The sequence below is a fragment of the Caballeronia sp. BCC1704 genome (assembly GCF_902833455.1).
Lineage (GTDB): Bacteria > Pseudomonadota > Gammaproteobacteria > Burkholderiales > Burkholderiaceae > Caballeronia.
Genome location: NZ_CADFFT010000006.1, coordinates 57672 through 115342 on the forward strand (window position 1 = coordinate 57672; position 57671 = coordinate 115342).

The following is a 57671-nucleotide window of genomic DNA, read 5'->3' on the forward strand; positions in this document are numbered from 1 at the left end:
CGGCGGCGTTCTTCGCGAAGGACCTCCTGTGAAGTACGCCTGGATTGATACGCAGTGCCGGCACTTTCCGCTGTCGGTACTGTGCGAGGTCCTGTCGGTCAGTCTGAACGGCTATCGAGCATGGAAGCGCGGCGGCGCACCCGAGCGCAAACGCCTGAGCAACGAACAGTTACTGGCGCTGATTCGCACGATCCACGCCGAGGTCAAGGGCGCCTACGGATCGCCGCGGATGACCGAGGAGATTCGCGCGCGCGGCTTTCCGGCCAGCAAGGAACGGGTTGAGCGGCTTATGCGGGAGAACGGTATCCGGGCGCGGCACAAGAAGCGCTACAAGGTAACGACGGACTCGAAGCACAAGCTGCCGGTCGCTGAGAATCTGCTGGAGCGCAACTTTAGGCCGACGGCGCCCAATCAGGTGTTCACTTCAGACATCACGTACATCTGGACCGACGAGGGCTGGCTGTATCTGGCGATCGTGCTGGACCTGTTCAACCGGGAAATTGTCGGCTGGTCGATGAAGCCCCGCATGACGGCGGACATCGTGATTGACGCGCTGACGATGGCGTGGTTCCGACGTCGGCCTGAGCCCGGCGCGCTGCATCATTCCGACAGGGGTAGCCAGTACGCAAGCCACGACTTCCAGCGCAAGCTGACGGAATATGGCATGCGCTGCTCGATGAGTCGCAAGGGAAATTGCTGGGACAACGCGCCGACGGAAAGCTTTTTTAACAGCCTGAAAAACGAGCGCGTCCATGCGACTCGCTATCGGACACATCAGGAAGCGATGGCAGACTTGTTTGAATACCTGGAAGTGTTTTATAACCGCAGCCGTCGTCATTCGTCGCTCGGCTTCGTATCGCCGGTTCAGTTTCTGCAGGACTGGAGCAAAGCTCAGCAGACCAAGGATGCCGCTGCATAACTCGGGACCTGTGGAAGGCGAAAAACCGAGGGAAGCTCACGCCGCGCGCACGGCGCGCCACTGCACGCCGGTGGTCGCCCCGCCCGCTTCTACTGAGCGCACATCGAGTTCGTCGCGCAGCTTGCGCCACAGATTCGCCGGCAAGGCACGTTCGATCTTCATCGCGCGTTCTCGCTTGATCACCCCCGGATCGTTGACTGCCCTCCATGGATTACCGGCGAGATAGCGCACATCGACCCACCAGGCGAACGCGGTCCGCAGTACTCGAACGGTGTACCGCTGTGATTCGGGCGATAACGAAGCCGATCCATTCGCCGAGGCGACGAAGGGTCGCCAACGCGGCGAGTGCCGCGCGAAGCGCTCGCCCACAAAGCGCGGGTCCGGCGCTTTCAGGAAATCCTTGTAGGCCTCGCAGTCGTCCACGCGGAGATCACTGAGCGCCTTGCCGCGCAAGACGACCGCCCATAACAAGAAGCGTTCGAGTTCCTTGATGTACGCGCGCAGCGTTTTCGGTTGATCCCGAAAACGGTTCAGATAGGCACGCACCGCATCGAGATCGTGGCTCGCCTGGATATAACAGAACGCCGTCGCGCGGTTTTCGCCATGCGCGCCGGAGAGCGATTGCGGCACGGCGAGACGCTCGAGCGGCGCGAGAACGAGCCGACTCGTCAGCGGGCTTGCACATTCCGGGCTGCCGCCTGGACCGCCACCGCTCGGGACGCCGCCCGGGCCGCTTCCCGTCACCTTGGTGGCCGGCACCACCTCGACGAGTTCGGCCGCGATCAACGGCACGCCGTCTCTCTCAACCGAGTCGATGTCGGACTCGATCGTTAGTTGCAGAGATGCCTGCTGCTTACGCAGCCAACTCACGATCGCGCGCGCCCGGCCCGGGCCGATGCGCGGAATCGAGCGCCACCAGCTGCCGCCGCGCCGGTTGCAGAACGCCACCAGTTCGCCGAGCGTCTGGATGCCCTCGCCTTTCAGCCGCCGCGCCACGCGTGGACGCAGCCAGGCGCCAATCGGATGATCGGGGCGGGGCGGCAGCGCGGCCAGCTGCGCCGCCTCGGTCACCATCCGAAAGGTCACCGCCGTCAGCACCGGCCGCCCATGCTGACGAATCGACGCGCGCAGGTGATTCGCGAGCGCGGTGGAGCCATGCGCGAGCGCGAGCGCCACCAGCGCGTCAAGCATCGCAGTGAGATGCCGCTCCATCGCGCCGGGCGTCGCCGCGTGCGCATCCTCGTCGGGATCGTAGTAGGTACACGCGATCACCGCAGGCGCGATGCGCTGCACGTAGGCGCGCAGCGCCGTGAAATCCTTGGTCGTGTAGCGCCGCTCGAGGGCGAGTGATTCGGTGAGCTTCTCCGGGGGCCGCGTCGTCTTGGCGGTGAGCTTTTGCGGGGAGGATGTCGTCGCCACGCGCGTGCGTTCAGGCATCGTCGCTCTCCTCGCTTGGCGCATCGCCGGACTCTTCGCCTGATCGATCGCCCGGCGCATCGCCGCCTCTCCCCACATCTATTGACGGCGGCGCCGGGGCGTGCAGCCGGGGCAAGCCAAGTTGCGCGAGCGCATCGCTGGCCTGCGCCATGAACGCCTCGGGCCACGTTGCACACAGGAACTCGAACGCCGTGCGAGCCTCGCGCAGCAGTTCGGCCAGGCGCGCATTTTCCGCAGCGTACGCGGTGACATCGAAATCGGCGCTGCTGTTGGATTCAGGTCGTGCGCCATACATCACGCGCTGCACCAGCTTGACCGCGCCGACGTCCGTGATGAAGTCGATCACCGGCACCAAGCGCGCGTCGTTGATCAGCGCAGCGCCGTAAATTTCGGCCAGCGCGATGACGACCGCCAACTCCAGGCGGGTGGGTTTGACTTGGCAGCAACGGCACCGCGTCGCCGTGCGCGGTCAGCCACGCGGCTGCGGCCCGGCGCTTGAGGGTGATCACCTCGTCGAGTTCGAGCACGACGCGCGCGACTGCCGCGGTCGGCGCGTCGTTCGGCCAACGCTCGTGCTCATCGGCGCCAGCGCGATCGCGGTTCTCATCGTCAAAGTGCTCGCTGCCTTGTGCCACGGCCCCTACCCTCTCAGGTAAATCAGAATTAGGCGATTCTACCCCTGAAACACCATCCCGATAATAGACATTATCAGGTATGCTAACTAATAGCGATCCGGAATCGACGCCACGTTATTTTGCTTCGACGAGAGCGCGGGTTTTGGAAAAGAGCGACGCGACTGATGCAGTTGCCGCTAGGCGCACGTTCGAAATCGCTCGAGTTGAATCACATCAACGGGCCGTCTCGTCTATTTCGAGCGAGAACTGGCTGACAAATCGAACGATCTCCGCGGTGGCATCAGGCCCGCGATGATCCGTATAACTGCCGTCAGCATGGCCGCCCGACCAAGCATGACCAAGACCATGCACCACCCATCGCTCAGCAAGCAGAGACCCGCCCTGGTCGCGCCAAACGTCCCGCGTGTAGTCATGGCGCCCCGGTTCGTGCTCGACCCGCGTCGTTGTGCACACCCTTGCGTCGGCCGCTTGGCTGTTCAACAACCGGCTCATCTCCATGACCTGCTCGCTGTTGAACGGGTGGACGGTGTCATCGGCGTCACCGTGGAAAACAATCAACGGTACAGGCCGCATGGAAGCCCCGCCCTCTTTTCGTTTCGGCAAGCAGATTGTGCCTTGCCCGTCGTTCATCGCGCATAGCGCGGAGAGGTGCTCGTTGGCGACCCCGAATGCCAAGCCTGAATGGATAGCGGCAGCCGCGTAAAGGTCCGGGTGAGTTACGGCCAGATTGATTGCCATGGCGCCACCCGCGGACAGGCCCGCCACGTATACCCGAGCACGATCGACGTTGAACCGGGCAATAAGTCATTCGTCAAGGCGGCAAGCGCCGCGGTTTCACCGGTATCGCGCGCCTGATTCAACGGTATGAACCAGTTCCAGCAACGCAGCAGATTGGCGCTTTCCGGTTGCTCCGGATACACGACAACGAACCCGGCGTCTTCTGCGGCCACGTTCATCTGTGTTCCCGCCGCGAAGTCATCGGGGTGTTGCTGGGCGCCGTGAAGCATCAGCATCATCGGTAACGGCCGACCGTCGTAGCTATTCGGTATGTAGACCTTCGCGCGGTGAGCGTGGCCGCTGCGCTCGACCGTGTGAGTCAACCACTGCGCCCCCCTGATCGCCGGCAGCGCGCGTTTTTCAGCCGATGAACCAGGAGAAGCGGCGGGCGTTTGTGCGCGTACCGCCAAAGTCAAATGGTCACCTCCCTGCACACCGAGTTCGCTCACCTGTTCGTGCGCATTTCCGACCTGTGCCAGCGACGAATCCTGCGCTACTCGGTCGAGGGCCGCATTGTCGCGGCAGGAAACGAAGTCTCCGGATATGAAAGCGCCTGGCATTGCATACGACCAGAAAGTGTTATGCGCCAGAAAAAGCGGGGCGAAAAAATCCATTGACGTCTCCCTACTTGGATCGAGTGCGCATCCAGCGTGATGTGCAGGTTGGAGACGAAGCAAACGGCGATGCGAGAGCTCACAAGAAAGCGGAAAAAGGCTAGAAAAAGAAACGGCAAAGTTCCGAGTGTGTGTGTTCGTCGCCGCCTTTTTCTGATCTGCTCTGCTTCGTGCGCTTTGCTCGTCTCATGCTTCTCACAGGCGGGCGGCATCTAGCAACCGCAAAACCGAGCAACACCTACGCAAGCGGCGAGCCCGTCTCTGTGGCCCCACTTATGGCATCAGCGACCTGCTACCGACCCCATCTCAGCTGGGATTCAAGCCGCGGTCCAGGACCGCTGCAGCGACACGGCGTGGAGCCGGTTGTCTCATCGTGGCAGGCCAATCCTTAACAAATCATCGTCTGCGCGCGGATGCGGTCCGGTGCACGGCAAATGATGCATCAATTTCATTTCCGCTTCGATGGAGTCCAAGACCATCATGGCGCCTGGTCATCTTTGATTCGACCGAACTTTCGCCACGCCACGCACAGGCCCACTCAGCCGATCCTCTGCGGTCGTCGCTTGTCGCAAATAACATCGCGGACTGTATTACGATTGGTCAGCGTTGCCCGGCAATACGAGTGCTTATCGGCGATCTGTCGCCCCCTACCTCGTCGCGAGCTCACCGAATACCGCCGTCGAGCCACACCAAGAAGCACCTTCTGAAAGGACCGGTCGATCTCCAGCGCCTTGCCCACGTGGAACGATCGAATGACTCTGTGGAGCCTGACCGAGCTTCGAACGACGGCGGCGAGGTCCGCCTGAACGCCTAATCCTGGCCAGATCCGGATATCCTAAGGTTCGTATTGAAGCGTTTGGCAGCCGCCTCCGTTCTAACCGGGGCCAACGAGAAAGGAAATGCGTCGACGTTACGTCGACGTGTTTGTACAGTCTTTGGACGAAACTGGTACCCTGCCGCCTACCGCCCGAACGATGTCATCACAAACCGGCGTCAATTTTACGAAGCCAGCAGCTCAATGAACCCCCTGACACGAAATAACGTCCGCATCGAAGGTCGAGGCCCAGCAATGATCTTCGCCCATGGGTTCGGTTGCGACCAAACTATGTGGCGATTCCTCGCCCCTATCCTTGCGCAACGCTATACGACAATCCTGTTTGATCTCGTCGGTAGCGGAAAGTCGGCGCTAAGCGCCTACGACCGTGATAGGTATGCGTCCCTGATGGGGCATGCCGCCGATGTCATCGAGATACTTGACGAGCTCAACTGCCCCGAGGCCATCTTTGTCGGGCACTCCGTCAGTGCTACGATCGGCATGCTTGCCGCCATTGAGCGGCCGGACCGCTTCTCGGCGAACGTGATGATCGGTCCGTCGCCGTCATTCATCAACGACGGCGACTACGTCGGTGGGTTCACCCGCGAAGACATCGAAGGCCTGCTAGAAACGCTTGAGCACAATTATCTTGGCTGGGCGAGCACAATGGCGCCCGCGATCATGGGTGCGCCTGATAAGCCCGAACTGCGCGACGAGCTAACGAACAGCTTCTGCAGAACCGATCCCGAGATTGCTAAGCATTTCGCGAGGGTCACGTTCCTAGCGGACCATCGTGCGGATCTTTCCCGAGTAAGCACCCCTACGCTGATCGTCCAGTCGGATGACGATTTTCTAGCCCCCGTTGGAGTCGGCAGATACATGAACGAAATGATACAGGGAAGTACTCTGTCGATCGTGCGCAACATCGGGCACTGCCCGCATCTTAGTTCACCGGACGCAAGCATCGATGCCATGGTGGGCTTCCTGCGCGAGCGGAACCTTTAGCCGATGAGCGGTCCGTCAGACAGCGATGCTTTCATGCAGGCGCCCTGTGGTCTTCTGACAGCGTCGGCCGACGGATCGATTCTCTATGCGAATGACACGTTCTGCCGGTGGTTGGGCTACGAGCGCGACCAGCTCGTCGGACGACGAAAGGTAGCGGACCTTCTGACCATCGGTGCGCGGCTCTTTCAGCAGACGCACTGGGGACCGCTGTTGCAGCTGCAACGATCGGTGGCCGAGCTAAAGCTAGAGTTGGTCCGCTGCGATGGAGTGAGATTGCCAATGCTGGTCAATGCATCCCGCAGCGAAAGCGAAGGCGGCGACATTGACCAATTCGCCTTCATGGTGGTGAACGACCGCCACAAGTTTGAAATCGAGCTCCTTCAGGCCAAAACAAATGCCGAGCGTGCCCTTGAAGCCAAGCGCCAGGCGGAGTCCGAGCTGAAGAAGGCGAGCGACCTAAAAGATCAGTTTCTCGCGACGTTGGCGCACGAGCTTCGCAATCCGCTCGCCCCAATGTCTAACGTTCTTGCGTTGCTGCAAGACGACGTCGTCGATGCTGAGCGCCTGCGGTGGGCTCGAGAAGTCCTACAACGTCAATTGGCTCAGCTTTCTCACTTGGTGGATGACTTGCTGGACGTCGCCCGGTTCAACGAGGGAAAGATCGAACTTCGCAAGCGTCCGCTGGACCTCGCCGACATGATGCGTGCAGCCGTCGAAGCATCCGGTCCACGGATCGAAGCCGCTTCGCATCGTTTGACCGTCGAGCTCCCGTCAAGCTTGACCGTCGATGCCGATCCGACCCGTCTGCTGCAGATCATGCAAAACCTGCTCAACAACGCAGTCAAATATACGCCGCCCGGTGGCGACCTGGTGTTCGCGGGCTACAGAGACGGTGACGAGGCCGTCTTTACCGTGCGCGACTCTGGTATCGGCATTTCGCCCGAGAACATTGGGTCGGTGTTCGGGATGTTCGTTCAGCTGGGGCGCCCGAAGGGATACTCGGACGATGGGCTCGGCGTCGGGCTCGCGCTCGTCAAGATGCTCGTCGATCTTCACGGCGGCAGGGTTGAGGCGCATAGCGAGGGCCCTGGCAAGGGTAGCCGCTTCACCGTCAGCCTGCCCATGTGCGAGTCGGAGACGTTAGAGCATTCAACAGTCGAACCGGGAGTGGTGCCGGTGCCGCGCCGAATCCTTGTCGTGGACGACAACCGGGATGCGGCGGAGAGCTTGGCCGCAGTGCTCGAAGTGGAGGGCAATACGGTCTCCGTCGCCTCCGACGCCGCTGCGGCGTTGACGGTGCTCGACAATGGCTACTTCGACGCCGCAGTGCTCGACATCGGCTTACCAGATATGTCGGGCTATGAACTCGCGCGGCGAATACGAAGCAAGATGTGCGGGGCTCGGCTGACCCTTATCGCTCTGACCGGCTGGGGTCAGCAGGAAGACAAGACAAAGGCGTTCGACGCCGGGTTCGACGTGCACTTCACCAAGCCAGTTGACGTCGACGAGCTACGCCAAGCGTTAGGCGCTGCCGACGGCGCGCCGGATAACGGGCCTAAGTAGTAGGAAATTGATGGGCTTGCGAAGAAACAGGTCCCAAACTCGGGCTCCCTCCGGAGCCTCTTTTCCGGAAGTCAGCACGAGCGGGACGTTCGCGAATCGGCCTAGCGCCCGTAGAGATCGGCAAAGCTTGATGCCATCGAGCCGTGGCATCTCCCAGTCGGTGATGATGAGGTCAGGCGACGTCCTTTGCGCCTGCGCGAGCGCAGTCACCCCGTCAGTCGCATAGACCACCTCAAAGCCGTGAAGCTGGAACAGGGCGCCTAGGGCTTGCAACAGATCCCTATCGTCGTCTACGAGCAGAACACGCGTCATGGTCACCAATAAAGATGCTTTACCTGTATTTCGCAACCGTCATGCCGCGTCGCTGACTGAGGGCCTCTGAGGGGTGCGAATGGTTAAGCTTGTGCCGTCCGCATCTGTGTCTGCGGAGACGACCTCAACGATGCCGCGATGAGCGATCACAATCTGCTTGCAAATGAAGAGGCCATGCCCCAGACCGGCACCAGCAGCGCTATTCGCGGGCCGATAGTAAAGTTTGAATATTTCGCTTGCGTCGTCGGAAATCGCTGCGCCGCTGTTTCGAAGTGTGAGTTCGAGCCATCCGTCAGCCAAGTGTCGATTGACAGTGACCGGAACCCTTGGCACGTGCGCTAAGCCCGTTGTCCAAGAGGTTTGACAGGAGCTGCTGGATGCGCGCACAGTCGCACCCGACCGTTCCCGCGATGTCTACGGAAAACTCGACTACGCTGCGAATTGGCGCGAGGTCGTCCACGACCGCGCGTAGCGCTGCTTTGAGTCGGGCGTCGGTGCAATGTTGGTTGCGACGCCTCCGCAGAGCCGGGCGGGGGAAAGTCCATCAGATCGTTGATGAGTCCCGCCTTGAGCCTGACCGCCATCTTCAAGCGGCTACCGACGGCCGCCAGATCCGGTTCCGCGGGACGCGCTACTGCGGCGAAGAGTTCGTCGTCGTCCTGCTCGCCTGTGATTCGGCCGCGGCAATGCGCATCGCCGCATCGCAGAGGGCGGCAGTCGAAGGGCTAGGCATCCAGTCGCCATCGAAGAAGCTGTGCACCCGTGACTGTCTCGATCCGCCTCGCATGCACGTTCCTACGCCCGGCTGGGCCCGGCGCCCGCCTTTTAGCCCTTGCAGACGATGCGTTATACCGAGTGAAAGCTTCTGGCCGCAGCATGGGTCGTGGACGCCACGCAACTCGCCGATGGGAGAACGGACTATGCGGCCGTGAGCGCTCGCCACGCCTCGAGCACTACGCCCGGAGGCGGTGCTGGGTGCTACGCAGCGTTATCTGGACCGGCCAGTCCGGGATCGGTGGTTCCCGATGGTCAACATCCGCCATCCCGTAGGCAAGCGCAAACTGCCTAGCCGATAACGCACATGGGAATTGACCCAGCGTACCACTCGCCCGTCTGTCGCCGCTGGGCATACCGATAACGACCATCGCCGAGTAGAAGTCGCCGTCATCAATGGCGATGGGTGACAAAGTGCATCCTTTGTAGAGGACTTCATATTCGGCTTCCATGGCCGGCTCCCTCAGGTCCTAGTGTTTCCTACATACTAGAACACGCGCGGCAATATGTACACGTAGACGAAAGCGCAACAAGTAAATATTTCGAACGGATTATTGGGTAACCTCGTGTGGCGCACGCCACTCAATCGTCAATCATTTCGACCTATCGCTTAGGGTCGAGCGGCGGGGCCAGCTGCCGTCCACACCATCCCCACCGGGCGGGTGGTCGTCGAAGTAGACACTGTTGTTCAGCCGGTCGTACTCGTCGGTTTTGGTCGATACGATTGTGCGCAGCATTTTGATGAACGCGTTGCCGTCCGGCAAGTTCTCTACGATGACTCGAGCAGTGCGCAGCGAGATCCTTTCGTTCACCGCCGCCCCGGTGCCATCGTCGAGCTCAAATTCGAAGCGATGAATCTCGGCCATAGAATCCGCAGGCGCTGGCTGGTGCGAGGTAATTGTCGCTTTCATTTGTTCCCCTTCCGAGTCTTTATGCTGCGATAGCAAAAGATGCACCGTCAGCGTGGGTAACCGCGGGTAAGAGGGGAGATTTCGGAGCGCCATCACGAGGTGAAGCAGTCGCCGCTCCTCCGGTTCCGTTGAGGGCCGGCGGTGCGGCATCGGTTGAAGAACAGCGGTACCTAATAAAAATGTAACAAAATGCTCGCGCGCGGCTTTGTGGGCATTAATCCACCTCCTGCTGCGCAGGTGCGGTGCGGTTCGGCCACTTTGTTGAGGATGAACAGGCCGACTCCAATGCCGACTCTGCTTATGCTTCCGCGCTCGCCGCTTTTGCGCAGACGCCTAAGCGGATCAAAAATTTCACCGTGCTTTTCCGCAGGGATCGGCTCACCGATCTTATGCACGTCGATTCGAACCCACTGATCGGTTCCGGCTGCGGTGACCGTGACCGACGCATCGCCAGCGCCATGTACATTGGCGTTGGCGTTGGCGTTGGCGACCAGATTCGAGACCACTTGCCGCACGCGCGCACGGTCCCAATAACCGTCGAGCGAGCGGTCGACCTTAAGTTCGATCTGCGGTCCGGGTGAAACGCCCGAAGTTCGCCGACGGCGTCCTCGCATACGTCGCGAACCGACATGGGGATCGGCTCGATCCTCAACTGTCCGCCCATTCGCACCTGCGTAAAGTCCAGCAGGTCCCTCACCATCTTCTCCATCGTGCTGGCACTGCTGGGGATACGGCCAGCAGCGATTGCTTCAGGGCCGCACAGCGCCTCGCTGCGTAGCAGATATTGAGCGGACATCACGATCGCACCCAACGGATTACGCAGGTCGTGTGCGATCATGCCGGACAGCAGTTCGCAGCATTGTCTCGTGGATGCGTTGCCAAACTCCCGCCTCTTGCCATGCAACTAGCCTTCGCCAGCATGCGGTGCCCGAGCCACAGCCCATCTCTTGCGGCAGCAAGTTCCAGGCGATGCCCGAGCGCAGCACAAACACGATGCCAGTAAGCACGGCACGGTCCGGCGTCGGCTTGCGCCCTTCATATCGGCGATTGCGGGGCGCCCGCTTGGGCAGCAACGGTTCAATGAGCGACCACAGTTCGTCGTCTATGAGTCCTTTAGGCATCGCTTCCTGTCGGACAAAACAAGACAGTAAGTTAACACCGAGTGGAAAAAGTTAACAGACCCCTATGGGCGATTTCGCAACAGCTTCTTAGTCATCAGAATGCGGCAAGGACAAGAGAAAACCCGTCCTTGCGAGGGGCAGCGACGGGCCAATCGACGTCTAGCGCGAAGATAGACGCAGAGAAGGCGTTCCAGCAATACGTAAGTCAAACTCCCGGTTATCCCCTTCTCGACAGCGCCCGCCCAGCGCCGATTTAGGCCAGCTTAATGAGCTGCCGCTAGGCGGTCCAAGACTTGACCAAACGTGAGCTTGAAGCGCCGCTTCGCGCGCGCGTGGCTGAGCTGATCAACGCGCTTGTAGAACTCTGAGCGCAGGTACGGACTTCTAATCCATAAGCACCTTAGGCCCTGCCCGTCGCGCGTTAGACGAATGTCCATTCAGGCCAAGGAAGGCAGCTAGCGATGAGGCTGACATCGCCGCCGAACCACCACCACGAGCACGCCACCTGGTTGGGGCAGTCCAATTCGCCCTTTGGCCCGTGCGCAAAAAAACGCGCCGGCATGGGTGGTTGCCGGCGCAGGAAAGGCCGACGCTTACGAGGGTTGCGCAGACCGATCCAGACTTTATCCAATCGGGGCACGATCCTATGAGCGCCGTCGAACAGGCCAATCTATTCTGGCTTAATGGACCGCCTGCGTGGCGGCTTGGTCGCCAATATAGGGTGTGTGAACTGGCGGCCGGCCGAGCATCTGACGGATTTAATACGGTCTACGCCGAAGCGCTCGGAGTCCCCGCAGGCACTAGCTGTGGTCAAGGGAATAACCTGGTGTCGACATGACCGGTTAGGCATCGAAGTGTCGGATTGCCTTCTTCGCTTCGAAGATCCAGACGGGCAATGCCTGCTGGTGGTCATCGGCGTGTAGCCGGATGGGCGCAAGGAGCGCGTGACGATCGGCGATGGGTATCGCGAGTCGAAGGCGTCGTGGCAGGAGTTGCTGCTCGATTTGAAATCGCGTTGGCCTGCAGGCCGGTCCGTTGCTCGCAGTCGGCGACGGAGCAATGGGCGCGTGGGCCGCACTGGAGGAAGTGTTTCCCGGCGGCGCGAGGCCAGCTGTTGGTTTTAAAAGACGGGCAACGTCCTGAACGCGCTGCCGAAGTCACAGCAAGGCAAAGTTCAAGCAGTTCGGCAAGCGATATGGATGACCGCGACGTGCGCCGACACGCATGCTGCCTTCGATCGATTCGTGAGGGTCCATCCGGCAAAGTATCCGAAGGCTACTGAGACGTTGAAGAAGGATCGCGAAAGCCTGCTTGCTTTCTATGACTCCCTGCCTGCCACTGGCAGCATTTGCGAACGACAAACGCGATCGAGTCGACGTTCGCGACCGTGCGCCACCGTACTACGCGCACACGCAACTGCGTGTCGGGACCAACCTTCCTGGGTCTGGCATTCAAGCTGATCGAGGAAGTCGAGCAAACATGGCGGCGCATCAACGGCCCCGAACAGATCACGCTGTTGCTGGGAGGCATTGCCTTCAAGGACGGCGAACCGGTGCGAGACGATCAACGGGGTCGGACGAAACTCGCCGCCTGACGTCGCTGTTCATCAACCGCTCATACACCAGACTTGACCCTATCTCGACGCTGCTTAACCCCACCTTCCGCGGTCGCGATGGAAAATTCTTTCGTGATTGACGTGCAACGCTTTGTTGTCGCTTGCTACCGAGCCGTCCGAACCAACAATGTCGGCCAAGCATTGGTGTGTCACTTGGATTCGAAAGATCTGTTGACGATTCGCTGATTGAAGATCTCCGTCCAAGCGCAGCACAGGTAGTTGAGGTGGTGCATTCATGAAGGAACGCCCTAGCCTAGTGATGCACACAGCATCAGCTTTTACCTGTGAGGTTCCATTCGTTGCCCCGCACCGGTCCCGCGAGAAGTCAACGTCTAAACAGCCTAGCGCGCCGACGTGCGTAGGCTGAACCGCGATCGTAAGCGTCTTTTTCGGTTGGAAATTTGACTGCGCTGTCGTGGCGGGCCTCGGTGATTCTGGGACCTGTCAGGTCTATATCAACAACAGTGAAGGCGAAGCCGCCAGCATTCAGCGGATGTACCACGACGTGGTACTCATGATTTCCGACCTTTATCAAGCGCGCCATGGCAAGGCCCAGCGGTAGACGAACACAGAGAGACATTCATTGTGCGCTCTTTCGGAGCCCTGACACGAGATCGGAACGGCTGCAGTCAATTCAGCGTCGAATGACCGATAAAGAGGACAGCGTGAGCGAAATCAACTTACTGATGCTTCACATTGAGGGACCGACGACGTCATAGCCGCGCCGTCGGGCATTCAAAGATCCCGAAGCGACAGCGGCCGTCGTAACGGATTTCGCGACCGTTGGCTTGCGAAGGTGGTTCGACGAGCGAACGTCGACCGGCAGTCTACCAGCGTCGCACGACGACGTTGAACTGGAACATTCGTGTCCCAGCAGCGGCGACATCGCGAGGTTCGGAGAGATATTCAGGCCGGCGCTGCAGCAGCACTCCCATCGTCGGCGCACCCGTCGATAAACCGCTTCGCTTGGCGTTCCGCATATTTGAATCCGTCGTCGGGCGTAAGGAAGTTCAGCTGCTCGGGCAGGCTAACGACCGGCGTCGCGCCCGAGTCGAAGGAACCAATCGTCCAAGAGACAGCGTACCGGGCCTGGTGGCCGTCAAGCGACGGCGATTTGCTAGCAACGACGCGCACGTCGATGGTGAACCCGCGATAGGGCACACACGATTGGTTTTCCATGCTCACTCCCGTTGCACACCTTGAGCGGCATGTGGGACCACTATACGCGCTATATGAGTTGCACGTCCGGAAAAGCGCGCCCCGCTGCGCGCAAGAAGCAACACCGAGGCGCTCCTCTAGCGGTGCAATCGATAACGAGAGACTATATGAGCGGGAACACAAACGACGCTGTTGTGCAATGCCTGTCTGAAGTCCAAGCTAAACTGCTGAACGTGTTATGCGCCAGGAAAAAAGGAGCGAATAAATTCCTTGACGTTTCCCTACTGCGATCGAGTGCGCACTCAGCGTGCCGTGCAGGTTGAAGACGAAGCAGGCGGCGACGCCGGAGCTCGAAAGACGGGCGATTGGTCGCCTTCCAGTTGATCCGCCTGTCTACCAAAACCAGGGATCTTCACTGCCGCTTGGACGCTTCCTTTTTCAGCTTTTTTGCCGCTTTCTTTTCCTTGGGCGTCTTCGTCGCCGCCTTCTTTTGCGTCTTCTTTGCGTCCTGCGCTTTACTCATCTATTGCTCCTCATAGGCGGGCGGTCTCTAGCAACCGCCGCAACTAACAACAGTCACGCAAGCGGCGAGCCTGCCCTGTGCCCCAATTTATGGCATCAGCGACTCGGCTACTCGATCCCATCGCGGGTGGAATACAAGCCGCGGTCCTGGACCGCTTCAGCGACACAACCTCGGACCCGTTGCTTAATCGTTGCAGGCGACTCAGAGCAAAACCGTCGTCTGCGGCGCGGAGGCGGTGAGCGCGGGGCTCGCACGGACGATGCATCGGGCCAATCCGCACCTTCGATCGACTCTGCGATCGGCGGCAGCTAATGAATCCCTATGCACGCTCGAGGGAAGTTGATGAACTTGACAGCGAAACAAATTACGCACCTTGGTCTTCGAGACATCGCGCACTTGCTTGAAGAAATGCGAAATCACCTCCCGAGGCGACCCACGCGTGAGCCCAGCGGGCGCTTCGGTCCACCGTCGGCCTCGGCGGTGAATGAGAGCGAAGCAATGAAAATAAGTAAGTCAACGTCGAGCGCCTAGACCATGAACACGTCAACGAGGGCGACGTTTGGCAGGACTGGCGCGTCAAGCGTGATCTCTGTTCCAAGTCATTGGGCGATGCGCGTAGATCGAGCGCGATCCGGTATCGCCTTACTCGACATCAACATGCCCGGGATGGATGGTTCCCCGTTGCTCGACGACTACGAAACGTTTGAGACGAACGACGTCGGCCTAGCGGGCTTTGCTCCGCATGCCGCGGCCGTTACGCATGAGCCATACTGGACAGCCGGGTTAGATGGATATGGCTAGAAGGGCGACACCAGCGACGCCTCCTGCCGTACTCGCCCGATCAACGCATTAATGCGGTCAGGCGTTGCCCCGAGGCTCACGGATGGCAATCTTATACGGTTGGGCTCGTAGGCCGCGTTCGGAGCATGTTCCATCAGTCATTCTGTTCGTCAAGGTCTTCCTCGAGGAATTCGACCATTCGGTGTTGGGTTCGCGCGATCGATTCTTGCCCGACTCGGTGGTTGACACGTTCAGCTCATCGCGCGTCTTATCGATTTTCTCCTTGCCGCCCCTGATCCCATGCGTCTTGCGCCGCGCAATCCTTGCTCAGTCCGATTGTTGGCTGGGTGCGTTGCGCTCTAGGTTATTCTCCGACTGCTTGGCCGGCGAGGTTAGCGATTGATGCGAGAAGCGCCTCTCCCTGCGGGGTCGAGTGCGCCGATGCCAGGAAATCCACGACCCATGCATCGATCGGCTTTCCGCCTACAGCGATGTTCGGAACGTGGCGGACGACGGGCACATCGTCGGCGCCGCAGTGCACAAACCACCCGTTGCCATATGCGCTCACGTCGAGTTTGACCACGTCTTCGTCCATCTGGAAACTCCGGCGCAAATCGACCGCGGGTCGGCCCATACAGCGATTGAAGCTCATATTTGAGGCGACTGGCGACGAAAAGCTACTCAGGTAGCAAGCGTTCGAGTTTCGTCGTCTGGCGGACCAATGAGAAGGTCGATTGCCGCCTGTCCGGCACACTCGGCAATGAGATACGACCAGCGCTGCGTGAACGGGCCGTTGCGAAGTGACACGCGATGGCCGGACGCGCCAACTACGCTCAGATTGCTGCCTCCGAAAATCTGGAAGCTCACGTCGTAAAAATCCTCCGACGCGGGCGCCAGGGTGACGTGGATCTTGAACCCACGGTACTCGATGATTCGAAACATAAGGCGTCCTCAACTTGAGATACCGTGCCTCGATCGGGAACGGTGACGGGACCGGTTGGCTGCGTTACTACGTTAGATGGCGTTCATTCTCTGTGGCCAAGGGGCGGGCCGTCTGTTTGTCGTCGAGAAGGAGCTTGGCGGGACAGCGGCATGAGATAGCCCGCAGGCCGTAGAGCAAGTCGCGCGGGAAACGGGCACGTACCCGGACCATATCGAGGTGGACTAGGCCGCTTCAATCCGCCCTCAGGGTCCCTGCGGTATGGCCGTTGAACAGCCGCCTCTCCAGAACATTACCTTCGATGGCATGTTTTGTTTCAAGCCGCTCATATACGGGCCGCCTTTGTCGCTCTAGCCGCTAATCCCGCCCTCCCTCGTGACGGTGTTTAACCTCACCGCCGCAGTGCGATACGGTAGTCGTACCACCTATTCGCACGGTGTCTCCGATGGATGCCCTGCTGCGGCCCATCGAAGGGCGCGCCTGCTGCCCGCGCCCATAGCCGTGCCCACCTGCCAGCCTCGGCTTTCTCCATCGGCGTAGTGGCCACAATCAATCGATGCACTGCCTTGTCGAGGTGGCGCAACGCATCGGTCTGATACGGGCGTTGAACGCGTCTATGCATGAGCACCTCTCGATCTGAGTTGTACGGAACGAAATTCTTCGAGTTGCTCCGAGCCGTGCCGCAAATGTTCCGCCCTGTGTCCCGTAACGTTCTGGTTCGAACCGAGCAAGACACGGCGAATAAGCTAACGCTACCCTTCCCGCCCGATTCGCGCTACCCACCCAAGTCAGCTAAAGTGTCCAAATGGACAGTCATTCAGCACAGCCCTTGCAAGCCATCAGGGAACAAATAGCCCGGCTAGAAGCGAAGATTGCAACGCTTCACCTGTTGATTGGGAACCGGTCCATGTCCTTCGACGACTTGCTAAGAGCCTCGAATCTGCTCGGGCTGCTCGGGCATGAGCTGGACCACTGGAGAGCCCTAGAAGAGCTCGTCCGTCGTTCTACGCCATAAGGCCGCCCTACCCTTTGATTGGATGCGCTGGAGCAACAGCGACCGAAAAGGACGATACGGTGGAATCTGCGATATGTGCGCGGCGGTGGCCCCCTCGACTCACGCAGGCCGATTCAATCACGGATTGGTTCACGATAAACCCGTTCCGGCCAGTGCTCATTGGGGTAGCAATATTCATCAGTTTCGAAACCGAGGACGTCGAGTAGATACGGCGTCGTTAGGCACTCGATAGCACCACTCAGACCGTACCGCCAATGCGACAGGAAGCTGCGCTCGTCGTGGAACGCATTTCGGCAGGCTGCGCATTGAATGAAACGCTCCCGATACTCCGGCACCAGAGCCTTCGAGGCCCTATGGATACGGTCAAGCTCGGCCACCTCTCTGAATAGGCTGGCGCTGGCCGTGCGTTGCATTCCGCCCCCGTTGCGCCATTCTTCGGCGCGCTTTCTTGCCGCCGCTATCCGAATTCGTACAGCTTCCTCTCGATCCGTTATGTAGCCCATGCCTTTCTCCCTGAGGAATCGTGCCGTTCGCGTGCGCAATGCGCGCGATGCTACGGCGGTCCGGAATGCTTCAGGCTCCGTACCCCTTCGCTCGATCCCGGCATCGCCTTCTAGCTGTGAACTGAGCGGCATTCGGCACGCTTTGGTGACCCGCGAGCCTCGTCTATTCTCTGCATTCCCTCGGCCCTGGATCTCCTCTATCGTTTTACACCTTCTGCTCGATGCTAGATAGCGGCAATTCATGCCGATAGAGCCATACGGCGAAGTGCGGTACGCGCCGACCGCCCGGCCGAGCGGAACGGCTCTCCGCAGCTAGGACAGACGTTGTTAGCATTAGACTGGTGCACGGTAGCTCAGGCGTCGGTGGCCTGAGATTCTCCCGGCCCTCATGAACAGGCGACCCTAACGCTCGGGAAAGCGCGGCGGGATCGGCTGCTCGGATTGGAATCTATTAGCCGGCAATCTCCCCCCGTGTTTTGACACGCGCATCGGCATGACTGGGCGTGTCGCCGTGGTAAGGCCAATGCGTCAGAAGGGGCGCAACCCGACGATACGAGTTGAGGTCGGGGCGACCGTTACAAGTTAGTGAGGTAAGTCGGCCGTGCATTGCGCGGGAAGAGGTGAGAGGTGGCCTCGCTGGTTCGGACACTTCTTGATTACTAGATGGATGGTGAGTAGTCACGCTGCTGTTCTAGTCACAGGCAGCGTTGCAACATAACCGGTCTACGGCGTACGGTCCGCCAGCTCGAATCAGGCCGTCTCGTTTTGTACGGATCGATATAGTCTTCGATTGAGCGTCGTGCACGGCTGACCGATTCGTAAGCGCGCAGGTAGACTTCATCCCACTTGATGCTGCGCCGCACGCACTCGACGAACCGGGTTGTCGCGCCAGGCACCCTAGCCGGCCATCGATCGACGGACGCCCCGGCTCCCCACGGCCTCGGTGAATGCACTCACCGTGAACTGCATGCCCTATCGGTGGTCTCGGTGTAGGGCAGCCGGTAACGGGAAAACGCTTATCTCAGCGCATCAACGGCATGCACCGCTTAGCGCTCAAAAATGCTTCGCTCTCTCGGTTCACCAATGGACTCGCTACGCGTGACGCGCACTGTGCGTTGCGTTCGCCGCGCTATCGGATGAACTTCGTTCGATGAACGGGAGCGCCCATCCTTTCTCATCCTCGGCGAGACGCCACGCTTGTTCGATCGCCTGCTGTACGATCGACCCATTGCCGCACCGTTCAATGGCAGGGCCGTCATTCTGTCGGTGGTCCGACGGGGGAGTCGCGCGGACAAGGTCAAGAGCCCGCTTGCTATGCTGACCGGTGAACGTTAACTGCTCGAACACATCCGCTTCGATTTGCTGTAGCAAAGACCCCGTTAGGACGCTCGCAGATCTGTACCGAGCAACGGTAGCTGGCAGCACGTCACGGATTGCTGCGTCAAGCGCAATCATAGCGTCCATGGCCCCTCCAAAGCCTGGCGGAGTTTCCCCAGACTCAATGATTTGTGAACGGCATGTGCAGAGCGCTTCGCGGTATCTGTCGGGCGCGCGCAGCACCGCCAACGCTGCGGCATGTTCCGCATTGGTCCGAAGCCTGCGTCGCAAGCGGCCAAGTCCAACAAAGGCGAGAATGATTGCTGCGAGTGCGATCGGGACTAGAGGGAGGTATGACGCTAGCTGTCGAGTCGCCTCACTGCCTCCCGGAGATGGAACGGGGACCATGTCTGTTTCCTTTCTCTTAGATGCACTACGCGCGCTGAGCAATTTCTGAGCCAACTGGCGAAATTGCACACACGTGTGGGGCGACTAGAACTCCTTTGGCTCGTCTCCGATCCAGTCGGAGGCGTCGTTAGAGATTTGCTGCACTAGACTTCGGATAGAGCGAGGTCGTTGGCAACGACGCATGACCGAGAATCGTTTGAACTATGAAGGTCGGCAGCGCGCGCGACGGTGCGCGTCCCAGAAGTATGTTGGAACGCATCGGCCGAGGTGTTGGCAAGCTGTGAGCATATGCTCCGTGCTGAGTTCGGCCAATGTCGCCGTATGGGCGCTCAGCCGCTGCATCGCCATCCAAGCGATCGGGCCCAACGCGTCAACCGTGTAAGGATCCTCGGCTTTTTGCCCGTTCTGTCCGTGTCGCCCGCTCTCTCCGAGCGGGCATCATGCCGCTGACCTGGGCACCGGCGGCGCTCCTTTGACGCCGCTGCGGCGAGCGGGCCCTTGATTGCGCCGCCGTGGATCCTTCCGCTCGACGCAGATGTGGACAGCGGCAGCAACTTCATCGGGCGCGGGGCATCGACGACCGGCGCATCGACCGGCAAACTCGGCGCGGCAATAATCGTTATCTGATTTGTTGCAAGGCCCATCCCCGTCACGACCCAGCGTCCGGACCTTGGACGATTCTTGGTGAGCGCCGCAAGCAACGCATCCGTCCCGGGGAGCCGCGCGACCTTCGATGCGCACGCGCGCACTGACTCCTCCGCAGCCAAGGTTGCTTCTGAATGTTTGCAGCCCGCAGTCCCCAAACGGTCACAATATCTTCGGCGGACAGTCCACTGAGTCGCGATTTGCAGATTGACGGCGCGCTATCATGCGTTCATTGAATGCACGGCATCAACAGGAGAATCGTATGGCCGGACCTCAGGAAAGCGTCAACATGGCGTTGTTTTGCGATTTCGAGAACGTTGCAATAGGTGTACGGGATGCGAAGTACGAGAGGTTCGATATCAGACCGGTTCTCGAGCGTCTACTGTTGAAGGGAAGCATTGTCGTCAAGAAAGCCTATTGCGACTGGGACCGTTACAAGGGTTTCAAAGCGTCGATGCATGAAGCCAGTTTCGAATTGATCGAAATTCCGCATGTGCGCCAGTCAGGTAAGAATTCGGCCGATATCCGTCTTGTCGTCGATGCGCTCGACCTTTGCTACACAAAGTCACATGTCGATACTTTCGTAATCATTAGTGGGGACTCCGACTTTTCGCCGCTGGTTTCCAAGTTACGAGAAAACGCAAGGAAGGTGATCGGCATCGGCGTTAAGCAGTCCACGTCCGACTTGCTCGTAGCAAACTGCGACGAATTCATCTTCTATGATGATCTGGTCAGCGAACAACAACGCGCAAGCGCGAAGCAAGAAGCGCGTGAAGCCAAACGTATGTCAGAAGAAGATCGTCAGCCGAAAGAGGAAATCGAGGCGCGTAAGTCGCACGCGATCGCCATCGCCGTTGAAACCTTCGAGGCGCTCTCGTCTGAACGTGGCGAAAGCGGCAAGATCTGGGCCTCCGTGCTCAAAAGTGCGATCAAGCGACGCAAGCCTGGCTTTAGCGAAACGCAGTACGGGTTTAGGGCGTTCGGTAACCTGCTCGAGGAGGCCCAACTGCGTGGCTTCTTCATCGTGGGACGGGACGACAAAAACGGCGCCTTCGTTTCTCGCTCGTATGCCACAAGTGCGAAAGACGCGGGACAAACGGCTGCACCTGCCGGCCCCAGAGAACACAACACGACCGAAACCGGAAGGCCCAAGGAAACGCAGAAAGCGGCGCCGGCGAATGGGCCAGAGAAGGAGGTAGTCGTTGAAAGCAAGAAGTCTGAACCACTGAACGAACCGAAGAACGAGAAAGCGTCGCGGCAGCGCCGCGCTAAGAAGACCGCAGCAAAGGAATCACCATTCGAGAAGCCCGACAAACAGGACGATAAGCAGGCAGTGCAGGGAGCGATAACGGAGGAACAATCGGCGAAGCCCTCGCGTAAACCGACTTCTCGGAGCCGCGCTTCTCGCAAAGGCGTTGAGAGCGCCACCAGCCAGTGACTGCAAAAACGGACCGTTTCCGTAGCTCACAGGGAGCTTTTATGCGCGGCAGAGCGCCCGCTCAGTAAGGATGGCAGAGCGCGGAGACGCCGGGTGACACCGCTGCCCGAAGCGTAGCTGAGAGCTACTGCGAACCTCGCAGCACGCCAACGGGGCCGTGCTTGGTGTTGTCAATCTAGCCGTCTATCGGCGAGCGGATCGTCGCAAGCTCAACGTTCAGCCGTTGCAATGCGCGCGCGCATTGCCGATCTGCGCGTCAAGCATGGTCAATATAGCTGGACGCCGTCAGCGCCGCGTAGTCGCGCCTGGCTATCTAGGACCAACCGTCTAGACTAGACTGCTCGAGCGATCCTTCGTTTTCGACGTGAGCGTGAATCGCCGCCTACCTTGGCGGGTGTCGGCTGCGATGCATGGTAGCCGTGTCGGGCGGTTCTCGCCGAACGGCAGTCGTTGGCCAAAAGGGCGAACCCGTGCGGGCCGCCGAAGTCGAACGGCTTCTCATACCCGATCCGTTTTGGGCGCGACGTTCTGACTACGGCGCGCAACTCGCCGAGCAAGGCGAACATCAAAACAGCGATGTTCAGACACTAGAAGTTCTCGCGGGCGAACGATGCAAGCGGGAGACCCAATCCGACGAGGCGTTCTGTGACGGAGCCGTCGCCATACGACCGCGAGGTTTTCCACAGCTTACGTGGATAACCGTGTAGATTACGCCGCGACGCATGCGCTATGTGCTTGACCGGAAGGACTAATTGGACAGTAATGCGACGGGCGACACGACGGCGTTAAGTCAAGCGCAGAGCGTGCATGGTATTCGCGCGCATCATGGCGTGACGCGGGCCGCAATGCGCGAGCGTACACTCCCGAGCGTTCGTTGTGCAGCGTCTAGTCGATATGGCAGGCCAGCCAGCCATCCGGCCTGAAAGAGTGCGCCAACGCGGAATTCGACCAAGCGTCAGATCATATTTCCGAATCCGCGTTCTGCGCAGAGAGATTACCACCGGAGACAAGGAATAAAGGAAGTGTCGGCACAGGCAGCTTTGCGCGTGCACTTAAGCCCTGCATGATCTCGGCGCCGAATGGGCGGGGTCTACGATGGCTGATTCGAAGAAGAATGCGATCAGCTACATGCATCCTTGGATAGTCGTCCCTGCCTGCTTCGTTCCGCGCTCCCGTGTTAGGGTTGAGTGGCCCACCTTGAAGTGCCGGCCGCTCGAAGATCATTGCTATTCCTCGTCAGTTGCGTAGTAGCGTGCCGCGGCCTCCAGCATGCGCCGACGTTCCGCGCGTACATAAATAGAGGTCGTCTGCAACGACGCATGACCAAGAATCGCCTGCACGACATCCGTCGGCATCTCGCGCGCGACGGCGCGCGTGCCGAACGTATGCCTAAAAGCATGTGCCGACGTGTTCGCCAGCTGCACCAGGTCATCGGTGCTGAACTCGGCCAGCGCTGCGCTTTCCTTAGCCAGCCGTTGCACAGCCATGCGTACGAGCCGTCCCAACGCATCGACGGTATAGGGCGCATCGTCCGCGGCCTCGTCGTGCCGCTCAAGTGCCGCACGCGTGGCCGGAATCCACTGCGGCGCGACCAGCGGTCCCTGCGCTTGCGGCGCATCAAAGTCGCGCCCCCTGTCCTGCCAATGGGCGCGCAGCGCGGCGATGGTCGCGCCGCTCACCGGGACGGTGCGTTGTTTGCGGCGCTTGCCCACGATGCTCAGCGTCCAGACGGCTGACGCGCTACGGCGAGGCTCGGTCCTGCTAACTGGCTCAGCCGGAGTCGTCGTTCCCGAAGTTCCTTGCACCGCCGTACCTGACACGGTAGGCCGCAACGCACGCCGATCCTCGGGCACCTCGGCGATCCGCAAGCCTTCGCGCCGCGCCAATGCGGCTTCAGCCCGCCGCAGCCCGGAATCGCCCATGAGCAAGATCGCCGCCCGCGCCGCGCGCCACTGCCGCGCCTCCGCATCGGCATCGGTATCAGCGGGACCGGCATGGGGAGCGGCATCCAGCTCGCCCGCCTGCCGTCCCTCGCATCGTGCGTCCAGGGCCTGGCGCACCTGCGCCCAGAGTTTCGCCGGCAGCGCCCGGTGCACCTGCACCGATAGTTCCCGTGTCACGGTTGCCGGCTCGTGGACCGCAGTCCACGGATTGCCGGCGAGATAGCGCACCTCGACCAGCCACGCAAACGCCGCGCGCAGCACCCGCACCGCATAGGCCTGACTGTCGGCCGAGAGGCCTCCCGGCGCAAATGGGCGCCACCGCCCACTGGTGCGCGGGCGCTTGGGTCCGGTGAACGACGGCAGCGGCGCCCTTAGAAATTCCTTGTACGCCTCGCAGTCCTCGACCGTGAGCGACGACAGTGCCTTCTTTCGGACCACCACGCTCCACAAGATCAGCCGCTCCAGCTCGCGGGTATAAGCCCGCAAGGTCGTTGGCCGATCCCGATAGCGATGCAGGTACGCGTGCACCGCCGCCAGATCGTGCTCGGCCCGGATGAACGCGAAACTCGTCGCCCGATTGAAACCGGTCGCCCCCGATAACTCGGCCGGCACCGCCAGCTGCTCGAATGGCGCCAGGCGTGGTGTGTTCGGATCACCGCCGACCACAATCACGCGATCGTCGCCCTTCCCGGCGCTCGCGCTTGCCGGCACTAGGGAGGCCGTGTCAACGTCGGCCGCGACCTTGGCGCCGAGCGTCGCTTCATGCCGCCGCAGCCAAGCAACGATCGTGCGGGCGCGCAGCGCGCCGATGCGTGGCACCGAGCGCCACCAGCTGCCGCCGCGGGCATTGCAGTGCTCAATCAGCGCGCCGAGCGTGCCGATGCCCTCCCCGTTTAGCCGTTGTGCGATCAGCGGCCGGAACCACAGGTGCACCGGATGCGTGGGGAGCGGCACGGCGGCCGCGAGCGTCGACGCCTGCTCGACCATGCGCAAGGTCATCGTGGTGAGCTTCGCGCTGCCGTGCTGCCGAATGGACGCCTTCAGGTGATCGGCCAGCACCGACGAGCCGTGCAGGAGCGCGAGCTGGACGAGGTCATCGCGCATCGTGCGCAGATACCGCTCCATCGCGTCGGCGCTCGCCGCATGCGGCGCGTGCTCGGGATCGTAGTAAAGGCGCGCGATGGTGGCTGCGGGCAGGCGCTGCACGAACGCGCGCAGCGCCGTGAAGTCGGTGCGCGTATAGGTGCGCGGCGGCGGCAGGGTCAGCTGTTGCGGTTGATTGGCCATGGCGGTGCGCTCGTTGCTCCATCAACGGAAGCCAATGCTTCCCACGTGCGGCTCGTTCGAAGAGCCTCTAAAACAAACGACGGTGAGCTTATTCAGGTGATGCGCCAGGTCCGCTCACGAATAGCCGTTGATCCCACACGACCGGCTGCGGCGCCGATACAACCAGCCGTCCGGCCTCCGGATGCGCGGGATTGACCACGGCATTGCATTCCGCCCTTGCCACCACCGACGGCACAATCAAGATGGCCGAGCGCGCCTCGTCGATCCACCGGTCGCCGAAGCGCCGCGCGGCCTGCGGGTCGGGCGAATCCCAACCGGCTGGCAGGTCCTCGACGCTGACCCGCTCCACTGCTAGGTCCTCTGGCACCTCGGCTTCAACCCACACGTGGTGCTTCGGCACCTTGCCGATCCGCGCGTGCACTAACACCTCGAGCATCGCCCCCGCAAAATTCAGCGCGCCATAGATCACCGGCCGCCCGGGACTATTGAAGCGCCCGCCGACCAGCATCGCGCCGGTGCCACTCCAGACCGGGTGACGCCGGTCCGCAATCCGAAAAATCCGCATCAGCCCGATACCCCAAGCTCATGCTCAACCACCCCTATATAGAGAGTCACGCGGTCCATCGTCATGCCGGCAGCCCATAAAACAGCTTCCACAGCAACTCCTCGACGCGCCGCGCGCCGAGTTCGGTGAGCGCCACGTCGACCGGGGTCCGCCCTTCAAGCAGCGGGTGCGCGGTGTTCAGGAACTCGCGCGTGTCCGCCTCGTCGTCCCACACGTAGCGCGCGGTGGCGACGATGCGAGCCAGGCGCTCGGTTTTTTCCGACTCGTCGGGACTCAGCTTATCGCGCCGACGTTTGAACGTCGCTTCCGGCACGATGCGCGCGAGCAGCGCGCGCCGTTCCTCGGCGCTGCGCGTCGCATGTTCGACGCCTTGTTTCAGCGCGGACTTCGGCAGCCCGTCGCGCACCTGCGCGTCGAGTTCGGCGACCGAATGGGGGATCGACGGCAACGCCATCACCGCGGCAATCTGTTCGGGCGACACCAGCAGCATGGCGGCCTCCTTAGGATCAGTTGAACCTTCATTATAGTCCAAATGATACCCATGCCCTGCAAGAACGAGACGTAACGGGGGCCACCCGCCATTTTAGCCATTAAACCGTTCACTGCTAATAATAATTAGCAGACAAGGCAAGGCCGCGTACTTGACGCATTTGGCGCCTTCAATGATCGCTTCTCTGCCCCGCCCCGCCACTCGGGACGCCCAGACGACCGCTTGATCGCCAGGGCCACCACCTCGTCGTACGTCACCTTCTGGCCTTCGGCGAGTGTTTTAAAGCCTTCGGCGCGGACTTCTGAGAAGTGCGCGAACAGATCGTCGCCGCCGCCGTCCGGCGTGATGAAGCCGAAACCCTTTGCATCGTTGAACCACTTGACCGTACCGGTTGCCATTTGTGTTGGACCCAAGAGAGAGTTAAAGACGGCGCTCGCAATCTGGCGGATACGGGTGCCTATCTTGATCGTGAGCCTCGTGCAAGGCAACCCGGTGGTTCCCCCGGAGATCACGGGGCAAACGAGCCTGACCAGTGCGCACGCGCTGGTCTAGCCTGATACCCGCTTGTTATCGGGCTTGATCAGACTGTCTCGATCCGGAAGCTGTCCGACGCAACGCGACCGGCGGAGCCCTCAGCCCTGCCCCATGCCGGTCTTAGTACAGCCAGAGGCAGGACAACTTCGACTGTGGCGGAAGACGCCCATGAAACGTGAACTCGACACTGCAAATGACGTCCAGCGGCGGACGGCTCGGCCACCATGTCGACGCCTACAGCGGCCTTGAGATCGCCGTGACTGTGCGGCGCCGGGAGGATCGGAGGGCCGTGCTGGAGGGCTTGGGGTGCGTCCGATGCGCATCGACGTCGAGCCGCTGGACAGGGGCGAGCCGCTCACTCGAAGTGGCGTCCAGCCGCTGACGCTGGCCCATCTGCACCGCATGCTGACCATTGCGGATGGACACGTTGGCTCAGCTGGTGCGCTGGTCCGCGCGCAGGAGAACCGCCTCGGGACGCTCGCGTGCGAAGGACACGATGCGCTGCGGGGCCAGATTTTTGTTGGGTAACTACGCGAGACCTTCAGACGATGGCCGCACACCGCCAGTTGATTGTCGAACAATCGAGCGCTCGAGACGAAGGCGACAAAGATCCGAGCGGGTCGATCATCGACGATCAACCCGCTGCTTCCGTCTCAATGCAGCGGACCCATGCCTTCTAGATTCCCGCTTCATTGCTTATAAGGGCTTGACGAGCCGGACGTCGGTGGCCAAGTTTCGCCGCGTAGTCCGCCGGCGGGTGCCGTCGGCCCCCATGCTGTTCCAGACACTGCCCGAAGATCGAACGGACCCGTGGCAACGCAGCGCAGTCATGAAACCCAATGCCGCCGCACCTACGGTTCTCCGTCCCGACGGACGCTTGGCGGACCATTACATCGACGCCAACGGCGCCTTCGACAAAGTGCGCGATGGGCGTCGCCGGGGCGGTCAATGCCGCTGCGATCGACGGCTCGGGCGTGCTTCCGACGCGAATTGACGTCGCGCCGCGAAGCTCTGCTGAGCCGCCCAGGCAGAAAAGCGACGCCTAGCCGCTGAACCCCTGAACAACGCATGCTGGCTTGGCGATCGGGACATCGGCGCGGCGAGGCGCTCATCCATGGGCAGGAGGACCGCCGGACGACGTTGTCCGCGACGGACACTACGGGGCGCGGCGACACGGATTGTTGAGACTCACAGAAATGCCTGCGAAGCGGGGCGGACGCCCGTAACCGACGGTCCTGCCAAGCTAAGCTTATTTGGCAGCCGCGAAGCCAAAACCTGGTTACCGCCGTATTTTGATCCTCAACCGCCCTTAAGCGTTCGCTGCCTGCCGTTGGCGGCCGCCGGCGCAACGCAGGGACGCCTGTACGCGCCCGATGTGACCTGGCAATTCCCCGAACGATTTTGTTATCAGGTGGGTTCTCGCCATCGGGAAGTCTAGCCGAGATGGGACTTGCTTCATTGCGCAATCGCTCCTGCAATGCTCTCGGAAGCAGCCGACATATCGTCAATTAGCGGGATGGGTGCCCGTCGTAGACGATGAAGCGAGCAACAGGGACGTTGCTGCCGGCATCGAGCGATAGTCGCCGCCGGCCCGCCGGCGATCATCTCAGCGACCAATTGCCGGCCGAGGAAACGAGATCAAAGAGTGGAGCAGTCCGCCCATCGACCAGCGCGCTAACATATCCTTGGTGCCTGCTGGATACATGCGCACGAGAGAGCGTTTTTGCTGCGAGTCTCGCGGCGACTAGTTCACCCGGGTGAACTCTCAGCCTGTAGTGATGCCAAGAAAGCCCGAAGCGATTCCAACTTTTCCGGACTTAGGGTTGTCTTATCAATGTCGATAGTTACCTTCTTGTCTGTCTCGTTCCAAGTGCCGAACGAAAAGTTCACCCGGGTGAACTTCTGGGCGCTACGATTGATAAGGGCCTCGTAAATTGCCTTCGGCGGAAGAGACTTGCCTGCGATTGCTTTCGCTGCACTTATAACCGCGGCCGAATCAGCATCAATGACCTGCCGTAACTTTTCAGCCCACTTCGGCTGAATATCGCTTGGCGACCGGAACGCATTAACAACGGCATCAGGCAGTTCAGCGAGTGCACTGTACCGACTCATCAAACTTTTGGTTTTCCCCAGTACGGCTGCGATCTCCGACCAGTTTCGGTAGAGCTTGAGATCAATCCCTCGTCTGTAATGCATGGCGAGTTCATACGCCGACAGGTCTTTTCGCTGTTCGTTTTCCCTGCTCATCTCTTCGAACAGGTCCTTGTCGGACATGTCCTCCTGAATCATTGCCAGGACCGGTAGTCCAAGTTCCAAGCACGCTCGATGTCGTCTGTGTCCAAACACAACTTCGTAGTTCGGGCCGATTCGTCTCACCTTGATTGGCTGTACGTTTCCACCCGCGCTCAAGATCTCTTGCTTGAATGTTTCGAATGAAGGTCCTTCAAACGAACCCTCGATTCGATTTGCAAACTTCGACGCTTTGATCGAATCTGCTGTGAGTTTCCGTGTCGGGAGCGCACCATCGTGAAGCGCAAGTCTCCTTTGCGCCTCGCTCAGGTCCCTTTCGACCTTTTCGAGTTCTCCTGTGAAATCCGTGACTCTGTTCATTGCGATTCGCGGCGTTCTACGATCCAAACGTGGCATAAGTGCCGGATCCAACGCCGCAGCGGCGAGTCGGGCCGCCTCCTCTTTCTTACTTGTCATCAGCTAACTCCTCAATTAACCCAGACACGCCTGATTTGAGCCTCTACTTGGTCGACGGCTGCGTCATAGGCAACTCGCGCCGTCTGATATGTCTTGGCACTACCCGTGTACTTGGTTATGTCATAGACCGTAGAAAACTTCGTCCCGGACGAGCTCGATACAACTGTCTTCGGAATTTCGCCTGTCATTAGCTTGTCCCCGTACGCCACTTTTACCCATTCCCTTACCACGCTTTCGTTCACATTTCCCTGCCCCTCGGTCATGCAAAGCAGCACGTCAATAAATTTCCACGTCTTTCCAGCACCCGCTTGCTCGGCAATCGAAGAAGCTAAACCCGAAAAGAGAGTCCAGAACTGGCTCGAACTGGCGAAGTCCATGCCGCGAGGTGGTATCGGCATGATCAGCCCGTCAGCAGCGAAGAAGGCGTTCAAAGACAAGTAGGAAAGCGTTGGCGAGGTGTCAATTAGAATGACGTCATACTCCGATCGAAGGTCCTGCAATCCTTTGTTCAGCACGTCATAGAACCGAAAATTGGGCTCGCGCTTTGACTGTCGACTTGGGATATGAAACTCCGCTGCGAAGGCGACTGGGCTACAAGCGACGACGTCCAGACCATCCCAGTAGGTCGGCTTGACTGCATACTGGAGCGACAGCTCATCCCCAGCGCATAACGGCAAAATAGTGTCTTCCTCTTGGACTTGAGTATCTGGCAGGTAACCGCATAGGCTCGTAAGCGACCCCTGCGGGTCCAGATCTATGCACAACACCCGGTACCCAAGAAGCGACAGCCCTTGTGCCATACACATTGTCGTAGTCGTTTTACTTACACCGCCTTTGCTGTTTCCGGTCGTTACGACCACCGCCCGGTCATCTGGTCCTCGCGTATAGGACCGCCCGTAAGCACGTGCCCAGCGCCGCGCCTCGGCCAACGTGAAATCGCGACGGGATTTGTTTATTTCCTTGCCGGCAGGAAGATCTCCCTTCGCGACCCGTCTCATGAGGGCGCTGCGATCGATGCGACAAAGAGCAGCAAGTTGGGCGACGGAAAAAGTAGGGGGCTTTTTGATGTAATCCGGCGAAAAAATGCTGTTTCGAACACGCTCTACAACGTCCGCTACGCGATTGGCCTGATCCTCAATGTCATCGATCGTGTATTCAGGGCGCAAAGGATCAATCATTGTCCGTCCGATTAGAAATTGTTGTTATACTCGAAAAAAGTAATCGGCAATAGAATACCTGATCGACGCCGAGGAACAAAGCAAATGACAAAGAAAACGCCGAGTCTGATTTCCTCCGAATTTCTTGAATCCCCAGATACGACCGAGAAGATAGCGGTCAAGGAGACAGCTCTCGAGATCGTCGCAAGGCTAGAGAAATCCCTTGCCGGGAGGAGGAGTTCAAATCAACAGTCGCCACGGCCACCGACTCGTGTCCAGATTCCGCTATGGTCGGAAGACCATCGGCCCGTGCTGCACGACCTGGTTCGGTCCGCGCTCTTCACCTGCGGGCAAAGGGATGCACGTATGGATCTCAAGGCGAAGCCGATCTGTGCGCTAGAACACATCAAGATCACGTACACGGGAGAGGAACTGCGTCAGCGCGACTATGACGTTTACTTGCAGATCCTCCATTTGTCTCGCGGTGCCACTGTTGACAATCGACAGGAGTGGGTCGAGTTCGAGGCCCGTTCTCTTATAAAGATGCTGGGCTGGACTCAAAACTCTCGCAGCCTCGTAGAACTGCGGGAAACCATACGTCGATTAACGGCGTGCGCGCTGGAAGTAACTCGCTCCCGCACGAAAAGCAGCGCTCCCGTGGTCTACGGCGGACCACTCCTGCTGAAATACGCCGGTGCGCAAGAGGGCGGTTTTGACGAAGTGACCTTTTGGAAGGTGCAGATAAACAGCGAGGTCGCAGCACAGCTCAAACCTGGGGATTACACACGTATCGACTGGCAAATTAGGACCAAGCTTTCTCCTTTGGAGAAGTGGCTGCATGCCTTCTACTCGACCAATCAACATCCGTATCCGATGAAGGTCGAGACAATACACAAGCTATGTGGATCTCGTATGGCTGAGGTCAAATTTTTCCGCCGCGCGATCAAAGCCGCACTGGACCGTTTGACGGAAGTAGGGTTCCTTTCGTCTTGGCAATTGGACGAAACAGACAAGGTAAGGGTGGTCCGCAGTCAAACGCTTATTGCCAACCCCGATAGGGTAGCGAGCGACGGGGGTCCGTTGACCCAAGGCTAACGCAACCGCAACTCGACTTAGTCAAATGATCACCAGCGCTTCAATCAACGGTGACCATTTGACTCGGAACAAGATACCCAGCAGCCCGGAGTTAAGTCAAATAGTCACCAACGGAGCGACGAACCAGCTTTTCGCCCGAAGCTGCAGCGGTCTGTAACGTAAAAAATACAAAAAAGTGCCAGTTTTGCCTGCACAACGGATGACAAGCGCATTATCCACAGAGCAATAGTCAAATGCTCACCGTTCTAAGTCAGATGCGCACCGATACAAGTCAAATGCTTACCCTAACTAGTCGGATACACACCCACTGTAGTCAAATAGCCACCGCTCGACCGGCGTAAGCAACTGAATGTATTAGGAAAACGTGGTCGCTTGGACAGGTGCTAGAAGGTTTTAAGAAGGTTCTTAGCTGTTTCTTAGACAATCTAAGATATGAAAATTGAGCAATTAGATGCAAAGAGGGCGGGAAGACGCTTTTCCTAAAAAACTTGGTTGTTGCGATAGGCGCCGTATTTGTGTGTGCACAGCCAGAAACACTCCGAAAGCCCGCGACACCACGCTGATTACCTCGATCGCTGCCTTGGGATGCTAGCGTCCAGGTATGCCCTCAACGTCCCTCCACGGAGCGCGGACAAGGCGATCGTGAACCGCACCGGGAATTGTGGAGGCCGGTTGGGTTAAGTTAATGCCGGCATGTCAGCGGCACTTCGGAGTTGCCTGTAGTAGTGTGCCTCAGCCTCAGCGGGAGGGGTATAGCCGAGTGGTTCCATCAGCCGACAGTTGTTGTACCAGGCGACCCATTCCAGGGTTGCGAGTTCGACAGATTCGCGTGTCTTCCACGGGGCGCGCCGATGAATCAGCTCTGTCTTGTACAGGCCGTTGATCGTTTCAGCCAGCGCGTTATCGTAGCTGTCGCCACGGCTGCCGACGGACGGCTCGATACCCGCTTCGGCTAACCGTTCGCTGTACCGAATGCTGACATATTGGGACCCCCTATCTGAATGATGTATCAGGGTCCCGTCCTCGCCTGGTTGGCGTGCGTACAGCGCCTGTTCAAGTGCGTCAAGAACGAAGTCCGTAGTCATCGAGGAACTGACCCGCCAGCCGACGATGCGGCGGGCGAATACATCGATGACGAACGCCACATACAGCCAGCCCTGCCATGTCGAGAGTGGAGTAAGAGACCGGGCGTAGTCGAGCTATCTCCCGGCCTCTCCTCCCCGAACCGGACTTGCACCTCTCAGCGCATCCGGCTCTCCATTCAAGCGTTGCTCATAGCAAAGGCGACATCGGCATAGCGCGATTCGATGGTGCTGCGTGTCTCGTCGCGCAGGATGTACGGATTTTCCGACGGGCTACGCCACCTGAACTGGCTTTTCCGACTGGTAACAAGACGCCGAAGCGCCACTGTCCCATACCAACCCCGACTATTTTGGCCTTGTAGCAGCCATGTCTTGGCCTGTCCCGGTTCTGGCGCACGCACATGATCGCGCATCAGCGACCTGAACCCGCGCCGATACCTGCGCGCGAGCCAGTAGCCGAATTTCCAGAAGACCGTGCGGTCCAGTTTTCTGAACATGGTGGCCGTGAAGTCGGTGTATTGGTAGAAAGCAGCCCAGCCGGTGATCTGCCGGTTCAGGCTTTCCATCAGGTCCATCCGGTTCATGCCGTAGTTGCCCGACAGTTGCTTGACTAGCCGCTCGGCAAAGCCCCGATACTTCTCCCACGGAATCGTCGTCACCGGCCGCATACGGCCGCGTGGTCCACGCTTGCGGATGATGCGGTGACCGAGGAAGACGAAGCCATCGTTCACGTGTGTGATATGGGTCTTCTCCATATTCAGCGTGAGCTTCAGTTCGCCTTCGAGGAACTCACGGCATGCTTCGCGCACTGCCTCAGCATGTTCGCGAGTTCCCTTAACCACGATCACAAAGTCATCTGCATACCGACAGTAGGCGATAGCTGGTTTCCACTGCCGGTTTTCTCGAACAGTAATCGGACGCTGCTTGAGAATCGCAAAATTCCACGCCCACCGATCCTTCCGCACCTTCTTGCTCAGATAGTTCCTCTCCATCCACGCATCGAATTCGTGCAACATGATGTTGGATAACAGGGGTGAGATGACCCCGCCCTGAGGAACGCCTTCACTCGCGGCACGAAACAGATCACGATCAACGCAGCCCGCCTTGATGAACTTCCAGAGCAGGGCAAGGAAACGCTGATCGGCAACGCGTTGGCGGATTCCCTTCAGAAGCAGACGATGATGAACGGTGTCGAAGTAGCTGGCGAGGTCGCCCTCGATGACCCAACGACCTGAGACACTGTGTTCGCCGCCGTCTTGTAGCTGAAGCTTCACCGTGCGAATCGCGTGGTGAACACTACGGGCCGGTCTGAAGCCATACGAAGCCGGATGGAAATCGCTCTCCCATATCGGCTCCATCGCCATCAACATGGCCCGTTGTACGATCCGATCCCGAAGGCTCGGAATGCCAAGAGGCCTGAGCTTGCCATTCGCTTTCGGTATATACACGCGTCGCGCAGGAAGCGGACTATACGAGCCCGCCAACAATTCTTCGCGTATCGTCGCCAGTTCATGAGGGAGATATGCTTCCATCATGCGCTTGTCGACACCATCCACGCCCGGCGTGCGAGCCCCGCTGGATGCCAGCGTGATACGAGCCGCCTCGCTCAGCCAATCCCTGTCGGCAATCAGTCTCAGGAGTCGATCAAACTTGCGTTCTTTGTTCTCCATCGACCATGTCGCCAGTTTGCTTTGCATTTCACTGATTATCAAAGGTCTTCACCTCACTATGGTCAGTTAATTAGCCAAGCAAACCACTTCAACTGCCTCCCTTCGCCATGTAGCCGGCTTTCCCGGCCTCGGACTACTACGGAGGCTCCGCCAGCCTGCACGTCATCGGGGGCACACTCCCTTGGCATCCGCGCAGACCTTCCCCAGTTCACATGCTGGACTCAACGCATGGGCGAGGTTGCCTGTCGCAGTCTTTATCCTTGCTTGCCGCAAGTCGTCGCGAACACCACGGTCTAGCTGCGCGCTCCCCGTGGTTCCATAATGATCGGCGTTCATATCCAATCAGCACTCGTGCCACCGGGCCATACGTGTGACCGGCGACAGTTCGCGTCCTGCCCGTAAAGCGGTGTGGGCAGGGGTGACATTTCAACCCTCAGATGCGGTTTAACAGGTTCGTGATCCTCAACCGTCCCATGCTCAGCCTGGAGGCTCATCTTGGCGTAACCGCTTCGCCGCAAGCCCCGTTTCCCACGGACTACGTCACCTTGCCAGTGTCGGCAAGTCACCGCCGCTTCGGCTCACTTCCTCTCGCAGCAGAGGAAGGGCATGCCCCGGTGCTAGAACGTCGACTCCTCCGGGTACTGCATTCCAGACATGCTCAAGCAGCTTCACCCCCATACGGGCGGGCTACGCTGGCTGGGCGTACCATATGTGAAATCCGAAACCCACAGCTGATTCGGCCGGTCTGCCTTGAACTGCCGGTTGACTAGGTCCAGCGGGCGAGGCGCGCTCGTATCGGGGATCGTCGTGCGAAGCCGCTTGCCGCGTACAGCGCCTCACAAACCCTGCAGCTTCATCAGCCGCGCGACCGTGCAGCGCGCCACCGCAATACCATCCCGGTTCATCTGCTTCCAGACCTTCGGCACGCCGTAGACCTGCATGTTGGCCTGCCAGACACGCCGGATCTCCGGTTGCAGAGTATCGTCGCGTTTCGCGCGGGCGCAGCGCGCGGACGGATCTCGGAGCTGCGCCGCATGGCGTCGGTAACCCGACGGGGCAATCTGCAGGACCTTGCAGATTGGCTCGACCCCAAAGGTATCGCGATGCTGGTCGACGAAGGCCTTCAGGATTTCAAACGGCGGTCGAGCTCCGCCTGGGCGAAAAACGCGCTCGCGAGCTTGAGAATCTCGTTGGCACGGCGCAGTTCCTTGACCTCGCGCTCGAGGGCCTTGAGGCGCTCGCGCTCTTCTGTAGTTACGCCCTCGCGCTCTCCGGCATCAATCTGATCGCGCTTGACCCAATCGTGCAGCGTCTGCGGCGTGCAGCCGATCATTGGTGCAATCGATTCGATCGCTGCCCACATTGACGGATGTTCGCTACGCTGCTCGCGCACCAGACGTACCGCACGCTCGCGAATTTCTGGCGAAAATTTGGTTACCTTTTTGTTCATAGCTCCATTGTCTCAAGAGTTGGAGCCTCCACAAAATCCGGTGCGGTTCATCGCACTCGGCAGACACGCGGTCAGCAGAGTTTTACTCGAATGAGCGACGCAGTAGCGCCGCTCGTGCGCGCATTGTCGCGAATCGCTCACGGTGACGACCGGAGCAATGCCAAGGCGTCGCCCTCTATGGTCAGCGACCTTTCAACGTCTCACTCAGATAAGTCCTAAACGGTTTCGGCCGAAAGGCGGGCCATTGGGCCGACTACCTCAGAAAACCGCACTTTATCTCACGATCCGGAGCCATTCCCGTTGCCAGCCTCAGCACGCGCCAATAGTTGAGAAGGCGACCATTTCAAGACTTCGCAAATCCGAAGAATGTTAAGGATCGTGACGTTCCGCTCGCCGCGTTCAATCTTTCCCATGTGACTGCGGTCGATGCGGGCCTCATGCGCGAGCACCTCTTGCGAAAGGCCGCGTTCCTTGCGCAGCGCGCGAATAGCCCGTCCTAGACCAATAAGATAGCCGGTGCCGTCACTAGCAGCTGAGATTCTTTGCATACCTCCATGGTCAAGATGCTATGCTTTTATGACCACGGTATTTACGACCCATTTATGCGAACGAAACGTTTCGAAGTTGCACGCGGGACGGCGCGGTCTGCCACGTTTGACCTGCCAAGGACCGATGTAGTGGCCTTATTGCGCGAGCTGAGCGCACGCGGACCGGATGCTGCGCTGCCGCAGAACCTGAGCGACGTGCGATTGCGCGCGCTAGTTCGCGATATCGTCGCCAATGACGGGCTTCACGATCGGATGGCCGTAAAAATCCTGGCCATGACTCTCGCCGCCGTGCAAAAGCCGGATTTGAAGTTGGAAGAGACGAGGGACGGCAACCACCTGTTCGAGTCAGAACCCTTGTCGTCTTACCTTCGAAGCTATCAGCTCGCTCTCATCTCGGAGCTTGTTGATCGGCAGGTTGGTGTGCATGGCGCGGAATACGCTGTGGAGAATTTTTTCGATCAAGTAAAGGCTAGCCGCCGGAACATGAATACGGTTTGAAGCGCGGACGGCGAATCCCGAGCGAAGAAGGGCAGGGCCGAGCCATTGACCAGTAGTCCAGTTGCAATCACGAAGGGCCATGGAGAACAAAGTCATGCTTGAAAACAATCCACCGCCGCTGGCGATCGCGTCGCGGGTTCTTTCACCCGAAACGCTTGCCGCACTTCGTCGCTCTCCATATCACCTTGCGGCGTGGCGGATCGCCGATCGATGGGCGCTTGAGCAGCCCGAGGATTTGCGCGCGCTCGAGAGACAGGGCGAAATCTTTGTGCTCATTCGGCTGTTGGAACAGCAGCAGCTTGAGCACGAGGCGCTGCTCGACGCGTCCGAGGCGTTGCGGGAAGGCTTGTCACCGGCAGAAGTTTTCCAGCAGCACGAAATCGAACTTTGCTTGCGATAGGCGTGCGGGTGGGCTGGCTCGGCGGGGCTACACGCTGGACTCGTGATGCGCGACGGTACTGCCTAGTCAGATGGGCGCGCCTCAAGGCCGGCGCGTTCGTGTGTTCGGTATGCTTTTCGAGGACCTTCTTGCTAATCGTTTCGCGGGTGCGCGCGACCTTCTCGCGATGCGTTCTGGCCGATATTGCGGCATCGGATTTTCGCTGGAAGTAATAGCTCCGCAGGGTCGACGGCGCTACCTGCAACTGCAAAAGTGCGGCGATCTCTTCGAAGGATAGGTCACGGTCTCTGGCGGAGACGATGGTCGGCATCTTGGTTCTCGGCTTCCTGCTTTGCGAAGCGATCGTCGGGCAACTCACCGTAGATCGATTACGTCAATTCGATCGCCCAGCTGCTGGGAGACGGCGGACGGGTTTGGACGACGAGGCCGACGACGACGGCGATTTAGACGGTGACGCGGACCACGAGGATGGACCGAAGCGTTGAACACTTGACTAGGCCGGGACAAGCAGTAACGGCGTATACCGACTACTACTACTACTGCGTCGACGGGTAAGCGGACGACGACCGGAGCATCGAGGACGTTTGACGATGCACCGGCAACCGATGGTTGCGAATGCCAGCCGCACGGGAACGAGTCTCTACCTGGCAGCTACAAAGGAAGCCGGATAGGACATGGCTCTCGCCCAAAAGCAACAGTCTGCGGTCGAAAGGAATGCCCTAAGCGCTCGACAATGGCGCATGGACGCTGTATCAGCAAGGACAACCGTTCGATGAGACGGCGTTTTTGCGGGTCGTGGACCTTGTCGGCGAGCGGGCTGAATGGATAGTCCTGCCGACATCATGCACACGGGCGAATGGCGTCACTGGAATTTTCGCTCGCGAAAGAGCGCCTGCGCCGGATTCCGACGAAGCTGCTAATTGCTGTACCGGACGGCGTTCAGCTAGATGACGTGGCGCGAGAGCTTTGTCCCGCCGTGGGGATTTTTATCGGCGGTCCAACTGAACGGAAGGAGGCCACGGCGGGCGAGTGGCGATCATTGGCCCGCCGCCGCAATTGTCACCTTCACGTCGGACGGGTGAATACAGTTCGCCGGATCAAGATTGCGCCGCCGCAGGCTCGAATAGCATAAAGGTACGACTGGCAGCCCTACGCCAGGACCCTGCCGAAGCTTGACGCGGCGTCGAGGCAAGACGATTTCTCTAAGATTGGCGACGAGAATCTTCGCGACGCGCAGTCTGCTAGTAGCGACTTCGATCTTCGCACTGGTGCGTTACGCCGCCTGATGCTTCAAAGGTTCGCCGGCATTTTCACGAAGTCTTTGCTCGTTCTGGTTTTCGTGGGCGCGATCAGTCGTCCCACCGTCCGCAGAAGGTAGATTTGCCGAAACGCAAGGAAGCCTTTGAAGGGCTTCCCCGACACGTAGTAGACCATATCCCCCTCCCTTAGCTCCACGTCCTCCAGCAGTTCCGTTCGCTCCTCTGTCTCGAGGCTAACTTCCTCGATTTGAGCCAACGTTCTCGCGCCTTCACTTTGAACATCGGGCGCAGACCGATGATCTTTTTCTGACGTTGGAAGCGCCGTCGACGGTTTTTCGGCAACGACGGTTTCGGGCACCGTCCTCTCACTTTCAATCCGCGCCGGTTCCGACGCCGCCGCAGGCGGTGGCGGAACCGGCGCGGCCGGCGAAGCCGGTCGCGCATTTTCGCGGCTCAAAATCTTCCGTTCAGCTGGAGATGGTTTTGCTGCACGCGGGGTTGCCGGTCGCTGCTCAACGAGCGGTTCTCGATGCTCCGATTCATCTTCGAAGGCAGTCACCAGCTGAGGCGTTGCTTGAGTTGCGCGCGCCCGCCGCATTGCGACTGCATTGCCGTGCTCAGCGTGCTTTTCGCGTATCTGCTTCTGGAAGGATTCGCGGGCCTGCGCAATCTTTTGCGCGTGCCGGATGCTCTCGGCGGCTAACTCCGATTGCGTCTTCAGTTCGAAGAAGTAGGAACGCAACGTTTCGGTCGGCAGATCCAAACCTGACTGTTTCAGGATCTCCGCGATCTTGTCGAACGCCAGGCCGCGCTCCCGCGCGGCGATCAACGTACTGAGCAGTTGCTTGACGGCATCCCGCTTCCAAAAACGGTCGTCTGGCAGTTCGCTGTAGATCGCCTCCAACAGTCGTTGGCGAGCTATCTCAATGTCGTTTCTCTCTACCTGTTTCTTGCTCGGCATGTTGGACCTCGCGACACTCCATTATTACTACACGAACCAACTACTATAATATAATCAGATGATATGCGAAATAGTCCGCGTTGAGCTACATCGCGGCACACTTCGGGTGCTTGACGTGAAATTCTTCCCCGCGCGCTCCGATGAACTAGAACCGATGGTCCACTGGTGCCCGTCGGAATGATCCGCGTGAGGTTCCACGAAATGTTCCACTGCCAACCCAGACAGCTTCTGGACAGGATATGGAATGTATCCACGCGACCAGTCGCGCGGATACACCGGAACAGAGCGCTCGGTTGCCTTCGGCCCCCGTCGCACTTTGTTCCTTTCCGTTGAACTCAGGGCGTTGCCCCGAGACCCGTAGTGCGAGTGAGATTCAAAGAACAGAAAACAGCAATGAAAAAAGACAGTGAAGCGGGGAAAAGTGAGTCTGTCCGTCTACGCCTGACGGCGCAAGACAAGGCCGCCATCGAAGCGAAGGCGCGGGACCGGAAGTTGACCGTGACGGAGTACCTCACGCGTGCGGGGCTTGGGCGCCCGATGCGTCAGCGTTCCGACGTCGACGCGATCAATCTGCTGCGCGAGTGCGTGGACGAGCTCAAGGGAATGCACGCCTGCCTGCAGGGTATTCCGCAGGCCGAGCATGCCCTGTCGCCGGCGAGCATGGAGCGTGCGATGGAAGCGGTGTGCGCCGCGATCCAGCGCGTTTGGCAGAGCGGGGACGACCGATGATTCCCAAAGTCGTGCCCAACCGGCGGGACGGCAAATCGTCGTTCCGTCAGCTGGCCGCCTACGTCACGAACGGCATCACCCAGTCGGGCGAGCCGCCCGAGAAATACAGCTGGTCGACGCTCACCCAGTACATCACGAAAGAAAGCGTGCTGGACGCGCTGGGAGAGCAGGTCGAAAAAACGATCGGCGTCGAGATCAGCAATGTGTCGTCGCTCGCGAACGCGCCAGCGGAAATGTACGCCGTCGCGCAGCAGGCCCCGCGCGTCAAGGAACCGGTCTATCACTACATCCTGTCGTGGCCGGAACACGAGCGGCCGGCGACCCAGGACATTTTCGCTGCGGCCCGGCACACGCTGGCGGCGCTGGGCATGCAGGATCACCAGCACATCATCGCGATTCACGCCAACACCGACAATTTGCATGCGCACATCGAGGTCAATCGGATTCATCCCAAGACCTTTCGGGCCTTCGATCCTTATTACGATTACCTGACGCTGCATCGTGCCGCGCGCGAAGTCGAGATCCAGTATGGCTGGCATCACGATAATGGCGCGTTCAATGTCGAGGTGATCGACGGGCAGAAGCACATCGTGCGCAACCTGGACTATCGCGATCCGGACCTGGCGCCCAGCCGTGCCGGTGCCCAACGCGCCGAGGTCTGGTCCGGTGAGCAGTCGCTGGAGACGTGGTGCAAGGGCGAGCCAGCCAATGACCTAAAACGGGTGCTGAAAGACGGAGCGACAACAAGCTGGCAAGACGTGCATCGTGCACTGGCGCTACACGGGTTGGAGTTGCGCGACGCCGGTGGAGGAGGGCTGAGGGTCGCGGATGTGAGCGAGGCCGCTTTGGCCAAGCAGGGCAAGCCGCTGGCGGTCAGCGCGTCCGCGGCGTTTCGGTTTCTGCGGCGAGGCGAACTGGAAGCGCGTTTCGGACCCTTCAAGGCGTCCAAGGCTGAGGTGAACATTGAACCCCGGCGGACCTATCGGCGCGACCCGGATAAACGCCTTGAGTCGCGGATGGAACGCCGGGCGTTGCGCGATGCGCTGCATGCCCGCTTCAAGGCCGACGAAAAAGCCGCCCGCGAGTGGCAGGCAGAAGCGCGCCGGCAGCTGGCGCCTTTTGTTGCGGAGGATCGCGAGCGACATCTGGCGCTCCTTGAGCGTCAAAAGCAAATGCGATCCGCGATCCGTCGCGATCCGTTGCTCAGCCCGGGTCAAAAGCAGCAGGCGTACATGGTTGCGAAGATCTCGATGGCGCGCCTGCGCGCGCAGCTGGTCGAGCAAATCCGCCGAGAGCGCGACGAGCGGCGCGCATTGCTGCCGCCGATTCCAACCTGGCGGGAGTGGGTCGAGCAGCAGGCGCAGCTCGGTGACGAGGCAGCGCTCAGCGCACTTCGGGGGATGGTCTATCAGGACGGTCGGAATCAGAAAAAGAAGCTCGCTCGGGAAGAGATCGATGCGCAGGTGAATGCAATCGGTTCAGAGCAGCCGCAACGCAGCGATCCTCAAGTGCGACGACTCGAGAACCTTGTCTGCCGGATTGCAAAAAATGGCCGGGTCACGTATCGGTTTCCGAGCGGCGAGGAAGCCTTCCGAGACGAGGGCGAGCGCGTTACCTACAGAAGGGCGGACGTATCTGATCAAGCGTTGAGCCTGAGCCTGCGTTACAGCGCCGAGAAGTGGCCCGACGGCATTCGGGTCTACGGGGGCGATTTCGCGTTCAAGGCGCGCGTCGTTCGCATGGCGGTCGAGCACGGCATTGTTGTTCGCAATTTCGAATTGCGCGAGCTGGAGCGTCAGTTTCAGGCTGAGAAAGAAGCGATCCGATCGGCGAAGGGGAGGGCGCAACCGGTCCAACCCACGACCCTGACGCCGTCACTTGATGCAAAAGCAATCGATTCGGAGATCAAGCAGGCGATCCTTCAAGATAATCCGAAGGCGACCATTTCGCACGCGAGCACGCACAACAAGCGTTATACCGGCCGTATTCTTTGGGAGGACGCTCACTTCGTCGCACAGTCGGTCCGAGAGCACGAGTATGTGCTGCATGAGCGCAGCCTACTGGATGGTCAACCGATGCAGGACCAGCGGGTCATCATTCACTATCGCAGCGGCAGGGCGCTCGTCCGAGCCGCAAAGAGCCGCGACACCGGTCGAGACGATCGCTAGGAGCGTCGACGTATGCTGCTTTTTTTAGACACGGAATATACGGGGGAAGGACAGGCGGATCCGGGGCTGATCAGCCTGGGGCTCGTTGCTGAAGATGGGCAACGCGAGTTCTACGTCGAGCTGGCCGACACCTGGCGGCCTGAGGACTGCAACGGGTTTGTCCTCCGCGAGGTGTTGCCGAGGCTGGACGGTTCGCCACTGGCGATCGCGCAAGCGAGCCTCCAGCTCCGTGCCTGGTTCGCTTCGGCGCCGCGGTATGTCCAAGCGGCGTGCGATTCGGCGACTGATTTTCGCTTCCTTCTGCAACTGCTCGGCGAACCCCGTCCCGAAAATCTGGATGAGCGGTATTTTGACCTGCGCCCGCTCATCGATACGACGGTCTACGACCGTGCGGTGTCCGGCTTCTATCAAACCGACGATGCGCGTATCCATCATGCGCTGGTTGACGCGCGCGCCTATCGTCGAGGCTGGCTCGCGTGGATGGACTTACGGAAGTCGGGAGCACGTAGTTCAGAAGCCTGAAAAAAAGCAACTATCCGCTTGCATGCAGATGCAACTAATCGTCTCCCCCTAAAAATGCCGTGCGAATCCATGATGTTGACATGATTGACAACACGCACGGATGTTGTCATGATTGTCAACATGAATGCCGTCCGCCTCTTGAAACGCCGTGTCCCGGTCGATGAAAATTCCTTTGCGGCCTTACTTGTCTGGAAGGTTCCGCAACCTGTCGAGGGCAGCGCACACTTCTACAAATATAGTGCCGCGTACATCGTGAGGAACGTATGCGTGCTTCGTTACGACAACGAACGCGGGAAGGGCGACCATAAGCATGTTGGTGAAGTCGAGACGCCCTATGCATTCACGACGCCGGAACAGCTTATGGCTGATTTCTGGTCAGACGTAGACCAATGGAGGGCCGCACAATGACCACGGTAACGCTTGGGATTGCCTCGCGCGACGACATCACCCGAAGTTTCGCAGCCGCCATGCGCGGAGAAGAACAAGGCGAATTCATTAGCTTCGCAACGCCCGAACTATTGCTCAGGACGCTCACCCAGTTGCGCTGGGACATCCTCAAGAAGATGACGGGCGCGGGCGCCATGTCGATCCGAGAACTTGCCCGGCGCGTCGATCGCGATGTTCGCCGCGTGCATGATGACGTTCTCGCGCTAATCAATGTTGGCGTCCTGGAACGTTCGGACAACGGCGACATCATTTTTCCCTATGATGCTATCCACGTTGATTTCACGCTACAGGCTGAGGCGGCCTGAGTGGTGTTAGGCGTGGATGCGCTTCACCGAGATTCACCCCGTGATGATCTCGGAATAGCCGTGGGCGCATCGGACAGCTAGCTACTCCGATCCTTTCCTCCTAAGCGCCATCGCTTGTGATGGCGTGCGAGTCTATCCCTTACCCACCGGTGGCGCATCGCCTTCATCGTACGCGATCCACGAACGACGCCCCTCGGAGTAAGGTGAAGAGCGCGTGATGTGCGTCAGCAATGCGGGTCAGCGGAGATTTGCGGGCATCTTCCAAGGAAGCAGCGCGTCGTAGTCGTCAACGGTCCTCGCCAGAGGAAGACGTTGGAACAACCGGTGAAGGTAGCGATAGGGATCGATGCCCCCGGCTTTGCAGGTTTCGATCAGGCTGTAGAGGTTTGCACTTGCGTTCGCCCCCGCTACGGTGTCGCTAAAAAGCCATGAGCGGCGCTTATAGAAGCATTTCTATAAGCGCCGCTATCGACAGGTCGTAGTTATGGGAGGTCCGTACGACGTGGCCGCAATTTACCGCTCTTTTTCAGATCTAACTGGATCGAGGCACCTCCGGTACGCTTCCATAATATGCAGTACTTTCCTCGCGTTGTTCTGCGTTTTCGAGGAGAGTCACCATGCCCAAGTACTCGCGTATTAAACCTGGCCACCTGCTTGGCCAGCAGTGGTTCGAGGAGGCTACGCTGCGAACGCATGCAGACGCTTACGTTCAATATCTGACCGAGCGCGGTTATGCCCGGGAGACAGTGGAATGCTACTTCAGGTGTGTCGCCCACTTCGTTCACTGGATATCGAAACGGGACATCTATCTTTGCGATATTAACGAGTCGACGGTCAACCAGTTTCTCGATCGACATTTGCCTCATTGCCGATGCGCTCCGCGGTGTCGCCACACGAGAACCGATGTTCGTGCTGGACTGAAACACTTTTTCGCGATGCTCGACGGGGCGCAACCGCAACACCTGACTCCCAACTTTTCTGTGCCAATCGCCGCGGAGCTCGCAGAGTTTAGGCGCCATCTGGCAGAGGTCCGCGGTCTCTCCGACAGCACATGCACGGTTCGACTGCGACAGACCTATGAGTTTCTTGTCGATCATTTCGGCGCGCGTCCCGTGCAAATTTCGACGTTGACCCCGAGCGATATCGTACGTTTTGTAATGCGCCGGACGAGCGGACTTGCTCCCGCTACAGTCAAGGGCATCGGTATCTCGCTGCGTAGCTACTTGCTCTTCAAAGCCAGTGGGGGAACGTCAACCACTGCTCTCATCGCGGCGCTGCCGAGGGTTGCCCAATGGCGCCTGTCCAGAGTTCCCGAGGTTCTCTCGTCTGTCGAGGTCAAGCAACTGTTGAAGGCGTTCGACCGCGGCAGTGCTACCGGCATGCGCGATTACGCCATGACGCGCTGCCTGCTCGATTTGGGCTTGCGCCGCGTGGAAGTGGCACGCCTGCAGCTGGAAGATATCGACTGGAGAGACGGGACATTGACGATACATGGCAAGGGCAAACGAATCGACATCGTCCCGCTTCCACGATCGACCGGCAGTGCGATCTCTGAGTACCTGCAGTATGGACGCCCAAACACTACGCGGCGCGAGGTCTTTGTGCGCCATCGGCCACCGCTCAATGCTCCAGCCAACCTAGATATAGTCCGCAACGCAGTTCGCAATGCCGCAGAACGGTGTGGTTTACACGAGCGCGTGCGTGGCACCCATGTTTTCCGTCACACCATGGCTTGCCGGATGGTACAAGGCGGTGCTCCATTCAAGGAGATCGGCGACATGTTGCGCCACCGTTCCCTCGACACTACGACAATCTACGCGAAGGTCAATCTTCCCGCCCTTCGTCGCGTTGCGCTCCCATGGCCAGGGGGACGATCATGAGCGCACACTCATCTTTTTCCACCTGGATCGACGATTACCTGGCTGTTCGTCGTCGGGCCGGTTTTGACCTCAAAGTGGTGGGTAATCAGCTCAAGCAATTTGCGCACTTTGCCGAAGAGGTAGGTCACAACGGCACGCTGACGATACAACTCGCCGCTCAGTGGGCCAGCAGTTCCAGCACCGGACGGCGATTGACGGCAGCACGCAGGATCGAGCTGCTTCGCCCCTTTGCCGCGTACTGCCGGCAGTTCGATCCGGCGACTGAGATTCCGCCGCAATATCTGTTCGGACGTGCCCATCATCGGCTGACGCCACATATTTTCACGGATGAGGAGGTCCAGGATCTACTGACGGCCTGCGATGAGCTGTATCCGCCCGGTGGTCTGCGCGGTGCAAGCTGTAGGACGATCTTCGGATTAATTGCGGCGACCGGGCTGCGCATTTCGGAAGCAACAGGGTTGACCCGTTCGGATGTCGATCTCGAACAGCGGCTACTGCATATCCGCTGCACCAAATTTGGCAAATCACGCTGGGTACCGATACATCCTACGACGGCCGCAGCGATGCGCCGCTATGTCGGCAAGCGCGACCGCGATTTCTCAACTGGAAACACCAACGCTTTCTTTGTGTTCGACTACGGTCGGCCCGCTTCAACAAGAAGCGTCGAATATGCGTTCAAGATCCTGCGCACGGCCTTGAAGTGGAGGGCTCGGGGTGGCCATCCCGCGCCGCGACTACATGATCTTCGACATTCGTTCGTCTGTCATCGATTGCAGGACTGGTACGCCCAAGGGCTGGACGTTGACCGTAGCATTCTTGCGCTGTCGACTTATCTTGGGCATGCCAAGGTCACGGACACGTACTGGTATCAAACAGCCACGCCTGAGCTGCTGGCAATCGCAGCCCAACGCTTTTTGCGCCAACGTGGAGGTGCATCATGAGCAAATCAGCAGCGCAATCTTTTCCAGTCCTGTTGCAGAAGTTCTTTACGGAACGCCTCCTTCAGCAACGACACGCAAGCCCTTGCACCGTGGCGGCCTACCGTGACAGCTTCCGGCTGCTGCTAGCCTTCGCGCATCAACGCTTACACAAGCGGCCCAGCGATATCGCTATCGAAGAACTGAACGCTCCGCTCATCCTCGACTTCCTTAAATACCTCGAACAGGATCGGCATAATTCTATTCGCAGCCGCAACGCCAGGTTTGCCGCCATTCGGTCATTCATGGAGTACGTTTCGTTTGCCGAGCCGTCGGTCCTGTCCTTGGCGCAGTCGGTTCTAGCAATCCCCATGAAGCGATTTGAGCAGCCGCTCGTCGGATTTTTGTCTCGCGAGCATATTGAAGCTATTCTTGCTGCTCCCGATGTCAGCACATGGACGGGGCAACGCGACCACATCATGTTGGCAACGCTCTACAACACTGGAGCCCGCGTCTCTGAGCTGATAGGGATGCGCATTTCTGATCTGACGCTCGGACCCACTACGTGGGTGCTTATCCACGGAAAGGGTCGCAAGGAGCGTTCAGTTCCGCTATGGCCTGAAACCGCTAAAGAGCTTAGGCGTTGGCTTCGGCAATATCCACGAGCTACCGAGGAGCCTTTATTTCCCGGGCGGGGTGGCGCTTCGCTCACGCGCGTCGGCTTTACCGAACGATTGAAGCTTGCCGTTCGCAGTGCCTCGCGGCAGTTTCCGGAACTTGCGCGGCACCGAGTTTTTCCACACCTTTTTCGACATTCGGTCGCCATGCATATGCTGCAATCTGGCGTTGATATCACCGTCATCGCACTGTGGCTCGGTCACGAAAGCCCCGTCACCACGCACCGCTATGTCGAGGCCGACCTGCAAATGAAGGACCGGGCACTGAAGGCACTGCAGTCGCCATCGAGCAAGCCACTTCGATATCGACCCAGAGATGACCTCCTTCGCTTCCTGCAGACGCTGTAGTTATGGATAGTTCGCAACTGGTACTGCCACAGGTCACATGCTGTATCGATGCCGTCGGTCCACAAATGCGAGGCCACGGCATCGATCGTCATTTTTTCACTGCACGCCTTTCCGGCAAGCCTTCCATAACTACGACCTGTCGATAGCGGCGGCCGACGACGAATGGGCGAATCGCATTCTCGCAAGCGTTATTCGAGATGGCCCAAGTGCCGTTCTCGACGTAGCGGATCAGCTTCGGCCACTGCTCGCGCAGATAGGTCAGTGCCTTTCCGAGCAAACTTTTTGGTACGACGCCGGGCGACTCCGCGAGGGCTAAAGCGTAGATGGCGTCGAGTATGCGCGTGCTGTATCGACGTCGCAGTCGCTGTCGTCGCTCAGCTGCCCATTTCTTAGAGCGGGCCTCGGCAGTGAAGAGCATGCCGATCAGCGTGATGAAGCGTGTCGCGAGCAGATCGGGCGAACGCGCGGCTTTCGGCACGTTCTCCTCCGCTTTGATGAAGTACCGTCTTAGGTGTGCCCAACACCCGAGGTGCACGAGGTCGTAGCGTTGAGCGATGTCGTTGTAGGGCTCGTAGCCATCAGTCATCAGAACGGCGCCCTTGCGGATCCCCGTGAACAGCTTGTCGGCCAGCTTGGCACCGCGTCCGGGCGTATAGCTGAAGCAGCGGATGGGGATGCCTGAATTGGTCATCTGCGCCCAGAGGTAGCTCTTCGTTTGCGGCTTGCGCCCTTTCTCTTTCAGTACCTGGAACGTCGTCTCGTCACAGTAGATCAGTTCGGCATCGAGCAACGCATCGCGCATGAGGTTGATCACGGGCTGGGTCGCGAGGCCAACGCGAACCATGCTGGCGGCGATCGTGTTCGACGAGATGTCTCCGCCGAAGCGACTCAGCAAACCGGCCTGGCGATAGAGCGGCATGCCGAACTGATATTTGCCGGTGGCGATCCATGCGAGCGCCGCTTCGCTCAACAGTCCGCGCGCGATGATGCGCGGCGGCGCTGGAGTGACCTTGATGCCGAGATCGCAGCACGGGCACGCATATTTAACGCGCTGGTGTTGGATCACTCGAAGCTGCTCGGGGATCACATCGAGCTGCTCGCTGATCTCCGCGCCGATCTCGACAAGCGCTTGTCCATCGTTCGTGCAAAAGCGTTCGGCTTCGGGCAGTTCGTGCCGCACGACCTCGCGCGGTAGATTGGGATCAAGCGGCTTGCGGTGACCGCGCTTCTTGCGCTTGTGCGCGCCAACCGTCGTCTCCGGCGTGTCTTCTTGGGCAGGCGCGCTGTTCGCGCCGAGCACCTCGGCTTCGTTGAACAAGCCAAGTTGATCAGAATCTCGTGCCTCGCTCTTGGCGCCGAACAGTTCGCGACGGTAGGCTCGGAGTCGCTCCTCAGCAAGATCGCGCTCTGCCGTCATAAGCCGCAAGGCGCCGCGTAAGGCCTCCTGTTCTTCTCGCAATGCACGAGCAGCATCGCGCTCGGCGAGCAACGCCTTCAATTCCTCGGCGGTGATCGTGACATTGATCGGCATGGCCGGTTAGACCGGCGCACGGCCTCACTGTTCAGCTCACGCGGCGATATTCCTGCTTCGGATGCCGTCGTATCGCGGTGATGTCATCGCCATCGAGCAACGCGTGCAACACGTTGCTCGTCATCGTCACGATCTCAGCCTTGTTGTCTGGCCAGATGAAGTGGCTATTCTCCAATCGTTTTATAAAAAGCCAGAAACCACTGCCGTCCCAGCCAAGAATTTTTATCCGGTCACGACGTCGGTTTCCGAAGATGTAAAGCGACGTGTCCATCGGATTTAGGCGCATCGACTGCTCGACGAGAATCGACAGACTGTTCATGCCGTAGCGGAAGTCGACAGGATCGCGGTGCAGGTAGACCTTCAGATTATCGTCGAACCGGAACACGGCATCCTCCCGAGCATCTGGACCACGGTGGTCAGCTCGTCGATGGTCGCCTCTGCGATGTCGAACTCAACCCCGTTGGGCAAACGTATGTGCAAGGCAACCGTGATCGATGGTGTGCGCGCGGACACCGCTCGTTCAACCGTCACAGCCCCCTGAACGACCGGTACAAATGGTGATGGCACGTCGGGCGCGTGAGTCCGCAAGGCCGGCGGCGTGACATCAAGCGATGCCCTGTCTGCTGGCCTCAGTTCCTTCTCCGCCGAATTCTGCGCCGCATGTGTCTTCTGATAGCGCGTGATCCACTCGCGCAACAGATTCGGGTTCAAGCCGTATTCCATCGCCGTACGCGCTATCGAAACGCCGGACGTCATGCACAACCGGACCAGTTCCTCGCGGGCTTGCGGATCGTATTCCCGGCGACCATCCCGCTTCGCGCCGACTACCAGACGGCTACGTAAATCTCGATCTTCTGTCATGTACTCTCATCCTAGCTGTCCACGTGGACAGGTAGCATCAGAGAATCACTCGTCCATTGCTAGGGCGTCCCTGAAGGACCGCATACCCTTCATCCGAGTGCGGAAGCAACCCAAGCTGACGGGCCATCGCGTTGGGCAACCGTAGCAGCACCGTGCCGGCCTTGGCTCCCCAAACACTGTCGATCATCACGACGTCGGCTTGCACGCCTTCGAGTTCAAGGTAGACCACATCATCCTTCTCGAACGCCTCTTCATAGAGATGCCAGGACGGCTCCTTTGCTTCGCCGTGGTGATACCTGATAGATGTCTTGGTACTCATGGGGCGCCTTAAGATCGATGGACACAGCAGCCAGTTTATCGTCGACCACGCTGTCGTCCAACAGTCCAACAACACACCAGCGAACACATGGCAGTTGTCTCAGCAAAGGCTATCAGGTCGGCCCTTGGTGGGAAAATCTATGCGCCATTCGAAGTCAGAAGGCGTGAGGCACGACGACGTTGCGGAGTGAACGTCAGGTGGCTCAGTGCGGCCAGTTCCAGTCTTTCGTAAAAGGCAGCGCAGAGCCATTCGAACGACCGCATTACCGCGAAACGGGACTTAGCATCCCGGCTATTTGCTTAGCGGCAATCCTCCACTCGTTGCCCGTCGGCAACGGCCGAGAGCCGCCTAGCCGGCAAGGAACTAAATTACCGGTTCGCGTTCCCGACGACTGCAGACCGCAACGAGTGTCCAGTTGAGCTGGCTGGTCGTCAGTCAAGCAGCGCATAAGAATTAATTGCCTGGCGTGCGCCGCCCCGCAGCGCTTCAAGCGAGCGTGCAAGCGCATGTCGCAACGCGGCCGATCGAGCGAGTGATTCGGGGAACAGTTCTCTCAGCGCGAGCATGCCGTCAATAAGCCGCTCTGAGGTATCGGCGTTCCCGGCAATTTGCGTTAGCCGATCCGCGAGCGGGTCGCTGATCGTGTACTGTTCGCCGCTGTCAGAGCGTCCGCGCAGGAAGACGAACCAGGCCGCCACTGCCAGCGCGAGCCGCTCGATTGACTGCCCGGCAGCCAGACGCGCCTCGATCGTCGAAAAGATTCGAGGCGGCATCTTCTGACTACCGTCCATTGCAATCTGCGCGCAACGGTGTTTCAGTGCGGTATTCGAATAACGCTCCAGTAACGCGTCGCGGTACGCGAGCAGATCGAAAGAAGTTGGAACATTAAGCGTCGGCGCGATCTCATGCGTCATCATCGCGTGGATCATCGCCTTCAACGGTGCATAGGAGATTGCGTCGCTGATAGTCTCGAAGCCAGCCAGCATCGACAGATACGCGAGCGTCGAATGAGTGGCGTTAAGCATGCGCAGCTTCGCGATCTCGAACGGTTCGACGTCACCGACCAACTGTGCGCCCGCCGTCTCCCACGCAGGGCGACCTGCCGGAAACCGATCTTCAATTACCCACTGACGAAACGGCTCACAAGGAACCGGCACGGCATCCGCCAGACCGAGGGCAGCGTGCGCGGCTTCCCGGTCGGCGTCGGTAGTGGCCGGAACGATGCGATCCACCATCGTCGATGGAAATGCGACGTGCTTGGCGATCCAAGCCGCCAGGCCTTCATCTAGCCGCGACGCGTATGAGAAAACGACCTGCCGGAGCGCTGCGCCGTTGTGTGAGAGGTTGTCGCATGAGAGAACCGTGAAAGGCGGCGTCCCGGCGTCGCGTCGGGCGCGAAGGGCGGCGGTCAGAATGCCCGGCACGGTCGACGGCTCGTTCGAATGTGCAAGATCGCGGACCATGCCCGGATGCGAAAAGTCAGCGTCGCCTGTCTGAGCGTCGCGGCAATATCCTTTCTCCGTGACCGTCAAAGAGACAATTCGCACACGCTCATCCGCCAGCAGTTGAAAAAGGCGCGCACGATCGAACGGCATGGCCAGCACTTCGCGCAACGCGCGCGCGACGGTTACGCGGACACCGGCCGGCCCGCGTTCGACGACGCTGTACAGGCCGTCTTGCCCCATCAGCGCGTCGCGTTTGCTGACGTCGCCTTGCAGCGTGACGCCGCAGATGCCCCAGTCGCCCGGCTGTGCGAGCATGGCCTCCTCGGTGTACAGCGCGTGGTGCGCACGATGAAAATTTCCAATGCCCAAATGCACGATGCCGATCTCCGGTTCGCGCCAGTCTGGGGAGAGGAGATGACCGCGTAAATCGGCAAGACGCGCGCGGGACAGCAGAGAAAGGTCGGTCATGGTTCGTTGGGGTTAGCGGTTCGCGGGAAAACCCGCAATTGACGATGTGACATACTGGTATGGTAGTCTGTCACTCATCGAATTGCCATCCGAGGAAATCCCTTATGAAGATCATTCGCGCCGATGTCATCGTGACGTGTCCGGGCCGCAACTTCGTCACGCTCAAGATTGTCACGGACGAAGGGGTTCACGGCATCGGTGATGCCACGTTGAATGGCCGCGAACTGGCCGTCGCGTCGTATCTGAAGGATCACGTCTGTCCGCTTCTGATCGGTCGCGATCCGGGCCGTATAGAAGACACGTGGCAGTTTCTCTACAAGGGCGCTTACTGGCGGCGCGGCCCCGTCACCATGACGGCCATAGCCGCGGTCGACATTGCGTTATGGGACATCCTCGGAAAAGTCACGGACACGCCGCTCTACAAACTGCTGGGCGGAGCGTCGCGCGACGGCGTCATGGTCTACGGACACGCGACGGGCCGCGACATTCCGGAGGCACTGGATCGCTACGAAGAGCACATCGAGCAAGGTTACAAGGCCATTCGCATTCAGTGCGGCGTGCCGAACATGCGTTCGGTCTACGGCGTCTCGAAAGGCGACGGCATGTATGAGCCGGCGACGAAAGGCGCGGTGGAAGAGCAAAGCTGGTCGTCGGAGAAGTACCTCGACTTCGTGCCGCAACTGTTCGAAGCGGTGCGCGCCAAATTCGGGTTCGATACGCATCTGTTGCACGACGTGCACCACCGGCTGACGCCGATCGAGGCGGCGCGGCTCGGCAAGTCGGTGGAGCCGTATCGGCTCTTCTGGATGGAAGACCCGACGCCCGCCGAAAACCAGGCCGGTTTCCGGCTGATCCGCGAGCACACCGTCACGCCGATTGCGGTAGGCGAGGTGTTCAACAGCATCTGGGATTGCAAGCAGCTGATCGAGGAGCAACTGATCGACTATATCCGCGCGACGCTGACGCACGCGGGCGGTATCACGCATCTGCGGCGCATCGCCGACTTCGCATCGCTCTATCAGGTGCGCACTGGCTGCCACGGACCGTCGGATCTCTCGCCGGTGTGCATGGGCGCGGCGCTGCACTTCGACCTGTGGGTGCCGAACTTCGGCGTACAGGAATACATGGGCTTTCCGAAGGAAGCGCTCGATGTGTTTCCCCATGCGTGGTCCTTCGATCACGGCATGATGCATCCGGGCGACGCGCCGGGGCATGGCGTCGATATCGACGAAAAGCTGGCCGCGAAATATCCGTTTGACCCGGCGTATCTCCCGGTCGCGCGGCTCGAAGACGGCACGCTCTGGAACTGGTAACGCCAGCTTCACGTCAACCACACCTGGTCAACGAATACGGAACTCATCATGCTTGCAGCCGTTCTTCACGAGGCAAAGAAGCTTCTCATCGACGAAATCGACACGCCGCAGCCGCAGCCGGGTCAAGTGCAGGTTCGCGTGCGCGCGGGCGGCATCTGCGGCTCGGACCTCTCGTACTACTTCAAGGGCAAGAGCGGCGACTTCAAGGTGCGCGAGCCGTTCGTGCTCGGCCATGAAGTCGCGGGCGAGATCGCCGCGCTCGGCGAAGGGGTAACCGGCTTGCGCGTGGGTCAGCGCGTCGCGGTCAATCCCGGACTCAACTGCGGCGCGTGCCGGTTCTGCGTGAAGGGCATGCCGAATCACTGCCTGAACATGCGGTTCATGGGCAGCGCATCCACGTTTCCGCACATGCAGGGCATGTTCCGCCAATACATCACCGCGGCCGCGCGGCAATGCGTGCCGGTGCCGGATTCGCTCGACTACGCGCAAGCGTCGATGGCCGAGCCGCTGGCCGTCGCGCTGCATGCGCTGAAGCAGGCTGGCTCGCTGGTCGGCGCAAGCATGCTGCTGGTGGGATGCGGACCGATCGGCTGTATCGTGCTGGCAGCGGCGCGCCGGGCGGGCGCGCATCGCATCGTCGCAGTCGATCTCGCATCCAAGGCCTTGCAGATGGCCGCCTCGCTCGGCGCGGACGAAACCGTGCTTGCAACCGATCAGGCGCGTATCGAAGAATGGTCGCGCGAACGCGGCACGTTCGATGTCGTCATCGAAGCGTCGGGCAGTCCGGCCGGTCTCGACACCGCGTTGCGCGCCGTGCGTGCGGGCGGCTCGGTGATTCAACTCGGCAACTTGCCGGCAGGCCAGTCGCCGGTCGCCGCAAATCTCGTCATGGCCAAGGAACTTCGCTATCAGGGCTCCTTCCGCTTCACCGACGAATACGCGATTGCCGCCGACGAACTTGCCTCGCAACGCATTGACTTGCGGCCGCTGATGACGCACGCGTTCCCGCTTGCTGACGCCAACCGCGCGTTCGAAGTAGCGCAAGACCGCAATCAGTCGATGAAGGTTCACCTGCAATTCGACTGAGCGACATCAACATCGAGCCGCCAGAAGAGAACAAGAAAGGCGGCGCATCGGAGACTCGACATGATCAAGAGCCAGCGATGGTTCGTCGTCGGCCTGCTGTTTCTGGCGGGCGTCGTCAATTATCTGGACCGCGCGGCACTTTCGATCGCTGCCCCGCTGATTCAGAAAGACCTTCACTTCACGCACGCGCAGATGGGCGTGGTGTTCAGCAGCTTCTTCATCGGCTATGCGCTGTTCAACTTCGTCGGTGGCGTGCTGTCGGACCGCATCGGCGCGAAGAAGGTGTTCGGCGGCGCAATGGGCATCTGGTCGCTCTTTTGCGGCGCAACGGCGCTCGCGAGCAGCCTCGTGTCGCTGATCGTCCTGCGCGTGCTGTTCGGCATGGGCGAAGGGCCGTTCAGCTCGTCCAATAGCAAGATTGTCAATAACTGGTTTCCGCGCCGGGAAGTGGCGAGCGCCATCGGCGTCATCAGTTCGGGCACGCCGCTCGGCGGCGCTCTCGCGGGGCCGATCGTCGGCTATATGGCGATTCAATTCGGCTGGCGCTGGGCCTTCGTCGCCATCATGCTGATCGGGTTTGCCTGGCTCGTATTGTGGACGCTGACCACGACCGAGCATCCGCAAGAGAATGCACGGGTCTCGAAGGCGGAACTGGAGCTGATCGTCGCAGGTCAACAGCAGGCCGCGTCGATGGAGCAGGGCGCGCACGGGAAGAAGGCCGGGCTCAGCTTCTATCTGCGTCAACCGATCATTCTCGCCACCGCCTTTGCGTTCTTCGCGTACAACTACGTACTGTTCTTTTTCCTCTCGTGGTTTCCGACCTACCTCACCGAGGCGCATCACATGTCCCTGCGCGACATGAGCTTCGCCACGGTTATTCCCTGGCTGCTCGGCAGCATCGGGCTCGCAGCGGGCGGGTTCATCACCGATGCCATCCTGCGCATGACCGGCAAACCGTTGATGTCGCGTCGGCTCGTGCTGTCGGTTTGTCTCGCGATAGCGGCGGTCTGCGCGGCATTCGCGGGCCGCGTGCAAACGACGCAAGGCGCGGTCGCGCTGATGTCGGTGTCCATTTTTTTTCTGTATGTCACAGGCTCCGTGTATTGGGCCGTAATTCAGGATACGGTGCGTCGAGAAAACGTCGGCGGCGTCGGCGGCTTCGTGCATCTGCTCGCCAATCTCGCGGGCGTGATCGGGCCGGCGGTGACGGGCTTCATCGTCGAGGCGACGCATGGCGCTTATGGGGCGGCGTTCGTGCTGGCGGGCGCCATCGCCGTACTTGGCGCATTGTGCGCGTTCGTCTGGATTCGCGAGCCGAAGGGACAGCGAGCCCGAGAGGCGCAAGCCCGGGCTGCCTGATTTCACGCTGGCTCAGGCATGCGTCTTGACGCACATCGGCGTGCCGATGTCGCATTCATCGGCCTTCTCGACGATACATCCGGTTTCGCCGTCCAGCTTCCACACGACGAGCCGGTCGCTATCCTGGTTCGCGACAAGCAGATAACGATTCGCCGGCGACAGCGCGAAGCTGCGCGGCGTCTTTCCGCCACTCGTATGAAGCTGCCGACGCCCAGTGATGTCGCCGTCGGTTCCGAGCGCGTACACGCCGATGCAGTCTGCACCGCGAAACGACGCATAGAGCCAACGTCCATCGCGCGACACCGCAATGTCGGCCGCGTGGCTCGGTGCGCAGTCGGCGGGGAGCGCGTCGATCACCTGGCCGACCTTCAACGCGCCATTCGCTACATCGTAATCAAGCCGGCATAGCGTGTTGTTCAACTCGTTGACCAGATAAACGCGCGCAAGCTGCGGATGAAACACCAGGTGACGCGGACCGCTGCCAGGTGAAACGCGCAACGGCTCGATAAAAGGCGGCAGCAGGCCGCTTCCGTCGGCATCGATGCGATACGTCGAGACCGTGTCGGCGCCCAGATCGGTGACGAGCGCGAAGCGGTTGTCTGGCGACACCGCGATGCAGTGCGCGTGCGGCACGCCCTGGCGATCCGCATGCGGCCCCGCGCCTCGATGCGCGAACTCTTCGGCGGCCTCCAACAGCGATCCGTCCGCACGTACCGGCAAGCTCACGACATGCCGTCCCGGCAGTTCCTCTGGTGTTTCGTGCGCATAGTTAGCGACGAATACGTGGCGGCCTTCGCGATCGGTCGAGCAGTAGGCCGTGAGACTGCCGCGCGTCGGGCGACGCTCGCCGAGCGGCGTCATCGCGCCGGTCGCGTCATCGAAACTATATGCGGCGATGGACCCTTCCGGTGCGCCAAAAACCTCGCTCGTCGCATAGAGAATTTTCCTGGCCGGCGATATCGCGAGGTAAGTCGGATTGTCCATGCCGCCGACTTCGGCAAGTGGCTCAAGCTTGCCCGTTCGCTCGTCAATGGCCAGCGTCGTGATGCCGCAACCGTGCGCCGCGGCGAAGTGTGGTACCGCGCAATTGAGGCTGCCCACGAATACCAGCGCATGTTCTGGTTGTCTCATCTGAATCTCCTTGTTTTGCGGGTCGCCTTTAAGTCTGCAATCGTAGGGTACGCGTGAACGCAAGCAGCGGTTACGGAAAACTACCTACTTGTATGGTAGTAGGTTGGAACCTATGATTGCATTAACGGTAGGTCCGGACAAGCTGGCCTGTAGTGGCGATGTTGACGACCGTTCACTCGACTATTTAGGAGACGACTGTGGCGATGACTTCAATTCGTGTTGCAACACTTGTTGGCGGTGCGCTTGTCGCGATCAGCACGGTCGCGACGGCTGCGGTTGCAACCGGCGACACCTCGAAGGACAAGATCGCGCTGTCCAATAGCTATGCGGGCAACACGTTTCGCCAGCAGCAGTTAAAGAGCTGGGCCGATGTCGCGGCGCAAGCGAAGAAGGCCGGCCTTGTCGCCGATGCGCCGGCATTCACGACCGCTGAGAATCAAGCGACCGAGCAGGCGCAGCAGATCCAGAACCTCGTGCTGCAGGGCTACAAGGCCATCGTCATCAACGCCGCCTCGCCGACGGCGCTCAATGGCTCGATTAAGCAGGCGTGCGCGGCGGGCGTCGTCGTCGTGTCGTTCGACGGCATCGTGACGGAACCGTGTGCTTACCGCATCGCGGCGGACTTCCACAAGATGGGTGCATCGCAAGTGGACTTTCTGGCCAAGCAACTCGGCGGCAAAGGCAATCTGCTTGAAGTCCGTGGCCTCGCTGGTGTGTCCGTGGACGATGACATTCACCAGGGTATCGTCGACGAGATCAAGAAGTATCCGGGCATGAAGATCGTCGGCTCCGTGTATGGACAATGGACGCAGACGGTCGCGCAGAAGGAAGTCGCGGGCATCCTGCCCTCGCTCCCCCAGATCGACGGTGTGGTGACGCAAGGCGGTGACGGCTACGGCGTCGCTCAAGCGTTCCGGGCCGCAGGCCGGAAGGTGCCGACGATCATCCTCGGCAATCGTCAGGAAGAGCTCGCGTGGTGGCAGCAGCAGGGCGTGAGCAACTACAAGACGATGTCGATCGCGGCCGATCCGGGTTCCTCGACCTTCGCGTTCTGGGCGGCTCAGCAGATCCTCGCGGGCAACAAGCTGCCTCACGACATGTCCTTGCCGACCCTCACGGTCACGCCGGAATCGCTCGCGACCGTCTTGCCGAAAACGGCGCCGGGGACCGTGGCGAGCAACGTGTTCTCGCGCGAGCAGGTGGTAGACATGGTGCAGGGCGCGAAGAAGTAAGCGCCCCGTCTTCGCTCGCGGGCCGGGCTGTCAGCAGCCCGCCCCACAGTTTCTCACTACATCC

At 59.8% G+C, this 57671-nt stretch carries 46 protein-coding genes, 7 pseudogenes and 1 other annotated feature (1 of these 54 only partly in view); of the genes and pseudogenes, 22 read left to right on the plus strand and 31 right to left on the minus strand.

Annotated features, from left to right (window positions below; translation table 11 throughout):
- The gene (locus tag HWX53_RS26020; protein ID WP_175946331.1) for an IS3 family transposase occupies positions 1-919 on the plus strand; it begins 262 nt to the left of the window's first position. Within the gene, positions 1-919 belong to an annotated coding region that runs on past the window's edge; the region does not span the whole gene.
- Positions 920-955: 36 nt separating this feature from the next.
- Here the strand turns inward: HWX53_RS26020 and HWX53_RS26025 are convergent.
- From HWX53_RS26025 to HWX53_RS27985, 4 genes are all read right to left on the minus strand, one after another.
- Entirely contained in the window at positions 956-2356 is a 1401-nt protein-coding gene (locus tag HWX53_RS26025; protein ID WP_244140285.1) for a phage integrase family protein, read from the minus strand.
- A complete protein-coding gene (locus HWX53_RS26030; protein ID WP_244140286.1) occupies positions 2349-2771 on the minus strand; it encodes a hypothetical protein in 423 nt (140 codons plus the stop codon). The genes HWX53_RS26025 and HWX53_RS26030 overlap by 8 nt, the downstream gene beginning before the upstream one ends.
- Before the next feature lie 433 nt (positions 2772-3204).
- The gene (locus HWX53_RS26035; RefSeq protein WP_347879177.1) at positions 3205-3756 is read right to left on the minus strand and encodes a PHB depolymerase family esterase; all 552 of its coding nucleotides are present in this window, start codon (positions 3754-3756) and stop codon (positions 3205-3207) included.
- Positions 3708-4382, minus strand: a complete 675-nt coding sequence (locus tag HWX53_RS27985; RefSeq protein ID WP_279612511.1) for a PHB depolymerase family esterase — start codon at positions 4380-4382, stop codon at positions 3708-3710. The genes HWX53_RS26035 and HWX53_RS27985 overlap by 49 nt, the downstream gene beginning before the upstream one ends.
- 1018 nt (positions 4383-5400) lie before the next feature.
- Here HWX53_RS27985 and HWX53_RS26040 point away from each other — a divergent pair.
- From HWX53_RS26040 to HWX53_RS27845, 3 genes are all read left to right on the plus strand, one after another.
- Complete coding sequence (locus HWX53_RS26040) at positions 5401-6201, plus strand: alpha/beta hydrolase (RefSeq protein WP_175946332.1); 801 nt, start codon at positions 5401-5403, stop codon at positions 6199-6201.
- Between the two features lie 3 nt (positions 6202-6204).
- Complete coding sequence (locus tag HWX53_RS26045) at positions 6205-7764, plus strand: ATP-binding protein (RefSeq protein WP_175946334.1); 1560 nt, start codon at positions 6205-6207, stop codon at positions 7762-7764.
- A gap of 450 nt (positions 7765-8214) precedes the next feature.
- Positions 8215-8418 (plus strand): hypothetical protein, encoded by a 204-nt coding sequence (locus HWX53_RS27845; RefSeq protein ID WP_244140287.1) that lies wholly within the window; start codon positions 8215-8217, stop codon positions 8416-8418.
- Between the two features lie 611 nt (positions 8419-9029).
- On the opposite strand, the gene HWX53_RS26060 is transcribed toward HWX53_RS27845, so the two are convergent.
- The 4 genes and pseudogenes from HWX53_RS26060 to HWX53_RS26075 all read right to left on the minus strand — a co-directional run.
- On the minus strand, positions 9030-9302 hold the full coding sequence (locus tag HWX53_RS26060) for a hypothetical protein (RefSeq protein ID WP_175946340.1): 273 nt from the start codon (positions 9300-9302) through the stop codon (positions 9030-9032).
- Positions 9303-9443: 141 nt separating this feature from the next.
- Entirely contained in the window at positions 9444-9761 is a 318-nt protein-coding gene (locus HWX53_RS26065; RefSeq protein WP_175946342.1) for a hypothetical protein, read from the minus strand.
- Positions 9762-9931: 170 nt separating this feature from the next.
- Positions 9932-10375, minus strand: coding sequence for an ATP-binding protein (locus tag HWX53_RS27850; RefSeq protein WP_279612512.1), 444 nt, complete (start codon positions 10373-10375; stop codon positions 9932-9934).
- A gap of 240 nt (positions 10376-10615) precedes the next feature.
- Positions 10616-10882, minus strand: a pseudogene (locus HWX53_RS26075) (transposase); the annotation flags it as partial.
- Positions 10883-11751: 869 nt separating this feature from the next.
- Here HWX53_RS26075 and HWX53_RS26080 point away from each other — a divergent pair.
- Positions 11752-12476 (plus strand): annotated as a pseudogene (locus HWX53_RS26080) (IS256 family transposase); the annotation flags it as partial.
- 927 nt (positions 12477-13403) lie between these two features.
- Here HWX53_RS26080 and HWX53_RS26085 read toward each other — a convergent pair.
- The 5 genes and pseudogenes from HWX53_RS26085 to HWX53_RS27855 form a co-directional block, all read right to left on the minus strand.
- Positions 13404-13676, minus strand: coding sequence for a hypothetical protein (locus tag HWX53_RS26085; protein ID WP_175946347.1), 273 nt, complete (start codon positions 13674-13676; stop codon positions 13404-13406).
- Between the two features lie 1646 nt (positions 13677-15322).
- Entirely contained in the window at positions 15323-15553 is a 231-nt protein-coding gene (locus HWX53_RS26090; protein WP_175946348.1) for a hypothetical protein, read from the minus strand.
- An 86-nt stretch (positions 15554-15639) separates the two neighbouring features.
- Positions 15640-15900: a hypothetical protein gene (locus HWX53_RS26095; protein WP_175946350.1), complete on the minus strand. Its 261-nt coding sequence runs from the start codon at positions 15898-15900 to the stop codon at positions 15640-15642.
- Between the two features lie 1126 nt (positions 15901-17026).
- Positions 17027-17416, minus strand: coding sequence for a hypothetical protein (locus HWX53_RS26100; RefSeq protein WP_175946352.1), 390 nt, complete (start codon positions 17414-17416; stop codon positions 17027-17029).
- A 723-nt stretch (positions 17417-18139) separates the two neighbouring features.
- A pseudogene (locus HWX53_RS27855) lies at positions 18140-18328 on the minus strand (integrase core domain-containing protein); the annotation flags it as partial.
- Between the two features lie 1720 nt (positions 18329-20048).
- On the opposite strand from HWX53_RS27855, the gene HWX53_RS26105 reads away from it, so the two are divergent.
- Complete coding sequence (locus HWX53_RS26105) at positions 20049-21224, plus strand: NYN domain-containing protein (RefSeq protein ID WP_175946354.1); 1176 nt, start codon at positions 20049-20051, stop codon at positions 21222-21224.
- Positions 21225-22450: 1226 nt separating this feature from the next.
- Here the strand turns inward: HWX53_RS26105 and HWX53_RS26110 are convergent.
- The 4 genes and pseudogenes from HWX53_RS26110 to HWX53_RS27860 all read right to left on the minus strand — a co-directional run.
- Positions 22451-24454 (minus strand): site-specific integrase, encoded by a 2004-nt coding sequence (locus HWX53_RS26110; protein ID WP_175946356.1) that lies wholly within the window; start codon positions 24452-24454, stop codon positions 22451-22453.
- An 88-nt stretch (positions 24455-24542) separates the two neighbouring features.
- Entirely contained in the window at positions 24543-25019 is a 477-nt protein-coding gene (locus tag HWX53_RS26115) for an RES domain-containing protein (RefSeq protein ID WP_175946358.1), read from the minus strand.
- 61 nt (positions 25020-25080) lie between these two features.
- Positions 25081-25509 (minus strand): antitoxin Xre/MbcA/ParS toxin-binding domain-containing protein, encoded by a 429-nt coding sequence (locus HWX53_RS26120; protein ID WP_175946359.1) that lies wholly within the window; start codon positions 25507-25509, stop codon positions 25081-25083.
- Between the two features lie 245 nt (positions 25510-25754).
- A pseudogene (locus HWX53_RS27860) lies at positions 25755-25907 on the minus strand (cold-shock protein); the annotation flags it as partial.
- 451 nt (positions 25908-26358) lie between these two features.
- On the opposite strand from HWX53_RS27860, the gene HWX53_RS26130 reads away from it, so the two are divergent.
- Positions 26359-26571 carry a hypothetical protein gene (locus tag HWX53_RS26130; RefSeq protein WP_175946361.1) on the plus strand — a complete coding sequence of 71 codons (213 nt, stop codon included), beginning with the start codon at positions 26359-26361 and terminating at the stop codon, positions 26569-26571.
- 1221 nt (positions 26572-27792) lie between these two features.
- Here the strand turns inward: HWX53_RS26130 and HWX53_RS26135 are convergent.
- Positions 27793-28749, minus strand: coding sequence for a ParB/RepB/Spo0J family partition protein (locus HWX53_RS26135; protein WP_244140289.1), 957 nt, complete (start codon positions 28747-28749; stop codon positions 27793-27795).
- An 11-nt stretch (positions 28750-28760) separates the two neighbouring features.
- Positions 28761-29927: an AAA family ATPase gene (locus tag HWX53_RS26140; RefSeq protein ID WP_175946362.1), complete on the minus strand. Its 1167-nt coding sequence runs from the start codon at positions 29925-29927 to the stop codon at positions 28761-28763.
- An 84-nt stretch (positions 29928-30011) separates the two neighbouring features.
- Here HWX53_RS26140 and trfA point away from each other — a divergent pair, with 84 nt between their 5' ends.
- Complete coding sequence (gene trfA / locus HWX53_RS26145) at positions 30012-31001, plus strand: plasmid replication initiator TrfA (RefSeq protein ID WP_244140290.1); 990 nt, start codon at positions 30012-30014, stop codon at positions 30999-31001.
- Positions 31002-31678: 677 nt separating this feature from the next.
- Here the strand turns inward: trfA and HWX53_RS26150 are convergent.
- The 4 genes and pseudogenes from HWX53_RS26150 to HWX53_RS26165 all read right to left on the minus strand — a co-directional run.
- Positions 31679-32173: pseudogene (locus HWX53_RS26150) on the minus strand (IS3 family transposase); the annotation flags it as partial.
- An 89-nt stretch (positions 32174-32262) separates the two neighbouring features.
- Positions 32263-33795: a group II intron reverse transcriptase/maturase gene (gene ltrA / locus HWX53_RS26155; RefSeq protein ID WP_347879178.1), complete on the minus strand. Its 1533-nt coding sequence runs from the start codon at positions 33793-33795 to the stop codon at positions 32263-32265.
- Positions 33796-34460: 665 nt separating this feature from the next.
- Positions 34461-35203: pseudogene (locus tag HWX53_RS26160) on the minus strand (IS3 family transposase); the annotation flags it as partial.
- Positions 34806-34922 (minus strand) — a sequence feature (AL1L pseudoknot). Its footprint overlaps the pseudogene before it by 117 nt.
- Before the next feature lie 278 nt (positions 35204-35481).
- Positions 35482-35751, minus strand: coding sequence for a helix-turn-helix transcriptional regulator (locus HWX53_RS26165; RefSeq protein WP_087128818.1), 270 nt, complete (start codon positions 35749-35751; stop codon positions 35482-35484).
- A gap of 6 nt (positions 35752-35757) precedes the next feature.
- Here HWX53_RS26165 and HWX53_RS26170 point away from each other — a divergent pair, with 6 nt between their 5' ends.
- Positions 35758-36249 (plus strand): hypothetical protein, encoded by a 492-nt coding sequence (locus tag HWX53_RS26170; protein WP_175946364.1) that lies wholly within the window; start codon positions 35758-35760, stop codon positions 36247-36249.
- Between the two features lie 79 nt (positions 36250-36328).
- On the plus strand, positions 36329-36649 hold the full coding sequence (locus HWX53_RS26175) for a hypothetical protein (protein ID WP_244140291.1): 321 nt from the start codon (positions 36329-36331) through the stop codon (positions 36647-36649).
- Between the two features lie 1290 nt (positions 36650-37939).
- Here the strand turns inward: HWX53_RS26175 and HWX53_RS26180 are convergent.
- Complete coding sequence (locus HWX53_RS26180) at positions 37940-38869, minus strand: hypothetical protein (RefSeq protein WP_175946365.1); 930 nt, start codon at positions 38867-38869, stop codon at positions 37940-37942.
- Positions 38870-39262: 393 nt separating this feature from the next.
- On the opposite strand from HWX53_RS26180, the gene HWX53_RS26185 reads away from it, so the two are divergent.
- The 5 genes from HWX53_RS26185 (at position 39263) to HWX53_RS26205 (ending at position 43040) form a co-directional block, all read left to right on the plus strand.
- Positions 39263-39598, plus strand: coding sequence for a hypothetical protein (locus HWX53_RS26185; protein ID WP_175946366.1), 336 nt, complete (start codon positions 39263-39265; stop codon positions 39596-39598).
- On the plus strand, positions 39595-41766 hold the full coding sequence (traI, locus tag HWX53_RS26190) for a TraI/MobA(P) family conjugative relaxase (RefSeq protein ID WP_175946367.1): 2172 nt from the start codon (positions 39595-39597) through the stop codon (positions 41764-41766). The genes HWX53_RS26185 and traI overlap by 4 nt, the downstream gene beginning before the upstream one ends.
- Before the next feature lie 12 nt (positions 41767-41778).
- Positions 41779-42288 (plus strand): hypothetical protein, encoded by a 510-nt coding sequence (locus HWX53_RS26195; RefSeq protein WP_175946369.1) that lies wholly within the window; start codon positions 41779-41781, stop codon positions 42286-42288.
- 108 nt (positions 42289-42396) lie between these two features.
- Positions 42397-42696: a DUF6516 family protein gene (locus HWX53_RS26200; protein WP_244140292.1), complete on the plus strand. Its 300-nt coding sequence runs from the start codon at positions 42397-42399 to the stop codon at positions 42694-42696.
- Positions 42693-43040, plus strand: coding sequence for a transcriptional regulator (locus HWX53_RS26205; RefSeq protein WP_087128927.1), 348 nt, complete (start codon positions 42693-42695; stop codon positions 43038-43040). The genes HWX53_RS26200 and HWX53_RS26205 overlap by 4 nt, the downstream gene beginning before the upstream one ends.
- A 237-nt stretch (positions 43041-43277) precedes the next feature.
- Here HWX53_RS26205 and HWX53_RS26210 read toward each other — a convergent pair.
- Positions 43278-43478: pseudogene (locus HWX53_RS26210) on the minus strand (transposase domain-containing protein); the annotation flags it as partial.
- 179 nt (positions 43479-43657) lie between these two features.
- On the opposite strand from HWX53_RS26210, the gene HWX53_RS26215 reads away from it, so the two are divergent.
- The 3 genes from HWX53_RS26215 to HWX53_RS26225 are packed head-to-tail and all read left to right on the plus strand — an operon-like array spanning position 43658 to position 46862.
- Positions 43658-44920 (plus strand): site-specific integrase, encoded by a 1263-nt coding sequence (locus tag HWX53_RS26215; RefSeq protein WP_175946371.1) that lies wholly within the window; start codon positions 43658-43660, stop codon positions 44918-44920.
- The gene (locus tag HWX53_RS26220) at positions 44917-45861 is read left to right on the plus strand and encodes a tyrosine-type recombinase/integrase (RefSeq protein WP_175946373.1); all 945 of its coding nucleotides are present in this window, start codon (positions 44917-44919) and stop codon (positions 45859-45861) included. The genes HWX53_RS26215 and HWX53_RS26220 overlap by 4 nt, the downstream gene beginning before the upstream one ends.
- Complete coding sequence (locus HWX53_RS26225; protein ID WP_175946375.1) at positions 45858-46862, plus strand: tyrosine-type recombinase/integrase; 1005 nt, start codon at positions 45858-45860, stop codon at positions 46860-46862. Before HWX53_RS26220 ends, HWX53_RS26225 begins: the two co-directional genes overlap by 4 nt.
- 88 nt (positions 46863-46950) lie before the next feature.
- Here the strand turns inward: HWX53_RS26225 and HWX53_RS26230 are convergent, their stop codons facing one another.
- The 5 genes from HWX53_RS26230 to HWX53_RS26250 form a co-directional block, all read right to left on the minus strand.
- Positions 46951-48393: an IS66 family transposase gene (locus HWX53_RS26230; RefSeq protein WP_175946376.1), complete on the minus strand. Its 1443-nt coding sequence runs from the start codon at positions 48391-48393 to the stop codon at positions 46951-46953.
- A gap of 31 nt (positions 48394-48424) precedes the next feature.
- Positions 48425-48778 carry an IS66 family insertion sequence element accessory protein TnpB gene (tnpB, locus tag HWX53_RS26235; protein WP_175946377.1) on the minus strand — a complete coding sequence of 118 codons (354 nt, stop codon included), beginning with the start codon at positions 48776-48778 and terminating at the stop codon, positions 48425-48427.
- On the minus strand, positions 48754-49254 hold the full coding sequence (locus tag HWX53_RS26240) for a transposase (protein ID WP_244140293.1): 501 nt from the start codon (positions 49252-49254) through the stop codon (positions 48754-48756). The genes tnpB and HWX53_RS26240 overlap by 25 nt, the downstream gene beginning before the upstream one ends.
- A gap of 37 nt (positions 49255-49291) precedes the next feature.
- On the minus strand, positions 49292-49573 hold the full coding sequence (locus HWX53_RS26245) for a hypothetical protein (protein WP_175946378.1): 282 nt from the start codon (positions 49571-49573) through the stop codon (positions 49292-49294).
- A 431-nt stretch (positions 49574-50004) separates the two neighbouring features.
- Positions 50005-51486 (minus strand): mannitol dehydrogenase family protein, encoded by a 1482-nt coding sequence (locus HWX53_RS26250; protein WP_175946379.1) that lies wholly within the window; start codon positions 51484-51486, stop codon positions 50005-50007.
- A 104-nt stretch (positions 51487-51590) separates the two neighbouring features.
- On the opposite strand from HWX53_RS26250, the gene manD reads away from it, so the two are divergent.
- Genes manD through HWX53_RS26265 form a run of 3 tightly spaced genes read left to right on the plus strand, consistent with a single transcriptional unit; the run spans position 51591 to position 55244 of the window.
- Positions 51591-52799 carry a D-mannonate dehydratase ManD gene (manD, locus tag HWX53_RS26255; RefSeq protein WP_175946380.1) on the plus strand — a complete coding sequence of 403 codons (1209 nt, stop codon included), beginning with the start codon at positions 51591-51593 and terminating at the stop codon, positions 52797-52799.
- A 48-nt stretch (positions 52800-52847) separates the two neighbouring features.
- Positions 52848-53885, plus strand: coding sequence for an L-idonate 5-dehydrogenase (locus tag HWX53_RS26260; RefSeq protein WP_175946381.1), 1038 nt, complete (start codon positions 52848-52850; stop codon positions 53883-53885).
- 60 nt (positions 53886-53945) lie between these two features.
- Positions 53946-55244, plus strand: a complete 1299-nt coding sequence (locus HWX53_RS26265) for an MFS transporter (RefSeq protein WP_175946382.1) — start codon at positions 53946-53948, stop codon at positions 55242-55244.
- A 12-nt stretch (positions 55245-55256) separates the two neighbouring features.
- On the opposite strand, the gene HWX53_RS26270 is transcribed toward HWX53_RS26265, so the two are convergent.
- On the minus strand, positions 55257-56375 hold the full coding sequence (locus HWX53_RS26270; protein ID WP_175946383.1) for a lactonase family protein: 1119 nt from the start codon (positions 56373-56375) through the stop codon (positions 55257-55259).
- A gap of 203 nt (positions 56376-56578) precedes the next feature.
- Between HWX53_RS26270 and HWX53_RS26275 the strand changes: the two genes are divergently transcribed.
- Complete coding sequence (locus tag HWX53_RS26275; RefSeq protein WP_175946387.1) at positions 56579-57607, plus strand: ABC transporter substrate-binding protein; 1029 nt, start codon at positions 56579-56581, stop codon at positions 57605-57607.
- Positions 57608-57671 lie beyond the last annotated feature (64 nt).

What these genes read in the sequence shown, in the direction of transcription:
- HWX53_RS27985 (WP_279612511.1), bottom strand. Translation starts at nt 4,382, where the DNA reads ATGGATTTTTTCGCCCCGCTTTTTCTGGCGCATAACACTTTCTGGTCG.
- HWX53_RS26170 (WP_175946364.1), top strand. Translation starts at nt 35,758, where the DNA reads ATGGTCAAGATGCTATGCTTTTATGACCACGGTATTTACGACCCATTT.
- HWX53_RS26240 (WP_244140293.1), bottom strand. Translation starts at nt 49,254, where the DNA reads ATGACAGAAGATCGAGATTTACGTAGCCGTCTGGTAGTCGGCGCGAAG.
- manD (WP_175946380.1), top strand. Translation starts at nt 51,591, where the DNA reads ATGAAGATCATTCGCGCCGATGTCATCGTGACGTGTCCGGGCCGCAAC.
- HWX53_RS27850 (WP_279612512.1), bottom strand. Translation starts at nt 10,375, where the DNA reads ATGCGAGGACGCCGTCGGCGAACTTCGGGCGTTTCACCCGGACCGCAG.
- HWX53_RS26220 (WP_175946373.1), top strand. Translation starts at nt 44,917, where the DNA reads ATGAGCGCACACTCATCTTTTTCCACCTGGATCGACGATTACCTGGCT.
- HWX53_RS26180 (WP_175946365.1), bottom strand. Translation starts at nt 38,869, where the DNA reads ATGCCGAGCAAGAAACAGGTAGAGAGAAACGACATTGAGATAGCTCGC.
- HWX53_RS26185 (WP_175946366.1), top strand. Translation starts at nt 39,263, where the DNA reads ATGAAAAAAGACAGTGAAGCGGGGAAAAGTGAGTCTGTCCGTCTACGC.
- HWX53_RS26130 (WP_175946361.1), top strand. Translation starts at nt 26,359, where the DNA reads ATGCGCATCGACGTCGAGCCGCTGGACAGGGGCGAGCCGCTCACTCGA.
- HWX53_RS26245 (WP_175946378.1), bottom strand. Translation starts at nt 49,573, where the DNA reads ATGAGTACCAAGACATCTATCAGGTATCACCACGGCGAAGCAAAGGAG.
- HWX53_RS26025 (WP_244140285.1), bottom strand. Translation starts at nt 2,356, where the DNA reads ATGCCTGAACGCACGCGCGTGGCGACGACATCCTCCCCGCAAAAGCTC.
- HWX53_RS26205 (WP_087128927.1), top strand. Translation starts at nt 42,693, where the DNA reads ATGACCACGGTAACGCTTGGGATTGCCTCGCGCGACGACATCACCCGA.
- HWX53_RS26230 (WP_175946376.1), bottom strand. Translation starts at nt 48,393, where the DNA reads ATGCCGATCAATGTCACGATCACCGCCGAGGAATTGAAGGCGTTGCTC.
- HWX53_RS26105 (WP_175946354.1), top strand. Translation starts at nt 20,049, where the DNA reads ATGGCCGGACCTCAGGAAAGCGTCAACATGGCGTTGTTTTGCGATTTC.
- HWX53_RS26090 (WP_175946348.1), bottom strand. Translation starts at nt 15,553, where the DNA reads ATGGACGAAGACGTGGTCAAACTCGACGTGAGCGCATATGGCAACGGG.
- HWX53_RS26215 (WP_175946371.1), top strand. Translation starts at nt 43,658, where the DNA reads ATGCCCAAGTACTCGCGTATTAAACCTGGCCACCTGCTTGGCCAGCAG.
- HWX53_RS26115 (WP_175946358.1), bottom strand. Translation starts at nt 25,019, where the DNA reads ATGCGGATTTTTCGGATTGCGGACCGGCGTCACCCGGTCTGGAGTGGC.
- HWX53_RS26135 (WP_244140289.1), bottom strand. Translation starts at nt 28,749, where the DNA reads ATGACAAGTAAGAAAGAGGAGGCGGCCCGACTCGCCGCTGCGGCGTTG.
- HWX53_RS26045 (WP_175946334.1), top strand. Translation starts at nt 6,205, where the DNA reads ATGAGCGGTCCGTCAGACAGCGATGCTTTCATGCAGGCGCCCTGTGGT.
- HWX53_RS27845 (WP_244140287.1), top strand. Translation starts at nt 8,215, where the DNA reads ATGAGCGATCACAATCTGCTTGCAAATGAAGAGGCCATGCCCCAGACC.
- HWX53_RS26265 (WP_175946382.1), top strand. Translation starts at nt 53,946, where the DNA reads ATGATCAAGAGCCAGCGATGGTTCGTCGTCGGCCTGCTGTTTCTGGCG.
- HWX53_RS26175 (WP_244140291.1), top strand. Translation starts at nt 36,329, where the DNA reads ATGGAGAACAAAGTCATGCTTGAAAACAATCCACCGCCGCTGGCGATC.
- HWX53_RS26040 (WP_175946332.1), top strand. Translation starts at nt 5,401, where the DNA reads ATGAACCCCCTGACACGAAATAACGTCCGCATCGAAGGTCGAGGCCCA.
- HWX53_RS26060 (WP_175946340.1), bottom strand. Translation starts at nt 9,302, where the DNA reads ATGGAAGCCGAATATGAAGTCCTCTACAAAGGATGCACTTTGTCACCC.
- HWX53_RS26200 (WP_244140292.1), top strand. Translation starts at nt 42,397, where the DNA reads ATGATTGTCAACATGAATGCCGTCCGCCTCTTGAAACGCCGTGTCCCG.
- HWX53_RS26260 (WP_175946381.1), top strand. Translation starts at nt 52,848, where the DNA reads ATGCTTGCAGCCGTTCTTCACGAGGCAAAGAAGCTTCTCATCGACGAA.
- HWX53_RS26195 (WP_175946369.1), top strand. Translation starts at nt 41,779, where the DNA reads ATGCTGCTTTTTTTAGACACGGAATATACGGGGGAAGGACAGGCGGAT.
- HWX53_RS26275 (WP_175946387.1), top strand. Translation starts at nt 56,579, where the DNA reads ATGACTTCAATTCGTGTTGCAACACTTGTTGGCGGTGCGCTTGTCGCG.
- HWX53_RS26165 (WP_087128818.1), bottom strand. Translation starts at nt 35,751, where the DNA reads ATGCAAAGAATCTCAGCTGCTAGTGACGGCACCGGCTATCTTATTGGT.
- HWX53_RS26095 (WP_175946350.1), bottom strand. Translation starts at nt 15,900, where the DNA reads ATGTTTCGAATCATCGAGTACCGTGGGTTCAAGATCCACGTCACCCTG.
- HWX53_RS26140 (WP_175946362.1), bottom strand. Translation starts at nt 29,927, where the DNA reads ATGATTGATCCTTTGCGCCCTGAATACACGATCGATGACATTGAGGAT.
- HWX53_RS26085 (WP_175946347.1), bottom strand. Translation starts at nt 13,676, where the DNA reads ATGGAAAACCAATCGTGTGTGCCCTATCGCGGGTTCACCATCGACGTG.
- trfA (WP_244140290.1), top strand. Translation starts at nt 30,012, where the DNA reads ATGACAAAGAAAACGCCGAGTCTGATTTCCTCCGAATTTCTTGAATCC.
- HWX53_RS26225 (WP_175946375.1), top strand. Translation starts at nt 45,858, where the DNA reads ATGAGCAAATCAGCAGCGCAATCTTTTCCAGTCCTGTTGCAGAAGTTC.
- traI (WP_175946367.1), top strand. Translation starts at nt 39,595, where the DNA reads ATGATTCCCAAAGTCGTGCCCAACCGGCGGGACGGCAAATCGTCGTTC.
- HWX53_RS26100 (WP_175946352.1), bottom strand. Translation starts at nt 17,416, where the DNA reads ATGGGCTACATAACGGATCGAGAGGAAGCTGTACGAATTCGGATAGCG.
- HWX53_RS26250 (WP_175946379.1), bottom strand. Translation starts at nt 51,486, where the DNA reads ATGACCGACCTTTCTCTGCTGTCCCGCGCGCGTCTTGCCGATTTACGC.
- HWX53_RS26270 (WP_175946383.1), bottom strand. Translation starts at nt 56,375, where the DNA reads ATGAGACAACCAGAACATGCGCTGGTATTCGTGGGCAGCCTCAATTGC.
- HWX53_RS26120 (WP_175946359.1), bottom strand. Translation starts at nt 25,509, where the DNA reads ATGCTGCTGGTGTCGCCCGAACAGATTGCCGCGGTGATGGCGTTGCCG.
- HWX53_RS26065 (WP_175946342.1), bottom strand. Translation starts at nt 9,761, where the DNA reads ATGAAAGCGACAATTACCTCGCACCAGCCAGCGCCTGCGGATTCTATG.
- HWX53_RS26110 (WP_175946356.1), bottom strand. Translation starts at nt 24,454, where the DNA reads ATGGCCAATCAACCGCAACAGCTGACCCTGCCGCCGCCGCGCACCTAT.